57 protein-coding genes, 1 tRNA gene and 1 pseudogene (1 of these 59 only partly in view) are annotated in these 55,666 nt (G+C 64.0%); 29 read left to right on the top strand and 30 right to left on the bottom strand.

The window, feature by feature from the left end; translation table 11 throughout:
• Positions 1-1,745: the 5' portion of an NADP-dependent malic enzyme gene (locus tag GBO37_RS19365; RefSeq protein ID WP_252930510.1), read on the bottom strand. It extends 535 nt beyond the left edge of the window; only the first 1,745 of its 2,280 coding nucleotides appear in the window; the start codon lies at positions 1,743-1,745; its stop codon lies beyond the left edge, outside the window.
• A 142-nt stretch (positions 1,746-1,887) separates the two neighbouring features.
• Between GBO37_RS19365 and GBO37_RS19360 the strand changes: the two genes are divergently transcribed.
• From GBO37_RS19360 to GBO37_RS19335, 6 genes are all read left to right on the top strand, one after another.
• Positions 1,888-2,286 (top strand): cytidine deaminase, encoded by a 399-nt coding sequence (locus tag GBO37_RS19360; RefSeq protein WP_139597575.1) that lies wholly within the window; start codon positions 1,888-1,890, stop codon positions 2,284-2,286.
• Positions 2,283-3,566, top strand: coding sequence for a thymidine phosphorylase (locus tag GBO37_RS19355; protein ID WP_252930509.1), 1,284 nt, complete (start codon positions 2,283-2,285; stop codon positions 3,564-3,566). The genes GBO37_RS19360 and GBO37_RS19355 overlap by 4 nt, the downstream gene beginning before the upstream one ends.
• Positions 3,563-4,741, top strand: coding sequence for a phosphopentomutase (locus GBO37_RS19350; RefSeq protein ID WP_252930508.1), 1,179 nt, complete (start codon positions 3,563-3,565; stop codon positions 4,739-4,741). Before GBO37_RS19355 ends, GBO37_RS19350 begins: the two co-directional genes overlap by 4 nt.
• On the top strand, positions 4,732-5,697 hold the full coding sequence (locus tag GBO37_RS19345) for an adenosine deaminase (protein WP_252930529.1): 966 nt from the start codon (positions 4,732-4,734) through the stop codon (positions 5,695-5,697). The genes GBO37_RS19350 and GBO37_RS19345 overlap by 10 nt, the downstream gene beginning before the upstream one ends.
• Positions 5,697-6,326, top strand: a complete 630-nt coding sequence (upp, locus tag GBO37_RS19340; protein ID WP_176695016.1) for a uracil phosphoribosyltransferase — start codon at positions 5,697-5,699, stop codon at positions 6,324-6,326. Before GBO37_RS19345 ends, upp begins: the two co-directional genes overlap by 1 nt.
• A 69-nt stretch (positions 6,327-6,395) precedes the next feature.
• On the top strand, positions 6,396-7,376 hold the full coding sequence (locus GBO37_RS19335; RefSeq protein WP_252930507.1) for an SPOR domain-containing protein: 981 nt from the start codon (positions 6,396-6,398) through the stop codon (positions 7,374-7,376).
• Here the strand turns inward: GBO37_RS19335 and hemE are convergent.
• Positions 7,373-8,401: a uroporphyrinogen decarboxylase gene (gene hemE / locus GBO37_RS19330; RefSeq protein ID WP_252930506.1), complete on the bottom strand. Its 1,029-nt coding sequence runs from the start codon at positions 8,399-8,401 to the stop codon at positions 7,373-7,375. The genes GBO37_RS19335 and hemE overlap by 4 nt on opposite strands.
• A gap of 74 nt (positions 8,402-8,475) precedes the next feature.
• On the opposite strand from hemE, the gene hemC reads away from it, so the two are divergent.
• The gene (gene hemC, locus GBO37_RS19325; protein ID WP_252930505.1) at positions 8,476-9,414 is read left to right on the top strand and encodes a hydroxymethylbilane synthase; all 939 of its coding nucleotides are present in this window, start codon (positions 8,476-8,478) and stop codon (positions 9,412-9,414) included.
• 32 nt (positions 9,415-9,446) lie between these two features.
• Here hemC and lexA read toward each other — a convergent pair whose 3' ends face one another.
• The 7 genes from lexA to GBO37_RS19290 all read right to left on the bottom strand — a co-directional run bounded on the left by lexA (position 9,447) and on the right by GBO37_RS19290 (position 14,979).
• Positions 9,447-10,163 (bottom strand): transcriptional repressor LexA, encoded by a 717-nt coding sequence (gene lexA / locus GBO37_RS19320; protein ID WP_252930504.1) that lies wholly within the window; start codon positions 10,161-10,163, stop codon positions 9,447-9,449.
• A gap of 89 nt (positions 10,164-10,252) precedes the next feature.
• A complete protein-coding gene (glp, locus tag GBO37_RS19315) occupies positions 10,253-11,434 on the bottom strand; it encodes a gephyrin-like molybdotransferase Glp (RefSeq protein WP_252930503.1) in 1,182 nt (393 codons plus the stop codon).
• Positions 11,431-11,904 (bottom strand): cyclic pyranopterin monophosphate synthase MoaC, encoded by a 474-nt coding sequence (gene moaC, locus GBO37_RS19310; protein WP_252930502.1) that lies wholly within the window; start codon positions 11,902-11,904, stop codon positions 11,431-11,433. The genes glp and moaC overlap by 4 nt, the downstream gene beginning before the upstream one ends.
• Positions 11,901-12,692 (bottom strand): indole-3-glycerol phosphate synthase TrpC, encoded by a 792-nt coding sequence (gene trpC, locus GBO37_RS19305; protein WP_252930501.1) that lies wholly within the window; start codon positions 12,690-12,692, stop codon positions 11,901-11,903. Before trpC ends, moaC begins: the two co-directional genes overlap by 4 nt.
• A gap of 48 nt (positions 12,693-12,740) precedes the next feature.
• On the bottom strand, positions 12,741-13,376 hold the full coding sequence (locus GBO37_RS19300) for a uracil-DNA glycosylase (protein ID WP_252930500.1): 636 nt from the start codon (positions 13,374-13,376) through the stop codon (positions 12,741-12,743).
• Positions 13,373-14,392: an anthranilate phosphoribosyltransferase gene (gene trpD / locus GBO37_RS19295; protein WP_127898391.1), complete on the bottom strand. Its 1,020-nt coding sequence runs from the start codon at positions 14,390-14,392 to the stop codon at positions 13,373-13,375. The genes GBO37_RS19300 and trpD overlap by 4 nt, the downstream gene beginning before the upstream one ends.
• Positions 14,389-14,979: an aminodeoxychorismate/anthranilate synthase component II gene (locus GBO37_RS19290; protein WP_252930499.1), complete on the bottom strand. Its 591-nt coding sequence runs from the start codon at positions 14,977-14,979 to the stop codon at positions 14,389-14,391. The genes trpD and GBO37_RS19290 overlap by 4 nt, the downstream gene beginning before the upstream one ends.
• 122 nt (positions 14,980-15,101) lie before the next feature.
• Here GBO37_RS19290 and GBO37_RS19285 point away from each other — a divergent pair, with 122 nt between their 5' ends.
• The 4 genes from GBO37_RS19285 (at position 15,102) to trpE (ending at position 20,268) form a co-directional block, all read left to right on the top strand.
• Entirely contained in the window at positions 15,102-15,641 is a 540-nt protein-coding gene (locus tag GBO37_RS19285; protein ID WP_252930498.1) for a hypothetical protein, read from the top strand.
• Between the two features lies 1 nt (position 15,642).
• A complete protein-coding gene (locus GBO37_RS19280) occupies positions 15,643-16,818 on the top strand; it encodes an aminotransferase (protein WP_252930497.1) in 1,176 nt (391 codons plus the stop codon).
• A gap of 67 nt (positions 16,819-16,885) precedes the next feature.
• The gene (locus GBO37_RS19275; RefSeq protein ID WP_252930496.1) at positions 16,886-18,763 is read left to right on the top strand and encodes a SurA N-terminal domain-containing protein; all 1,878 of its coding nucleotides are present in this window, start codon (positions 16,886-16,888) and stop codon (positions 18,761-18,763) included.
• Positions 18,763-20,268 carry an anthranilate synthase component I gene (trpE, locus tag GBO37_RS19270; RefSeq protein ID WP_252930495.1) on the top strand — a complete coding sequence of 502 codons (1,506 nt, stop codon included), beginning with the start codon at positions 18,763-18,765 and terminating at the stop codon, positions 20,266-20,268. The genes GBO37_RS19275 and trpE overlap by 1 nt, the downstream gene beginning before the upstream one ends.
• Before the next feature lie 54 nt (positions 20,269-20,322).
• Here trpE and GBO37_RS19265 read toward each other — a convergent pair whose 3' ends face one another.
• The 4 genes from GBO37_RS19265 to fabI form a co-directional block, all read right to left on the bottom strand.
• Positions 20,323-21,090, bottom strand: a complete 768-nt coding sequence (locus GBO37_RS19265) for a PRC-barrel domain-containing protein (protein ID WP_252930494.1) — start codon at positions 21,088-21,090, stop codon at positions 20,323-20,325.
• A 137-nt stretch (positions 21,091-21,227) separates the two neighbouring features.
• Positions 21,228-21,728, bottom strand: coding sequence for a xanthine phosphoribosyltransferase (gpt, locus tag GBO37_RS19260; protein WP_252930493.1), 501 nt, complete (start codon positions 21,726-21,728; stop codon positions 21,228-21,230).
• Between the two features lie 11 nt (positions 21,729-21,739).
• Positions 21,740-22,348: a LysE family translocator gene (locus tag GBO37_RS19255; RefSeq protein WP_252930492.1), complete on the bottom strand. Its 609-nt coding sequence runs from the start codon at positions 22,346-22,348 to the stop codon at positions 21,740-21,742.
• A 16-nt stretch (positions 22,349-22,364) separates the two neighbouring features.
• Entirely contained in the window at positions 22,365-23,192 is an 828-nt protein-coding gene (gene fabI / locus GBO37_RS19250; RefSeq protein ID WP_045980836.1) for an enoyl-ACP reductase FabI, read from the bottom strand.
• A 79-nt stretch (positions 23,193-23,271) separates the two neighbouring features.
• Here fabI and pdxH point away from each other — a divergent pair, with 79 nt between their 5' ends.
• From pdxH to GBO37_RS21500, 6 genes and pseudogenes are all read left to right on the top strand, one after another.
• The gene (gene pdxH, locus GBO37_RS19245; protein ID WP_252930491.1) at positions 23,272-23,886 is read left to right on the top strand and encodes a pyridoxamine 5'-phosphate oxidase; all 615 of its coding nucleotides are present in this window, start codon (positions 23,272-23,274) and stop codon (positions 23,884-23,886) included.
• A gap of 148 nt (positions 23,887-24,034) precedes the next feature.
• A complete protein-coding gene (locus tag GBO37_RS19240) occupies positions 24,035-24,616 on the top strand; it encodes a cold-shock protein (protein WP_252930490.1) in 582 nt (193 codons plus the stop codon).
• A gap of 94 nt (positions 24,617-24,710) precedes the next feature.
• Positions 24,711-25,118, top strand: a complete 408-nt coding sequence (locus GBO37_RS19235) for a DUF192 domain-containing protein (protein ID WP_371927643.1) — start codon at positions 24,711-24,713, stop codon at positions 25,116-25,118.
• Positions 25,119-25,158: 40 nt separating this feature from the next.
• Positions 25,159-25,235, top strand: a tRNA-Pro gene (locus GBO37_RS19230).
• Between the two features lie 267 nt (positions 25,236-25,502).
• Positions 25,503-25,769 (top strand): transposase, encoded by a 267-nt coding sequence (locus GBO37_RS21505; RefSeq protein WP_256481215.1) that lies wholly within the window; start codon positions 25,503-25,505, stop codon positions 25,767-25,769.
• 72 nt (positions 25,770-25,841) lie between these two features.
• Positions 25,842-26,255: pseudogene (locus GBO37_RS21500) on the top strand (IS5 family transposase); the annotation flags it as partial.
• Positions 26,256-26,606: 351 nt separating this feature from the next.
• Here GBO37_RS21500 and GBO37_RS19220 read toward each other — a convergent pair.
• On the bottom strand, positions 26,607-27,287 hold the full coding sequence (locus GBO37_RS19220) for a sugar transferase (protein WP_252930488.1): 681 nt from the start codon (positions 27,285-27,287) through the stop codon (positions 26,607-26,609).
• A gap of 405 nt (positions 27,288-27,692) precedes the next feature.
• The gene (locus GBO37_RS19215) at positions 27,693-28,532 is read right to left on the bottom strand and encodes a glycosyltransferase family 2 protein (protein ID WP_252930487.1); all 840 of its coding nucleotides are present in this window, start codon (positions 28,530-28,532) and stop codon (positions 27,693-27,695) included.
• A 130-nt stretch (positions 28,533-28,662) separates the two neighbouring features.
• On the opposite strand from GBO37_RS19215, the gene GBO37_RS19210 reads away from it, so the two are divergent.
• The 5 genes from GBO37_RS19210 to GBO37_RS19190 all read left to right on the top strand — a co-directional run bounded on the left by GBO37_RS19210 (position 28,663) and on the right by GBO37_RS19190 (position 34,350).
• Positions 28,663-29,340 (top strand): 4'-phosphopantetheinyl transferase, encoded by a 678-nt coding sequence (locus GBO37_RS19210; RefSeq protein ID WP_252930486.1) that lies wholly within the window; start codon positions 28,663-28,665, stop codon positions 29,338-29,340.
• Between the two features lie 755 nt (positions 29,341-30,095).
• Positions 30,096-31,169 (top strand): histidine kinase dimerization/phosphoacceptor domain -containing protein, encoded by a 1,074-nt coding sequence (locus GBO37_RS19205; RefSeq protein ID WP_252930485.1) that lies wholly within the window; start codon positions 30,096-30,098, stop codon positions 31,167-31,169.
• A 49-nt stretch (positions 31,170-31,218) separates the two neighbouring features.
• On the top strand, positions 31,219-32,805 hold the full coding sequence (locus GBO37_RS19200; protein WP_252930484.1) for an FAD-NAD(P)-binding protein: 1,587 nt from the start codon (positions 31,219-31,221) through the stop codon (positions 32,803-32,805).
• Positions 32,806-32,881: 76 nt separating this feature from the next.
• Entirely contained in the window at positions 32,882-33,307 is a 426-nt protein-coding gene (locus GBO37_RS19195; RefSeq protein ID WP_045983221.1) for a CopG family transcriptional regulator, read from the top strand.
• Positions 33,304-34,350, top strand: a complete 1,047-nt coding sequence (locus GBO37_RS19190; protein WP_252930483.1) for a PHB depolymerase family esterase — start codon at positions 33,304-33,306, stop codon at positions 34,348-34,350. The genes GBO37_RS19195 and GBO37_RS19190 overlap by 4 nt, the downstream gene beginning before the upstream one ends.
• Before the next feature lie 39 nt (positions 34,351-34,389).
• On the opposite strand, the gene GBO37_RS19185 is transcribed toward GBO37_RS19190, so the two are convergent.
• Positions 34,390-35,055 (bottom strand): ferritin-like domain-containing protein, encoded by a 666-nt coding sequence (locus GBO37_RS19185; protein ID WP_252930482.1) that lies wholly within the window; start codon positions 35,053-35,055, stop codon positions 34,390-34,392.
• Between the two features lie 88 nt (positions 35,056-35,143).
• Positions 35,144-35,734, bottom strand: a complete 591-nt coding sequence (locus tag GBO37_RS19180; RefSeq protein WP_252930481.1) for a phosphatase PAP2 family protein — start codon at positions 35,732-35,734, stop codon at positions 35,144-35,146.
• A 207-nt stretch (positions 35,735-35,941) separates the two neighbouring features.
• Here GBO37_RS19180 and GBO37_RS19175 point away from each other — a divergent pair, with 207 nt between their 5' ends.
• The gene (locus GBO37_RS19175) at positions 35,942-38,350 is read left to right on the top strand and encodes an AI-2E family transporter (protein ID WP_252930480.1); all 2,409 of its coding nucleotides are present in this window, start codon (positions 35,942-35,944) and stop codon (positions 38,348-38,350) included.
• 226 nt (positions 38,351-38,576) lie between these two features.
• Here GBO37_RS19175 and GBO37_RS19170 read toward each other — a convergent pair whose 3' ends face one another.
• The 5 genes from GBO37_RS19170 to GBO37_RS19155 form a co-directional block, all read right to left on the bottom strand.
• On the bottom strand, positions 38,577-38,945 hold the full coding sequence (locus GBO37_RS19170) for a c-type cytochrome (RefSeq protein WP_252930479.1): 369 nt from the start codon (positions 38,943-38,945) through the stop codon (positions 38,577-38,579).
• Positions 38,946-39,115: 170 nt separating this feature from the next.
• Positions 39,116-40,396: a sorbosone dehydrogenase family protein gene (locus GBO37_RS19165; protein ID WP_252930478.1), complete on the bottom strand. Its 1,281-nt coding sequence runs from the start codon at positions 40,394-40,396 to the stop codon at positions 39,116-39,118.
• 166 nt (positions 40,397-40,562) lie between these two features.
• Positions 40,563-40,766, bottom strand: a complete 204-nt coding sequence (locus GBO37_RS21720; protein ID WP_371927638.1) for an integrase core domain-containing protein — start codon at positions 40,764-40,766, stop codon at positions 40,563-40,565.
• A 143-nt stretch (positions 40,767-40,909) separates the two neighbouring features.
• Positions 40,910-41,818: a calcium/sodium antiporter gene (locus GBO37_RS19160; protein ID WP_252930477.1), complete on the bottom strand. Its 909-nt coding sequence runs from the start codon at positions 41,816-41,818 to the stop codon at positions 40,910-40,912.
• 217 nt (positions 41,819-42,035) lie between these two features.
• The gene (locus tag GBO37_RS19155) at positions 42,036-42,305 is read right to left on the bottom strand and encodes a hypothetical protein (protein ID WP_252930476.1); all 270 of its coding nucleotides are present in this window, start codon (positions 42,303-42,305) and stop codon (positions 42,036-42,038) included.
• Between the two features lie 35 nt (positions 42,306-42,340).
• On the opposite strand from GBO37_RS19155, the gene GBO37_RS19150 reads away from it, so the two are divergent.
• Positions 42,341-42,604 carry a hypothetical protein gene (locus tag GBO37_RS19150; RefSeq protein WP_252930475.1) on the top strand — a complete coding sequence of 88 codons (264 nt, stop codon included), beginning with the start codon at positions 42,341-42,343 and terminating at the stop codon, positions 42,602-42,604.
• A 194-nt stretch (positions 42,605-42,798) separates the two neighbouring features.
• Positions 42,799-43,173 (top strand): hypothetical protein, encoded by a 375-nt coding sequence (locus tag GBO37_RS19145; RefSeq protein WP_252930474.1) that lies wholly within the window; start codon positions 42,799-42,801, stop codon positions 43,171-43,173.
• A 510-nt stretch (positions 43,174-43,683) separates the two neighbouring features.
• Here the strand turns inward: GBO37_RS19145 and GBO37_RS19140 are convergent.
• Together GBO37_RS19140 and GBO37_RS19135 are read right to left on the bottom strand one after the other, a co-directional pair.
• On the bottom strand, positions 43,684-44,007 hold the full coding sequence (locus GBO37_RS19140) for a hypothetical protein (RefSeq protein WP_252930473.1): 324 nt from the start codon (positions 44,005-44,007) through the stop codon (positions 43,684-43,686).
• A 28-nt stretch (positions 44,008-44,035) separates the two neighbouring features.
• Positions 44,036-44,296 (bottom strand): hypothetical protein, encoded by a 261-nt coding sequence (locus tag GBO37_RS19135; protein WP_252930472.1) that lies wholly within the window; start codon positions 44,294-44,296, stop codon positions 44,036-44,038.
• Between the two features lie 552 nt (positions 44,297-44,848).
• On the opposite strand from GBO37_RS19135, the gene GBO37_RS19130 reads away from it, so the two are divergent.
• Positions 44,849-46,486, top strand: a complete 1,638-nt coding sequence (locus tag GBO37_RS19130) for a methyl-accepting chemotaxis protein (RefSeq protein ID WP_252930471.1) — start codon at positions 44,849-44,851, stop codon at positions 46,484-46,486.
• A gap of 238 nt (positions 46,487-46,724) precedes the next feature.
• Complete coding sequence (locus GBO37_RS19125; protein WP_252930470.1) at positions 46,725-47,228, top strand: GAF domain-containing protein; 504 nt, start codon at positions 46,725-46,727, stop codon at positions 47,226-47,228.
• A gap of 76 nt (positions 47,229-47,304) precedes the next feature.
• On the opposite strand, the gene GBO37_RS19120 is transcribed toward GBO37_RS19125, so the two are convergent.
• The 4 genes from GBO37_RS19120 to GBO37_RS19105 all read right to left on the bottom strand — a co-directional run bounded on the left by GBO37_RS19120 (position 47,305) and on the right by GBO37_RS19105 (position 51,216).
• The gene (locus GBO37_RS19120) at positions 47,305-47,886 is read right to left on the bottom strand and encodes a histidine phosphatase family protein (RefSeq protein WP_252930469.1); all 582 of its coding nucleotides are present in this window, start codon (positions 47,884-47,886) and stop codon (positions 47,305-47,307) included.
• A gap of 206 nt (positions 47,887-48,092) precedes the next feature.
• Entirely contained in the window at positions 48,093-48,740 is a 648-nt protein-coding gene (locus tag GBO37_RS19115) for a TetR/AcrR family transcriptional regulator (protein ID WP_252930468.1), read from the bottom strand.
• A gap of 318 nt (positions 48,741-49,058) precedes the next feature.
• Positions 49,059-50,360 (bottom strand): YsnF/AvaK domain-containing protein, encoded by a 1,302-nt coding sequence (locus tag GBO37_RS19110; RefSeq protein ID WP_252930467.1) that lies wholly within the window; start codon positions 50,358-50,360, stop codon positions 49,059-49,061.
• Between the two features lie 31 nt (positions 50,361-50,391).
• A complete protein-coding gene (locus GBO37_RS19105) occupies positions 50,392-51,216 on the bottom strand; it encodes a PhnA-like protein (RefSeq protein WP_252930466.1) in 825 nt (274 codons plus the stop codon).
• A gap of 456 nt (positions 51,217-51,672) precedes the next feature.
• On the opposite strand from GBO37_RS19105, the gene GBO37_RS19100 reads away from it, so the two are divergent.
• The gene (locus tag GBO37_RS19100) at positions 51,673-52,656 is read left to right on the top strand and encodes a mechanosensitive ion channel family protein (RefSeq protein ID WP_252930465.1); all 984 of its coding nucleotides are present in this window, start codon (positions 51,673-51,675) and stop codon (positions 52,654-52,656) included.
• 120 nt (positions 52,657-52,776) lie between these two features.
• Positions 52,777-54,087: a sodium:proton antiporter gene (locus GBO37_RS19095; RefSeq protein WP_127899655.1), complete on the top strand. Its 1,311-nt coding sequence runs from the start codon at positions 52,777-52,779 to the stop codon at positions 54,085-54,087.
• A 77-nt stretch (positions 54,088-54,164) separates the two neighbouring features.
• On the opposite strand, the gene GBO37_RS19090 is transcribed toward GBO37_RS19095, so the two are convergent.
• Positions 54,165-54,857, bottom strand: a complete 693-nt coding sequence (locus GBO37_RS19090) for a ferritin-like domain-containing protein (RefSeq protein WP_252930464.1) — start codon at positions 54,855-54,857, stop codon at positions 54,165-54,167.
• 97 nt (positions 54,858-54,954) lie between these two features.
• A complete protein-coding gene (locus tag GBO37_RS19085) occupies positions 54,955-55,650 on the bottom strand; it encodes a phosphatase PAP2 family protein (RefSeq protein ID WP_252930463.1) in 696 nt (231 codons plus the stop codon).
• Positions 55,651-55,666 lie beyond the last annotated feature (16 nt).

The raw sequence follows: 55,666 nt of genomic DNA, 5'->3' as shown, positions 1-55,666 counted from the left end.
ACCGGGTGCAGCCCGTCGCGGGCCAGGATCTGGCGCACGTATTGCAGGTGCCAGCTGTACTGTCCGAACGTGCCGCAGATCAGGCTGTCGGCCTCGGCCCGGTGCACCATGACGGCGCCGATGGCGGTGGTGTTCGTGCGCATGATCGCACGGGCGATGTCGGGGCTGACCCCGCGCCGCGCCATGATGCCGTGATAGGTCTCCCAATAGTCGCGATAGCGGGGGTCGTTTTCGGGGTTCACGATCTCGAAGTCGACATCCGGACGGATCGGCAGGCCCGCGCGTTCGGCGCGGGTGGCGATCACGTCGGGGCGTCCGATCAGGATCGGGACGTCGGTCGTCTCCTCCAGCATGGCATTGGCGGCGCGCAGGACACGTTCGTCCTCGCCCTCGGCAAAGACGATGCGGCGCGTGGCGGTGGCCGCGGCCTCGAAGACCGGGCGCATTATCAGCGCCGATCGGAAGACCGACCCGTCCAGCTTCTGCTTGTAGGCGGCCATGTCGTCCAGGGGCCGGGTCGCCACACCCGTCTCCATCGCGGCGCGGGCCACGGCGGATGACACGACGCCCATCAGGCGCGGATCGAAGGGCTTGGGGATGAGATAGTCGGCGCCGAAGGTCAGCGTCTCGCCGCGATAGGCGGCGGCGGCCTCGGCCGCGGTGGTCGCGCGGGCCAGGGCGGCGATGCCCTCGATGCAGGCGATCTTCATCTCGTCGTTGATGGTGGTCGCGCCGACGTCCAGCGCGCCGCGGAAGATGAAGGGGAAGCACAGGACGTTGTTGACCTGGTTCGGAAAATCGCTGCGTCCGGTGGCGATGATCGCGTCGGGGGCCACGGCGCGGGCCGCGTCGGGGTCGATCTCGGGGTTGGGGTTCGCCAGCGCGAAGATGATCGGGCGCGGGGCCATGCGACCGACCATCTCGGGCGTCAGAACGCCCGGACCGGACAGGCCCAGGAACAGGTCGGCACCGTCGATCACCTCGGTCAGGCTGCGCTTGTCCGAGGCTTGGGCATAGGCGGCCTTCTGCGGGTTCATGTCGATGTCGCGGCCCTCATGGACCAGGCCGTGGATGTCGCACAGCCAGACGTTCTCGCGCTTGACGCCCAGCTTCAGCAGCATGTTCAGGCAGGCGATGCCCGCCGCCCCGCCGCCGGTCGAGACGATCTTGATGTCCTCGAACCGCTTGCCGGCGATGCGCAGCGCGTTGGTCGCGGCCGCGCCCACCACGATGGCGGTGCCGTGCTGGTCGTCGTGAAAGACCGGGATGTTCATCCGCTCGCGGCAGATCTGTTCGACGATGAAGCAGTCGGGGGCCTTGATGTCCTCCAGGTTCACCGCGCCGAAGGTCGGCTCCAGCGCGCAGACGATCTCGGCCAGCTTGACCGGATCGGGCTCGTTCACCTCGATGTCGAAGCAGTCGATGTTGGCGAATTTCTTGAACAGGACCGCCTTGCCCTCCATCACCGGCTTGGAGGCCAGCGCGCCGATGTTGCCCAGGCCCAGGACGGCCGTGCCGTTCGAGATGACGGCCACCAGGTTGCCCTTGGTGGTATAGCGTGCGGCGGTTGCGGGATCGGCCTTGATCTCCAGGCAGGCTTCGGCGACGCCGGGGGAATAGGCGCGGGCCAGGTCGCGGCCATTGGCCATCGGCTTGGTCGCGCGGATCTCCAGTTTGCCCGGTCGCGGGAACTCGTGATAATCCAGCGCGGCCTGTCTTGCGCTGTCCTGCCTGCGGTCTTCCATCTTTCGCCCCTCCGGTTTCGGAATTGGTTTACCGTTAAACCATTCTGACGTCGGGGAACAGCGGGGTTCTGCGCGCCCGCGCGCGTCTTGCACAACCCCGCCCGCGGGCGCAGATTGGCGGCCAGATCGAACGGGGTGAACCATGACGACGTCATTGCTGGATGCGGCGCGCGACGTGCGCGAACGGGCCTATGTGCCCTATTCGAAATTCAAGGTCGGCGCGGCCATCCGCGGCGCGTCGGGCACCGTCTATCGCGGCTGCAACGTCGAGAACGTGGCCTATCCCGAAGGCACCTGCGCCGAGGCCGGGGCCATCGCCGCGATGGTCGCCGCCGGAGAGACGGAGTTGATCGAGGTCGCCGTCATCGCCGACAGCCCGACCCCCGTGCCGCCCTGCGGCGGCTGCCGCCAGAAGCTGGCGGAATTCGCATCCGCAGAGGTGCCGGTCCTGCTGGCCACGACCGACGGCGCGCAGATGCACACGACCGTGGGCGACCTGCTGCCCGGCCGGTTCGACGCGGGCCACATGGCGCGCACATGACGGATCCGCGTCCTGTCATATCGGCGATCCGCGACGGGCGGGGCCTGGACGGGCCAGGCGCGGCGCTGATCGCGCAGGGGCTGGCCGACGGGTCGGTCAGCGACGCGCAGGCGGGTGCCTTTGCGATGGCGGTGCTGACCAAGGGCATCGGACCGGCGGGCCGCGTGGCGCTGACGCGCGCCATGCGCGATTCGGGGCATGTCCTGCAATGGGACCTGTCGGGTCCGGTGGTGGACAAGCATTCGACCGGCGGCATCGGCGATACGGTGTCGCTTGTGCTGGCGCCGCTTCTGGCCGCGCGCGGGGTGTTCGTGCCGATGATCTCGGGTCGCGGCCTGGGCCATACGGGTGGCACGCTGGACAAGCTGGAGGCGATCCCTGGCTATTTGTGCGACCAGCCTGAGGATGACTTCCGCCGCATCGTGCGCACCGTCGGCTGCGCGATCGTCGCGGCCACGGGCGACGTGGCCCCTGCGGACCGTCGCCTGTACGCGATCCGCGACGAATCGGGGACGGTGGAATCGATCGATTTGATCACCGCGTCGATCCTGTCGAAGAAGCTGGCGGCGGGGCTGGATGCGCTAGTCCTGGACGTCAAGGCGGGGTCGGGCGCCATCCTGAAGAAGGCCGACAGCGCCGGCCGGCTGGCCCAGGCCCTGGTCGAGACCGCGAACGGGGCGGGCTGCCGCACGTCTGCCTTCATCACCGACATGGATCAGCCGCTGGCCCGCAGCGCCGGCAATGCGCTGGAGGTTGCAGAGGCGATCCGCTGCCTGCGCGGAGAGGCGGGCGCGCTGCGCGACCTGACGCTGGCGCTGGCGGCCGAATGCCTGACGCTGGCGGGACGGTCCGCGGACGGTCTGGCCGACACGCTGGACAGCGGCGCCGCAGCCGAGGTGTTCGGCCGCATGGTCGCGGCCCAGGGCGGACCACGCGACCTGCTGGACCGCCCCGAGGCGCATCTGGCCCGCGCGCCGTTGATCCTGCCCATCCCCGCGCCCGCCGCGGGGCGCGTGGGGCGCATCGACGTGACCGCGCTTGGCCACGCGGTCCTAGCGCTCGGCGGTGGACGCGTGCGCGCGGCCGAGGCGATCGACCACCGCGTGGGCCTGGACCGCCTGGCCAAGCTGGGAGAGGAGGTCGGCCCCGACCGCCCCCTGGGCATGGTCCACGCCGCCGACGACACGGCGGCACAGGTGGCCATCGCCGCCGTGCAGGCCGCCTATGTCCTGGGCGACGGCCAGCCCGGCCCACTGATCCGCGACCGGATCGGCGCATGAGCCGGGCGTTCCTGATCGTCATGGACAGCGTGGGCATCGGCGGCGCGCCCGATGCCCACGCCTTCTTCAACGACGGTCGCCCCGATACCGGTGCGAACACCGTCGGGCATATCGCGCAGGCGCGACCGCTGCGGATGCCGGTGCTGGACGGGCTGGGGCTTGGGGCGGCGGTGCGGCTGGCCTCGGGTATCGATGCACCGGGTCTGGGCGCCGAACCCCGCGGCCTGTGGGGCGCGGCATCCGAGGTGTCGCGCGGCAAGGACACCCCCTCTGGCCACTGGGAGATCGCGGGCGTCCCCGTGCCGTGGGACTGGACCTATTTCCCCGACGCCGACCCCGCCTTTCCCGCCGACGTGACCGCGCGGATCTGCCAGCTGGCAGGGACCGACGGCATCCTGGGCAACTGCCACGCATCGGGGACGCAGGTCATCGACGACTTCGGCGCCCGGCATCTGCAGACCGGCTGGCCGATCTGCTATACCTCGGCCGACAGCGTGCTGCAGATCGCGGCGCATGAGGAGGCGTTCGGCCTCGACCGCCTGATCGCGCTGTGTCGCGATCTGTCACCGATGCTGCACGCGATGCGCGTGGGCCGGGTCATTGCGCGGCCCTTTGTCGGCCAACCTGGCGCGTTCCGTCGCACCGGCAACCGCCGCGATTTCGCGATCGCGCCGCCGGGCGACACCATCCTGGACATCGCGCAGGGTGCGGGGCGGGTCACCCATGCCATCGGCAAGATCGGCGACATCTTCAGCCATCGCGGCATCACCCGCCTGCACAAGGGCACCGATGACGCGGCCCTGGCCGAACACGTGGTCCGGCTTGGCACCCAGGCCGAACCCGGCAGCCTGACATTCGCCAACTTCGTCGAATTCGACACCAATTTCGGCCACAGGCGGGACATTCCCGGCTATGCCACGCAACTGGAATGGTTCGACGGCGTCGCGGGCCGGTTCCTGGCGACGCTGTCGCCCGGCGATCTGGCAATCTTCACCGCCGATCACGGCAATGACCCGTCCTGGTCCGGCACCGATCACACCCGCGAGCGCGCCCCCGTGCTGGGCTGGGGCGCGGGCGTGCGCGGCGTGGGGCAGGTGGGCTTTGCCGATATCGGCGCCTCGATCCTTGCGCATCTGGGGCTGCCCGCCCCCCGACACGGGACATCATTCCTATGAAGAAGATCGAACTGCACCTGCATCTGGAGGGTGCCGCGCCACCCGATTTCATCCGCGGCCTGGCTCAGGAAAAACACGCCGACCTGTCCGGCGTCTTCGACGACCGCGGGCATTACGCCTATGACGACTTTCCGGGCTTCCTGCGCTGCTATGAGGCTGCGACCAGCGTCATCAACGGCCCGCGCGACTATGCCCGCCTGCTGGCCGAGGTGCTGGACCGCTGCGCCGAGGAGGGCGTGGTCTATGCGGAACTGTTCGTCTCGCCGGAATTCTGCGGCGGTGCGGACCTGTCGGCCTGGCGCGATCATCTGGCCGCGATGACCGAGGTTGCGGACCGCGCCCGGGCGGACGGCATCGACAGCCGCGGCGTCGTCACCGCGATCCGTCACTTCGGCGCGGATCGTGCGCGCAAAACCGCGCGCTGTGCTGCCGAGACCGCGGGCGGCTGGATCACCGGCTTTGGCATGGGCGGGGCCGAACAGGTCGGCCGGGCCACCGATTACGCTTGGAGCTTTGACTGCGCGGCAGAGGCCGGGTTGGGCCTGACCTGCCATGCAGGCGAATGGGGCGGCCCCGACAGCGTCCGGCAGGCGCTGGACCTGGGCTGCACCCGCATCGGGCATGGCGTGCAGGCGATCGACGACCCTGCGCTGGTGCGCGACCTGGTCGAGCGCGGCGTGACGCTGGAGGTGTGTCCGGGATCGAACATCGCACTTGGGGTCTATCCGTCATGGGGCGCCCATCCCATCGCGCGGCTGGCCGATGCCGGGGTGCGGGTCACCGTGTCCACCGACGATCCGCCGTTCTTCCACACGACGATGCGCCATGAATACGATCGGCTTGCGTCGACCTTTGGCTGGGGCGATACCGAGTTCCGACAGATCAACCAGTGGGCTGCCGACGCCGCGTTCTGCGATGCGTCCACCCGTGACCGCCTGAAAAAGGAATTCGCCTGATGCAACACCTGACCGTCGTCGACCACCCGCTGGTTCAGCACAAGCTGTCGATCATGCGCCAGAAAGAGGTGTCCACCGCCGGTTTCCGCCGCCTTCTGCGCGAGATCAGCCTGCTTCTGGCCTATGAGGTCACGCGAGAGCTGGAGCTGACCACCATGCACATCGAGACGCCCATGTGCGAGATGGAGGCCCCAACGCTGGAGGGCAAGAAGCTGGCCCTGATCTCGATCCTGCGGGCCGGAAACGGGCTGATGGACGGCATCCTGGAGCTAATCCCCGGCGCGCGCGTGGGCTTCGTCGGCCTCTATCGCGACCCCGAGACGCTGAAGCCGGTCGAATACTACTGCAAGGTGCCGCGCGAGCTGGACGCGCGGATGACCATCGTGGTGGACCCGATGCTGGCCACGGGCAATTCGTCGGTCGCGGCCATCGACATGCTGAAGGAGCGCGGCGCCAAGAACATGCGCTTCCTGTGCCTGTTGGCTGCGCCCGAAGGCGTCGAACGCATGCGCGAGGCGCATCCGGACGTGCCGATCTTCACGGCGGCGCTAGACGAACGACTGGACGATCACGGCTATATCGTCCCGGGCCTGGGAGATGCCGGCGACCGGATGTTCGGCACGAAATAAGGCCGCCCGTTAACCGCCGTTTCACGGTTCTGCGCTAGGTCTGGGGCAGGACAACGGAATGGATGGCAGATGATCGGGCACTTGCGGGTCTTGGCGATGCTTTTGCTGGGCGGGGCGGCGCAGGCCGCTCCGACGCCACCGCCCCCCGCCGATTTCGCGGGGACGCAGTATATCGACGGCAACGGCTGCGTCTTCACCCGCAGCGGCCCCGACTGGACCGCGCGTCAGGATGGGCAGGGGCAGACGCTGTGCGGCTTTCCCCCCAGCCTGGACGTCCGGCGCACGGACCCGCTGACGGAACGGGCGCTGCCACTGACCCAGGCACCGCCGCCCGATGTCGAAACCATGCTGCTGGAACAGCTGTCGCGCGACCTGCGCCCCGGCGAATGGACCGCGGACCCGGCCCCGGCCGAAACCCGCGCGGAACCGGCCGCGTCGCGGGTGCCCGATCCGATCCACACCGCGCTGCAGGATGCCCTGACCATGGCGCCGACGCTGCGCGAGGCCACCGGCCTTTCGGGCAGCCCGGAGCTGTGCGCGCGTCTTGGCTACAAGCCGGACCCGTCGGCATCCGCGCAGGGCTCTACCTTGGGGTTGTGCCCAGGCATGCGCGCGGCCACCGCGACGGCGTCGTTGACCACGGGAGTGACCCCGGCACCGCCACGGCCAGAGCCGGCAGCCGTCAGGACGGCCCCCGCGGCGCGGCCGACCGTTGCCGCGACCCCGCGCGCCACCGCCCGTCGTGCGGCCTCACCGACCCCTGCGGCGCCCGTCGCCGCTGCGCCCAAGCCTATGGCTGTGCCGGGACCAGAGATGATCCCGGCATCGGCGCGGTATGTTCAGGTCGGTTCCTATGGCGACGAGGGGAACGCGATGATCGTGCTGCGGGCGCTGGCCGCGCGCGGCTATCCGACGGGGCAGGGGCGGACAACGGATGGGACGAAACCGCTGCGGCTGATCATGGCGGGACCCTTTACCGACCGGCAGGCCCTGATCGCCGCGCTGAACGACCTGCGGGCGAACGGCTATCCCAAGGCGGTGGCGCGCTAGGCGCTGCGCACCGCCTCGATCATCCGGGCGACGTTGTCGGGATCTGCGTCAGGGGTGATCCCGTGACCCAGGTTGAAGACATGCGGACCGCTGCGCAGGGCGCGGGTGATCCGCTGCGCCTCGGCGACAAGTTCGGGCCCGCCCGTGACCATGTGCCGCGGGTCCATGTTGCCTTGGACGCAGCCCTCGGTCTGGACGTGGCGGGCGGCCCAATCGGTCGACACCGAATTGTCCAGCGCGACGCAGTCGGCYCCGACCGCCGCCCGAAAGCCGACATAACGCTCGCCCGCCTCACGGGGGAATGCGATGACAGGCACGCCGGGATGACGCGCCTTCAGCGCGGCGATGATCCGCTTGGCCGGAGCGATCGCGAAGTCGTCGAAATCCTGGCCCTTCAGGCTGCCGGCCCAGCTGTCGAACAGCTTGACGACTTCGGCCCCGGCCTCGATCTGGCGTGACAGGTAATGGATCGTGGCATCCGTGATCAGGTCGATCAACGCGGCGAATGTCGCGCGGTCCTGATCCTTCAGCAGATGCGCAGGACCTTGATCCTTGGTGCCGCGGCCCGCGACCATATAAGTTGCGACCGTCCATGGCGCGCCGGCAAAGCCGATCAGGGCGGTTTCCCGCGGCAGTTCGCGTGACAGGATCCGCAGCGTCTCATAGACGGGTGCCAGCTGCGCATCGACCTGATCCGCCGGTTTCAGCCGCGCCAAATCTGACGCGCTGGTGACGGTGGATAGCCGCGGTCCTTCTCCGGTGACGAACCACAGGTCGGCGCCAAGGGCCTGGGGGATCAGCAGGATGTCGGCAAAAAGGATCGCGGCATCAAAGCCAAAGCGGCGGATCGGCTGCAGCGTGACCTCGGCGGCAAGGTCGGGATTGTAGCAGAGCGACAGGAAATCGCCCGCCTGCGCGCGCGTCGCACGGTATTCCGGCAGATAGCGCCCGGCTTGACGCATCATCCAGATCGGCGGGGTGGGCAGGGTCTCGCCGGCCAGGGCGCGCAGCAGAAGTTTGGTCATGGGGCCTCCTGCGCCCCTTGAAGGTCAGGCGACAGGCGTTGTCAAGCGCAGCCCCGGCGGCTATGCCGTGGCGCATGACACAGATGCCCACTCCCACCCGACCGCTTCGGATCGGCACGCGCGGATCGGTCCTGGCCTTGGCGCAGGCCCATGAGACGCGCGATCGCCTGATGGCTGCGCATGGCCTGCCGCAGGACGCGTTCCAGATCATTCCGATCAAGACAACCGGCGACCGCGTCCTGGACCGCCCCCTGTCGCAGATCGGCGGCAAGGGCCTGTTCACCCGCGAGATCGAGGAGGCCCTGACCGAGGGCGCGATCGACATCGCCGTGCATTCGATGAAGGACATGCCCACGCTGCAACCGGACGGCTTGATCATCGACTGCCTTCTGCCGCGGGAGGATGTCCGGGACGCCTTTGTCAGCCCGCACGTGGCCTCGATCACCGCGCTGCCCCAGGGGGCGGTTGTTGGTTCCTCCAGCCTGCGCCGGCGCGCCCAATTGGCACACCGTCGTCCCGATCTGCAGTTGGTGGAATTTCGGGGGAATGTGCAGACGCGCCTGCAGAAGCTTGCGGACGGGGTTGCCGTGGCGACCTTCCTGGCAATGGCGGGCCTGTCGCGGCTGGACATGCGTCATGTCGCTCAAAGCGCCATCGATCCGGACGAGATGCTGCCCGCTGTCGCACAGGGCGCCATCGGCATCGAGCGCCGTGCCGACGATCAGGGCTGTGCGATGCTGCTGTCGTCGATCAACGATCCGCTGACGGCGCTGCGGATTGAGGCAGAGCGTGCCTTCCTGCGCCGCTTGGACGGGTCCTGCCAGACGCCCATCGCGGGGCTTGCCACGCTGGATGGTGACCGCATGACGCTGCGTGGTGAAATCCTGCGCCCGGATGGCAGCGAGGTCGTGGCCGGTGTCCGTGATGGTCTGACATCGGATGGCGCGGCCATGGGCACGGATCTGGCGGAGGAACTGCTGTCCCGCGCCGGACCCGGCTTTCTGATCGCCTGAGGATATGCCGGGGCACAGCCCCGGCAAGCGAGTCAATAGCTGCGGATCAGTCCGACCAGCCGGCCCTGGATGCGCACGCGGTCCTCGGGAAGAAGCCGCGTCTCGTAGGCCGGGTTGGCGGCCTCCAGCGCGATCATCGATCCTTTGCGGCGATAGCGCTTCAGGGTGGCTTCTTGATTGTCCACCAAGGCCACGATGATGTCGCCCGTCTCTGCGGTGTCCTGTTCGCGGATTACCACGACGTCGCCATCGTTGATGCCGGCCTCGATCATCGAATCGCCGGTCACCTCAAGCGCGTAGTGATGTTCACGGCCCGACAGCATCGTTCCCGGCACTGCCACATGGTGCGACACTTCGGAAATCGCCTCGATCGGCACGCCGGCGGCGATACGGCCCATCAGGGGCAACTGAACCGCAGGGCTGTCGACGACCGTCATCGCGCCGCGCGATCGAGCGGGGCGCGTGTTCGAGATGACGCGCGGCGTAAAGGCCGGACGCGTCTCCTCCGGGGCGGCGTCGGTCAGGTGGGACAGGGCGTCGGGCAGGCGAAGCACCTCGAGCGCGCGGGCGCGGTGCGGCAGGCGCCGGATGAAGCCTCGTTCTTCCAGCGCGGTCACAAGCCTGTGGATGCCGGACTTGGACCGCAGGTCCAAAGCGTCCTTCATCTCGTCGAAGGAAGGCGGCACGCCGTCCCGCGCCATCCGCCTCTGGATGAACTCAAGCAGTTGGATCTGCTTTTTCGTCAACATGGCCCGCCCTTTTCTTCGTGTTCCGCGTCTGTTCTAGCTTATCCACAGAATCGCGTCAATCAGTTGACCGTGAAAGGGTGAAAAAACAGTTAACTAGCGGCAAGGGGAATGTAATCGACCAGATCGCCCGCCGATCTGGCCGGATCATGCGGCGGACGAACCAGCAGCGCATTCGCCTGCGCCATCAGCGCCAGCCGTGCCGAATCCTGATCCGCAAAAGGCGCGATCAGGGGCAGGTCCTCGCCCGCAGCCAATGTCGCCCGCAGGTAATGCTGGCGGGGTCCTTCAGCCGGCAGGTCACGGGCCAGCCGCGCCTTGCGCAATGGCGTATCCGCCGGAAGCCCCTGCATCGCGCGGATCAGCGGCTGCATGAACAGAACTGCGCAAACCATTGCCGAAACGGGATTTCCCGGCAGGCCCAGCATGGCGCCTTCCGCCATCCGGCCCGCCATCAGCGGCTTTCCGGGACGCAGCGCGACCTTGTAGAAGGCCTGTTCGATACCATGTTCCTGCGCCATCTTGCCGATCAGGTCATGGTCGCCGACTGATGCGCCGCCGATGGTGACCAGCAGATCCGCGTCCGCCGCCGCGCGAAAACTGGCACGCAGGCTGTCCTCGGTGTCGCGCGCGATCGGCAGGATATGCGGCTCACCGCCAGCATCACGGACCATGGCCGCAATGGCCAGGTCGTTCGAGCTGATGATCTGACCCTCCGCAGGGTCCGTGCCGGGGGGAACCAATTCATCGCCGCCCGCCAGGATGGCGACGCGGGGGCGCGCGGCGACCGTGATCTTATCCACGTTCATCGCGGCCAGCAGACCGATATGAGCGGCGCCCAAGATGATCCCCGGCGCGACGGTATCGCCTTGCGCAAAGTCGTTGCCGCGCGCCCGGATGTTGCTGCCCCCGGATCGGGTCACAACGCGGATCACGTCGCCGTCGCGGTCCACGTTCTCCTGCAGTTCGACATGGTCAAAGCCTTGCGGCACCGGTGCACCGGTGAAGATGCGGATGGCGGTGCCTGGGCGGGCAGTGCCGACCCACGGATGGCCTGCCGCGCTGGTGCCGATCACGGTCAGGGCGTCGTCCAGATCGGCCGCCCGCGTCGCATAGCCGTCCATCGCGGACGCGTCGAAGGGTGGCTGGGTCAGCCGGGACACGGCGGGCTGCAGCAGGGCGCGGCCATGGGCGTCGGCCAGGGACACAATCTCGGGGCGCGGCGGGTTGGAAAGGGCCAGAACGCGTTCAAGGGCCTCGGCGACCGAGATCATCGCGGCGCCTCGTAGGGGCCGGACTTGCCGCCATCCTTGCGCAGCAGGCGGATGTCCTGAATTTCCATCGACTTCTGCGCCGCCTTCAGCATGTCGTATACGGTCAGGCAAGCGGTCGTGACGGCGGTCAGCGCCTCCATCTCGACCCCGGTGCGGCCGGTGGTGCGGACGGTCGCGGTAACGCGGATACCGGGCAGGTCTGGATCGGCCACAAGGTCGACCGCGACCTTGGCCAGCGCCAGCGGATGGCACAGCGGGATCAGATCGGCGGTGCGCTTTGCGCCCATGATGCCCGCCAGGCGCGCCACGCCCAGCACGTCGCCCTTGGCCACACCCCCCTGCGCGAGGGTCAACGTCTCGGGTGTCATGATAACGCAGCCCGTGGCCACAGCTTCGCGCGCGGTTTCGGACTTGGCCGAGATGTCGACCATATGCGCCTGACCGGCGGCGTCGAAATGCGTCAGGGTCATGCTGCGACGTCCAGGATGGCGCGGGTGGCGGCGGTCACGTCGGCCTGACGCATCAGGCTTTCGCCGATCAGGAAGCGCCGCGCGCCGGTCTGCATCATCGCGCCCAGGTCCGCCGGGGTGAACAGCCCGCTTTCGCAGACCAGCTGGCGGTCGTCCGGGATGCGCGGTGCAAGGTCGCGCGTTACGTCAAGTGTGACCTCGAAGGTCTTGAGATTGCGGTTGTTCACGCCGATCAACGGTGATTTCAGGCGCAGGGCGCGGTCCAGTTCGGGCGCGTCATGCACCTCGATCAGGACGTCCATGCCCCAGCCCATCGCCGCATCCTCCAGGTCGCGGGCCTGGGCGTCGTCGACCGAGGCCATGATGATCAGGATGCAATCCGCGCCCCAGGCCCTGGCCTCTGTCACCTGATAGGTGTCGTAGAGGAAATCCTTGCGCAGCGCCGGCAGGTCGCAGGCGGCGCGTGCGGCCGTCAGGAACGCGGGCGCGCCCTGAAAGCTGGGGCCGTCGGTCAGCACCGACAGGCAGGCCGCGCCGCCCGCCTGATAGGCACGGGCCAGCGACGGCGGATCGAAATCGGGCCGGATCAGGCCCTTGGACGGGCTGGCCTTCTTGATCTCGGCGATCAGGGCGGGGCCGCCGGCTGCGGCCCGGTCCAGCGCGCGGGCAAAGCCGCGGGGGGCGTCGGCCGCACGGGCCTGCGCGTCGAGGTCGGCCAGCGGACGCGCGGCCTTGGCGGCGGCGATCTCTTCCAGCTTGTAGGCCTTGATCTTGTCCAGAATATCCATGCCCCCGTTCTATCCCCACCGCGCGGGCGGGGAAAGGGGGCGCGGCGGTCAGCCGGTCCAGTCGATGGCCGCACGCCCCTGGTCCGTCAGCCAGTCGTTGATGCGGCTGAAGGGCCGCGATCCAAAGAACCCGCGCCGGGCCGACAGGGGCGAGGGATGGGCCGTGGCGATCACCAGATCCTGCGCGCGCGGCAGGCCCGCCACCGCTTTCCGCGCGTGATTGCCCCACAGCACGAAGGCCAGCGGACCGTGCGCCTGCGCCTCGGCAACGGCCTGTCGGGCCAGCCTTTCCCAGCCCAAGCCCGCATGGGCTCCTGCCTGTCCGGGCACGACCGACAGTGCGGTGTTCAGCAGCAGCACGCCCTGACGCGCCCAATGCGACAGATCACCCGTGGCGGGCGCATCGCCCAGATCGTCGCGCAGCTCGGCAAAGATATTGCGCAGCGACCGGGGCAGCGGCGTGTCGGGCGTAACCGAGAATGCCAACCCGTTCGCATGGCCCGGTGTCGGATAGGGATCCTGACCCAGGATCACGACGCGCACATCCCGCGGCGATGTCGCCTGCAGGGCCGCGAAGATCCGATCAGGCCCGGGCAGGAACGCCGTGTCCGCCAGCCGGTCGCGGATCGCCGGCCAGTCGTCCCGAAAGAACGGCAGATGCGCCCAGTCCGACGGGGGCGTCATGATTCGGGTGCGCCGGTGACCTGCGCCAGCGCCACCAGCCGCGCCTTTGCCGCGCCGCTGTCCAGCGATTCGGCGGCCATCCGGGCTCCGTCGCGCAGGTCGGAAACCCGCCCCGCGATCAGCAGCGCAGCGGCCGCGTTCAGCAGGACCGCGTCGCGATAGGCGCCCCGTTCGCCGTCCAGCAGGGCCCGGAAGGCTGCGGCATTGTGCGACGGCTCTCCGCCCACGATCGCGGCGAAGGGATGGCGGGAAAGGCCCGCATCCTCGGGGGCGATGGTGAATTCGGTGATCTGGCCGTCCTGCAGCGCGGCCACGTGGCTGTCCTCGGCGATCGACAGCTCGTCCGTGCCGTCGCCGCCATGCACCAGCCAGGCCGATGTCGACCCCAGGTCGCGCAGCACCTCGGCCATGGGGCGCAGCCAGTCGGCACTGAACGCGCCGGTCAGCTGGCGGCGAACCCCGGCCGGATTGGTCAACGGTCCCAAAAGGTTGAAGACGGTGCGCGTGCCCAGTTCGGTCCGGGGCGGGCCGACATGGCGCATCGCCGGATGGTGCATCGGCGCCATCATGAAGCAGATGCCCGCCTGGTCCAGCGCGCGCTGCGCCACGGCGGGGCCGCCCAGCACGTTGATGCCCATCTGGGTCAGCGCATCGGCCGCCCCGGATTTCGACGACAGGTTGCGGTTGCCGTGCTTGGCCACGGGCACGCCGGCCCCCGCCACGACAAAGGCCGTCGCGGTCGAGATGTTCAGCGTCCCCTTGCCGTCGCCGCCGGTGCCCACGATGTCCATCGCGCCATCGGGGGCGGTGACGCGGTTCATGCGGGCGCGCATGGCGCGGGCGGCGGCTGCGATCTCGTCCACGGTTTCGCCGCGCACGCGCAAGGCCATCAGCAGGCCGCCGATCTGGGCGGGGGTCGCCGCACCGTCGAACAGCGCAGAGAAGGCGGCCTCGGCCTCGGATCCCGTCAGGGGGCGTTCGGCGGCAAGGCCGATCAGGGGTCGGATGTCCGTCATGCGGCGTCCTTGCGGACGGTGCAGCGGTCCAGGAAGTTGCGGATCATCTCGTGTCCGAACTGCGAGGCGATGGATTCGGGGTGGAACTGGACGCCCTCGATCGGCAGGTCGGAATGGATCAGGCCCATGATCGTGCCGTCGTCCGACGTCGCGGTGACGCGCAGGCAGTTCGGCAGGGTCTCGGGTTCGACGGTCAGCGAATGATAGCGGGTGGCGTTCAGCGGCGATTGCAGCCCCGAAAAGACGCCTGTGCCGTCATGGCTGATCGCGTCGACCTTGCCATGTAGGATGCGGTTGGCGCGCACAACGCGACCGCCGAACGCCTCTCCGATCGCCTGGTGGCCCAGGCACACCCCGAACAGCGGCACGGCGTGGTCCGCAGCCGCGCGGATCAGGTCCAGGCAGATCCCGGCCTGCGCCGGATCGCACGGACCCGGAGAGATCACGATCCCGTCCGGCGCCATCGCCAGAGCCTCGTCCACGGTGATCTGGTCGTTGCGGCGCACGACGACCTCGGCCCCGGCCTCGCCAATGTAATGGACAAGGTTCCAGGTGAAGCTGTCGTAATTGTCGATCAGAAGGATCATCGATGCACCTTGCGGCCAGAAGAAGGGGGGCGGTTTCCCCCGGAAAAAGCGTCCGCTATAGATGGGCCAAAGCGCCACCGGGGGTCAAGACCGGGCGGACGCACAGCACGGACGGGGCAGGGATGGCACGGGGATTTCTGGCGGGGGCGGCGACGGGCGGGCTGGTTGGGGCCCTGGCGCTGGCCGGGCTGTCGCTGGCGGTGCCGCTGGCGCCGCCGGGGCGCGACGCGCTGTCGATCGGCATGCCGATCGGGTCCGAATTCGGACGCGGGGGCGACGTCTCGCCGACCTTGCCCGCGCCCAGTGCGGCCAGCCTGCGCGATGCGGCCACGCCCGCCGCGGTGCCCGCACCCCAGGATGAACCGGCCCCCGTGACGAATGACACGATGCGCCCCAGCCTGCAGCCCACGGACCGGATGCCCGCGCAACCCGCGCCCGACATGGCCGCCGATGCGCCCGGCCTGACCCTGCGCGACGATACGCCGGTGACGGTGACCGGCCCCGCGCCCCAGCCCGCGATCCGCGCGGCGCAGGACGGATTGCCGCGGATCGCGCCGTCGGACGATGTGCCGCTGGACCGGGCGCCCGCGATGCCCGCGCCGGCGCTGGACCTGTCGCTGCCACCGGACCTGACCGACCTTCGCAGAATGGAACGAGACTGACATGCGCCCGCTGAACCCCGCCCTTGCCGCGACCTTTGCCCCCCCGGTGATGGAGGCGCGCCGCTGGCTGAGCGGCGTCAGCTTCCCCGCCGACCGACCCCTGATCAATGTCAGCCAAGCCGCCCCCGTCGATCCGCCGCCCGAAGGGCTGCGCCGGGCCATCGCCGAGGCGGCCCTGCACCGACCCGAGGCGCATCTGTACGGCCCCGTCCTGGGCAACAGCGATCTGCGCGATGCCGTGGCGGCGCAGTTTTCCGCCGCCTATGGTGGTGCTCTGACGGGGACCAACGTCGCGATCACCCAAGGGTGCAACCAGGCGTTCTGCGCGGTCATGGCGACGCTGGCCGGGCAGGGCGATCAGGTGATCGTGCCGACGCCTTGGTACTTCAATCACAAGATGTGGCTGGACATGGCGGGCGTCGCCACGGTCCCGCTGCCCTGCGGGGCCGACATGCTGCCCGACCCCGATCACGCGGCGGCGTTGATCACGCCCGGCACGCGGGCGATCGTGCTGGTCACGCCGAACAATCCGTCGGGCGCGGAATACCCGGCCGATCTTGTGGGGCGGTTCTTCGATCTGGCGCAGGCGCACGGGATCGCGCTGGTGGTGGACGAGACCTATCGCGATTTCGACAGCCGCGACGGGGCACCGCACGATCTGCTGACCCGGCCTGACTGGGACGGGACGCTGATCCAGCTATACAGCTTTTCCAAGGCCTATCGCCTGACCGGGCATCGCGTCGGCGCCATCGTCGCCGGCATCGAGCGGCTGCAGCAGGTCGAGAAGTTCCTGGACACCGTGGCCATCTCTCCGTCGCAACTGGGTCAGATCGGCGCGGTCTGGGGGATGGAGCATCTGCAGGACTGGCTGGCCGGAGAGCGGGCCGAGATCCTGGCGCGCCGCGCCGCCGCCGCGGCCGCCCTTGGCGCCTTGCCCGGCTGGCGGTTGAAAAGCGCGGGGGCGTATTTCGCATGGGTCGAACACCCGTTCGCCGAAGGCTCGGCCGACCTGGCGCGGCGGATGGTTCGGGACGCAGGCGTCCTGGCGCTGCCCGGAACGATGTTCACGCCCGAGGGCGACGCCACGGGCCCGCGCCACCTGCGCATTGCGTTCGCCAATGTCGACGCGGCCGGAATCGCGGCGCTGGCGGACCGGCTGGCCGGCCTTTCGGCCTGATCCACTTGTGGCTGACCCGCCCGCGCCCTAAAGACGGGCGGGACACGACCACGAGGAAGGCCGCGCCATGTCACAGCTGCGTACCAAGGGCAAATCGACCATCGTCTGGATCCTGATGGGTCTGATGGTGCTGGGGCTGGGAGGCTTTGGCATCACCAGCTTTTCGGGCGGCACGACCGAGATCGGATCGGTCGGCGACACCAAGATCACGGCCGACGACTATGCCCGCGCCCTGCAATCGGAAATGAGCGCCTTTTCCCAGCAGACCGGCCAGCAGATCACCATGCAGCAGGCGCAGCAGATGGGGCTGGCGCAGTCGGTGCAGGCCAACCTGATCGCGGCGGCCGCGCTGGCGGAACAGGCGCGCGCCATCGGCGTGTCGGTGGGCGATGCGCAGGTTGCGCAGACGATCATGCAGGCGGGTGCGTTCCAGGGCCCGAACGGGTCGTTCGACCGTGCCGCCTATGCCGAGGTGCTGCGCCGCGAGAACCTGACCGAGGCCGATTTCGAGGCGACCGTGCGCGACGACGAGGCGCGCCTGCTTTTGCAGCGCGCCGTCGTGGGCGGCGTGACCGCGCCGGCGCCGATGGTCGACCAGACCGCGCGCTGGCTGCTGGAGACGCGCGATTTCAGCTGGCGCGAACTGACCGAGGACGAGTTGCCCGCCCCCGTGGCCGAGCCCGACGACGCGACGCTGCGTGCCTGGCATGCGGCCAATGGCGACCGCTTCACCGCGCCCGAGACGCGCGCGATCACCTATGCCTGGGTGACGCCCGACATGCTGTCCTCCGAGGTGCAGCTGGACGAGGCCGCGCTGCGCGATACCTATCAGCTGAACATCGACCAGTTCCAGCGCCCCGCGCGCCGGATGGTCAGCCGCCTGGTCTTTCCCGACGAGGCACAGGCGCAGGCCGCCCGCGAGCAGATCGACGCCAACACCGCGCCGTTCGAATCCTTCGTCCTGCAGCGCGGGCTGACGCTGGACGACGTTGATCTGGGCGAGGTGACCGAGGCGCAGCTGGGTTCAGCGGCCGAGGCCGTGTTCGCGCTGGACCAGCCGGGGGTCGTGGGCCCGCTGCAGACCGATCTGGGCCCTGCGCTGTTTTCGGTGAACGCGATCCTGGACCCCGTCGACATTCCCTTCGAGGAAGCGCGCGAAGGCCTGCGCGGAGAGGCGGCGCTGTCCGCGGCCGCGCGCCAGATCCAGGACCGCATCGCGGATCTGGAGGACGCGCTGGCAAGCGGCGCGACGCTGGAGGAGCTGGCCGAGGATACCGAGCTGGAACTGGGCCAGATCGACTGGACCGCCGACGCGGTGCCGGCCGAGGGCAGCATCGCCGGATACGAGGCGTTCCGCGAACGTGCCGCCCAGATGGAAAGCACCGATTTCCCCGAACTGGCCGAACTGGCGGATGGCGGCGTCTTCGCGATGCGCCTGGACGAGATCGTGCCCCCGACCCTGCGCCCCTTCGAAGAGGTCCGCGACGAGGTTCTGGCCGATTGGCGCCGCGCCGAGGTCCAGCGCCAGCTGCTGGAACTGGCCGCCGATCTGAGCCTGGCCGAGGTCGCCCAGACCGAGGCGACCCCGGGCGAGGCGCAGGCCGACGACGCCTCCGCCTGGACGACCGAAACCGGCCTGGCGCGCAGCGACTGGATGGACGGACTGCCCCCGCAGCTGCTGTCGCAGGCCTTTGCCGTGACCGAACCCGGTCAGGCCGAGGTCGTCGATGCGGGCGACCGGGTGTTCGTCGTGCGGCTTGACCAGATCAACGATGCCGACCTGTCCCAGCCCGATGCCGCGCAGGTGCTGGACGGGGTGCGGTCGCGTCTGGATCAGTCGCTGCAGGTCGACCTGTTCGACTATTACGCCCGCTATGCGCAGCGCCAGTCCGCGGTCGAATTGAACCAGTCCGCGATCAACGCCATCAACGCCCAGGTCCAGTGATGCAGCTGACGCCGGAATTTCCGCAGTTCGAGGCCGAATGGGTCGCAGGCCGCAACCAACTGGTGACCATCCGGCTGGCCGCGGACCTGGACACCCCGGTCAGCCTGATGCTGAAGCTGGCCGAGGCCGCACCGCAGAGCTTCATGCTGGAATCGGTCACGGGCGGAGAACTGCGTGGCCGCTATTCGATCGTCGGCATGAAGCCAGACCTGGTTTGGGAATGCCGCGACGGTCAGGCGCGGATCAACCGGCAGGCGCGGTTCTCTCAGGACTTCGAGGATGATACCCGCCCGGCGCTGGACAGCCTTCGGGCCCTGATTGCGGAAAGCCGGATCGACGCGATGCCCGAGGGCGTGCCGCCGGTCGCGGCGGGCCTGTTCGGCTATCTGGGCTATGACATGATCCGGCTGGTCGAGGATCTGCCGGATGTGAATCCCGATCCGCTGGACCTGCCGGACGCGATGATGATGCGCCCGTCGGTTGTGGCCGTGCTGGACGGCGTGAAGGGAGAGGTGACCCTGTGCGCCCCGGCTTGGCATGACGGTACCGACAATGCGCGCGCGGCCTATGCGCGGGCGGCGGAACGGGTCATGGATGCGCTGCGCTCGCTTGATCGGCAGCCGTCAGAGCCGCGGGTGATGGGCGACGACACGCAGATCGGCGCGCCGGTGTCCAATTTCGCCAAACCCGATTATCTGGCCGCGATTGAGACCGCCAAGGATTACATTCGCGCGGGCGACATCTTTCAGGTCGTTCCCAGCCAGCGGTGGCGGATGGACTTTCCGTTGCCGCCCTTCGCACTTTACCGCAGCCTGCGGCGGACCAACCCGTCGCCCTTCATGTTCTTCCTGAACATGGGCGGTTTCCAGATCGTCGGTGCAAGCCCCGAGATCCTGGTCCGCCTGCGCGACGGAGAGGTGACGATCCGCCCCATCGCCGGAACGCGGCCCCGCGGCGCGGACGAGGCGGAGGATCGTGCGCTGGAGGCCGATCTTCTGTCCGACCAGAAGGAATTGGCCGAACACCTGATGCTGCTGGATCTGGGCCGCAACGACGTGGGTCGCGTCGCTAGGCCCGGCACCGTCCGCCCGACCGAGCAGTTTGTGATCGAACGCTATAGCCATGTCATGCACATCGTGTCCAACGTGGTCGGAGAGCTGCGGGAGGGCGAGGACGCGCTGTCCGCGCTGTTGGCGGGCCTGCCTGCCGGGACGGTGTCGGGCGCGCCCAAGGTCCGCGCGATGCAGATCATCGACGAGCTGGAGCCTGAAAAGCGGGGCGTCTATGGCGGGGCAGTCGGCTATTTCGCGGCCAATGGCGAGATGGACATGTGCATCGCGTTGCGCACCGGCGTGGTCAAGGACAAGGCGCTGTATATTCAGGCTGGCGGGGGCGTCGTCTACGACAGCGACCCCGAAGCGGAGTTCGAGGAAACGGTCAACAAAAGCCGTGCCCTGCAACGCGCCGCAGAAGGCGCGTCGCGGTTCGTCCGCGGAAACAGCTGAGTGCAACGAAAAACGGCGGCCAAAGGGCCGCCGTTCTTTAGTCAGGATCGCAACTCAGTTGGCGGGTGCGGGCTCGGTCGTCGTACCGTCTGCCGGTTCCGTTGCCATCGTGTCCGCCGGCTCGGTCGCCATCGTGTCGGCGGGTTCAGCCATACCGTCGGCGGGTTCGGCCGCCATGTCACCTGCAGGTTCGGTCGCCATTGTGTCGGCAGGCGGGGTCGCGGTGCCGGTCGCCATCGGGTCCGCAGCAGGAGCCGCTGCCGGGTCAGCGGCCGGGTCGCTCATCATGTCGCCGGCCGGTGCTTCCTGATCGCGGAACACGTATTCGGGTGCGGCTTCGGCCTCTTCGCGAGTCAGATCACTGGTGATCTCTTGCGCGTCCGAATTGATGGTCAGGTCAGCCCACGGCAGGGCGATCTGCTTCTGGCCGATGCCGAGGAAACCACCCACGCCGATGATCGCGGCCTTCATCTCGCCGGTGTCTCCATCGACGATCAGGTCGCTGATCGAGCCGATATCGGTGCCATCAGGCGACGTCACGCTTGCGCCGGTGATCCAGTCGATGCGCCATTCGTTTTCAGCCTGCTGAACCTCGACCTTTTCTGCAGCGGATGCGGCAGCGGCGGCTTCATCGGCGTCTTCAGTGGCCATATCGTCCGTGGCCATGTCACCCGTCGCCATGTCGCCAGTTCCGGAGTCGGTCATGGGGGCGGTCTCGGCGGGCTCCATCGCGGGATCAGCGGCAGGCGCCGTATCCTGCGCGAATGCCGCGCCAAGGGTCAGAGGCAGAGCAAGGGTGGTGGTCAAAAGCAGCTTACGCATGTCTTTGGTCTCCTGTGTGTGCCTTGCGGGTTGCTTGGGCAGCCCGCCATTGGGTGCTTAATGCACCGGCATCACGTCAGGTTCCCGCCCTGTCGGTGACAGAAATGTCAGGGGTTCGCCAAGCCCCTGATATCGTTTCAGTCTTCGCCGCGGAAAGGTTGCACGTACTGCAATGCCATGTCCCATGGGAAGAAGATCCAGGTGTCCTGGCTGACCTCGGTCACATAGCTGGCGACCATCGGCTTGCCCTTGGGCTTGGCATAGACGGTGGCCAGGTGCGCCTTGGGATACATCTCGCGGATCAGTTCCAGCGTGCGTCCCGAATCAACCAGGTCGTCCACGACCAGGATGCCCTCGCCGTCGCCCATCAGTTCGTGGTCGGGGCGCTTGAGGACCTCCAGCTGGCCCTGGCCCGCTTCCGTGCCGACGCCCTTGTAGGAACGGATCGAGATCGTGTCGATGGTCCGGATGTCCAGTTCCCGGGCGACGATCATCGCGGGGACAAGCCCGCCGCGAGTCACGGCGACCACGGCCCGCCATTCGGTGCCGTCCATGCGCCATGCCAGGGCGCGCGCGTCGCGGTGCAGCTGGTCCCAGCTGACATGGAAGCCTTTTTCGTGCGGCAGGCGGTCGTTCATCGTTGTCTCCTTCACGGGCGCAGGACCAGGGACAGGCCAAGGGCGGCGATCGCCAGCCCGGCCCCCCGGTCGATCCAGAATTTCAGGGCCGCATAGCGCCGTCGCAACAGCGACAGGGCCATCAGGCTGGCCAGTGCGGTATAGAAGAACAGCTCGACCGACAAGGCCACGGCATAGATGGCGCCCTTGTCGGCGACACTCAGCGCTGCGGGGAAGATCGACAGCAGCACTGCGGAATAGAACAGCGCCGGTTTCGGGTTCGACAGATTCAGTGCCATGCCGGACCACAGGCTCATCCCGCCCGCCGCGGCGTCGGGCATCGGGTCGCGGGCATGGATCCACATCAGGATGCCGATGCGGATCAGATAGGCCCCGCCCAACAGTTTCAGCAGGATCAGGGTCCAGGGGGCGACGCGGAACAGGGCTGTCAGTCCCAGCAGTGCGACCAGGCACCAGACCGACGCGCCGATCGCCAGACCCCACCCATAGGTCAGCGCGCGTCTGCGCCCCAGGGCAAAGGCGCCCTGGCTGACGGCGATCACGCCGGGTCCGGGTGACAGGATCGCGGCCGACAGCGTGGCCACGAAGATGCCCATCTGTTCGGCCGTGATCTGGATCATCGGGGCGGCGTGTCCGTCAGTCCTTCTTGACGGTCGCGATGTCGGGGGCGTCGACGGCCTTCATGCCCACGACGTGATAGCCGGCATCGACGTGATGCGTCTCGCCTGTCACGCCGGCACCAAGGCGCGACAGAAGGTACAGGGCGGAATTGCCGACATCTTCCTGCGTGACATTGCGACGCAGCGGAGAGTTCAGTTCGTTCCACTTCATGATGTAGCGGAAGTCGCCGATGCCGCTGGCGGCCAGCGTCTTGATCGGTCCGGCGCTGATCGCGTTGACGCGGATGTTGTCCTTGCCGAAATCCTCGGCCAGATAGCGGACCGAGGCTTCCAGCGCGGCCTTGGCGACGCCCATCACGTTGTAATGCGGCATGACGCGTTCGGCGCCGTAATAGGTCAGCGTCAGCATCGACCCGCCATCCTTCATCATCGCGGCCGCGCGGCGCGCGACGGCGGTGAAGGAATAGACCGAAATGTCCATTGTCATCAGGAAGTTGTCACGTGTCGTCTCGGCATAGCGGCCGCGCAGCTGGTCCTTGTCCGAAAAGCCGATGGCATGGACGACGAAATCCAGCCCGTCCCATTTCGCGCCCAGATCCGCGAACAGGGTATCGATCGATGCCTCGTTCGACACGTCGCAGGGCAGCACCGTGTCCGACCCCAGCTGCGCCGCCAGCGGATCGACGCGCTTCTTCAGCGCATCGCCCTGATAGCTGAACGCCAGTTCCGCACCCTCGGCCGCCAAGGCCTTGGCGATGCCCCAGGCGATCGACTTGTCGTTGGCCAATCCCATGATGAGACCGCGCTTGCCGGCCATCAGGCCGGGCCTCTGCTCGCTTGACATGTCCTGTCCCTCACGCTTTCAACCGTTTCAAAGGTGATTAGGGCAAGTGTCCTGTCGCAGCAAGCATAAGGAATGCGCGATGAGTGATCGGACCGGAATCTTTGCGGGCGACGACCCGTTCGACATCGCCCGTGCTTGGCTGGAAGAGGCGCGGGCGTCCGAGCCCAATGACCCGAATGCCATCGCGCTGGCCAGCGTCGATGCAGCCGGGCTGCCGGATGTGCGGATGGTCCTGCTCAAGGATATCGACGGGCAGGGGCTGGACGGATCCTTCGTCTTCTATACCAACTATGACAGCGCCAAGGGCCGCCAGATCGAGGCCTCGGGCAAGGCGGCCTTCGTGATGCACTGGAAATCGCTGCACCGGCAGATCCGCGTGCGCGGCACCGTCACCCGAGAGGACGGACCCCAGGCCGACGCCTATTACGACAGCCGCGCGCTGCAGAGCAGGTTGGGGGCTTGGGCCTCGCGCCAGTCGCAACCGCTGGATGCCCGCGCGACGCTGGTGGCCGAGGCCGCCAAGGCCGGGCTGCGCCACGGTCCGCGCCCTGCGCGGCCGCCGTTCTGGGGGGGCTATCGCATCACTCCGTCGCATCTGGAATTCTGGGCGGACGGCGCGTTTCGCCTGCACGACCGGTTCCGGTGGACCCGCGACGCGGATGCCGGATGGTCGGTCGAACGGCTCTATCCATGACCTGCCGCGATATGTCGTCGCAGGAACGGAACCAACTTTTGTTAACCTCGTTGGCATAGTCTCGCCTCCAAGCCACTGTTGTGTTGTAGTCAGTGGAGGGGGTCATTACTGTCCTAGGACAATCGGCTAGCGTGAATACGGAAATGCGATGACAGAAGACGGCAGCCTCAAGCTGGTGACAGGGTTGGTCAAGTGGTTTGACCCCTCGAAAGGCTATGGCTTCATTCTGGACGAAAACGGCGGCAGCGATATTCTGTTGCACGGCAACGTGTTGCGCAATTTCGGCCGCAGTTCCGTCGCCGATCAGTCACGCGTGCAGGTGCTGGTGCAGCATACCAGCCGCGGCGTGCAGGCCGCCGAGGTCGTTTCGGTCGAGCCACCCGCCACCGACGGACAGGCCCCGATCGCCGACCTGGACATCGACATCATCGAGAACCTCGACAGCCTGCCGCTACGGCCAGCGCGTGTGAAATGGTTCGACAAATCCAAAGGCTTCGGGTTCGCCAACATCTTCGGTTACTCCGAGGATGTCTTCATCCATATCGAGGTCCTGCGCCATTCCGGTTTTGCAGACCTCGCCATCGGGGAGGCGCTTTGCCTGCGCATCGTCGAGGGCCCGCGTGGCCTCATGGCGGCACAGATCGCGGCATGGGATGCGGCGCAGACGACCCATGACGAAAAGGCGCAGGCCGAATCGCTTCACAACTCGCTTCCCCATGTTGCGGAGTAGCCTTGCCGCCGCCCTGTTGCTGGCGCTGGCTGTGCCGCTTGCGGCCCAACCCATCGTCCCGCCAGCCGATGCGCAATGCAGGTCGGATGCGGCGCTGATTCGCACAGCTGGCGACAAGGCTCTGTCCTTTCAGATAGAGGTTGCCGACACACCCGAATCACGGGCCCAGGGCCTGATGTTCCGCAGAAACCTGCCTGCGGGACAGGGAATGCTGTTCGTCTATCCCGAACCCCAGCCGGTCAGCTTCTGGATGCGCAACACGCTGATCCCGCTTGACCTGATCTTCTTCGACGAAACCGGCGTGATCCGTCATATCCACCGCAACGCCCGCCCCTTGGACGAAACGCCGATCCCCGGTGCCGCCGTCGGCGATCCGCAGCCGGACCGCCTGATGGTCCTGGAAATCGCAGGAGGCGAGGCGGCAAGGTTGGGCCTTGCTGCCGGCCAGCAGCTGGCTCATCCCGCGCTGGATCGCACTACCGCAGCTTGGCCGTGCCGCTAGGGCTTTCCACCGCCGCGCCCTTGCGCTAAAGCGCGGGTGTCGGGGCGTAGCGCAGCCTGGTAGCGCGACGGTTTTGGGAACCGTAGGCCGTAGGTTCGAATCCTATCGCCCCGACCACCGGTTAACTTCCTTCACTCGTGATAGTTTGCGCTTTGGCATGCGGCTATGTGCTAGCTTACGCCGCTTGGACCTTAGAGGCCGAACATATCTGACATGGCTGGCAACAAGCCTACGTCCCCTCCATGGTGTCCGCCGCATTCTCAAGTGATCAGCCAATATCCGTTGTGATTTCGTTAAGATCGGCGCATGTTTCCAGGGTCATGACCCATTAGTGGGTTTCGACCCCCTTGCCGGCGTGTTTCACGCTCCCGAACTGATGGGGGCATGCTGAGCAATCTTTTTTGGCTGAGTGACGAGCAGATGGCGCGGCTGCGGCCGTTCTTTCCAAAGAGCCATGGCCGCCCACGGGTCGATGATCGGCGGGTCTTGAGCGGGATAATCTTCATCAATCGTAATGGCTTGCGTTGGTCCGATGCGCCGCCAGAGTGTGGTCCACCGAAGACCCTCTACAACCGATGGAAGCGCTGGAGCGACATCGGTGTTTTCGCCCGGATGATGGAGGTTCCGAAGCCGCCGACCGGAAGACAGTGATGATTGACGCCACCTATCTCAAGGCGCACCGCACAGCTTCAAGCCTGCGGTTGAAAAAGGGGGGCGTGGCAGGCTGATTGGGCGGACGAAGGGTGGCATGAACACCAGTTGCATGCCGTCACGGACGCGAACGGCCGCCCGATCAAGTTCTTCATGACAGCCGGTCAGGTCAGCGACTACACCGGCGCGGCGGCCCTGCTGAGCAATCTGCCCGAGGCCGGATGGCTATTTGCCGATCGGGGCCATGACGCCGACTGGTATCGTGAAGCATTGCAGGACAAGGGCATCACGCCATGCATTCCTGGCCGGAAATCCCGAGGCAAGCCCGTCACATACGATAAACGCCGCTACCAGCGGCGCAATCGTATCGAGATCATGTCCGGCAGGCTCAAGGACGGGCGCCGCGTCGCGACCCGCTACGACAGGTGCCCGAAGGGCTTTCTGTCCGCCATCGCTCTCGCTGCAACTGTCATCTCCTGGCTTTGAAAATTAACGAGACTGGAGCCTAGTGAAGGCGATGGACCAGTGCGTCGTGCCGATGGTCGTCAAGCATGCAGAACGCGGATAGGTTGTGACGGACATGGCAGGTTGTGCCATCCACCCGGGTCCTGTTAGCAGATCACGGCACGGATGGAACAGACAGTGGCCGACGTGTCGTTTGACGCCATTTGTCTTACCCCGGTGGCCGCAGCCGCCGGGCGGATGGTGCAGGACCACTTTACTAGAGATACCAAGGCTGCACAGATCACTGACACGTACCCCGATGTGCAGAGACCTTGACGAAAGCACCCACCATCCGAGGATAGCAGGTCTTGTTTGGTCACTGTGAGACCGAGATCAGCAGCCAGTGCAGCGAGCAACGACCTGGAAAGTACGGATGATAGTGGACACGTCCAGCGCCAAGCTTATCTCGCGAGAGTAGCGTTCGTCGAACACCGCACGGGTCGCGAAGGTCGAGCCGTTGCGGACCGAGACCTGCCACAGGCCGGTCAGGCCGGGGCGGTGTGCCGCGTAGTAGACGCCCGGGTACAGGACGCGCTGTTCGGGCATCATCGGCCGGGGACCGACCAGGCTCATGTGGCCCAGGATCACGTTGATCAGCTGCGGCAGCTCGTCCAGCGAGCTCTTGCGCAGGAATGCACCGATCTTTGTGACGCGCGGGTCGTTGCGCAGCTTCTGATCGGCATCCCACTCTGCGCGGGCGGCGGGGTTGGCGGCCAGATAGGCCTCCAGCAATTGATCTGCTTGGGGCTTCATGGTGCGGAACTTGTACAGGCGGAACGATTTCCACCCGCGGCCAAGACGGTTCTGTGTGTAGATAGGCGACCCGCCGTCCAGCATGACCGCCAGCGCGACCAGGACCATGACCGGGATCAGGAACGGCAGCGCAAGTAGGATCAGGGACAGGTCAAGCAGACGCTTGCCACCGTTATCATACACTTTGGGGAGTTCGATCCCGGCGACCGGGTTGGTGGCCTGCGAGGAGCCGAGCTCGTGGCCGTCATTCGACTGTAGCATCTACGTTATCTCCACACTCGTGACAAAAATCGATAAACTTTTAACTAAAAGACGCGAACCGTCGCAAAGGCTCATGAGCCGGTTTTATCCAACGCACCAATATAGATACAAGTTGTACAAAAAGATGGTCCGTCGCTGCGGTTTCACCTTTTGATTTAAGGACCGACGCAACTTTGCACGCTTAAGTTGTTAATCTCGGCTGTTTTCACCCGCATGACAGCATTTGACAGTCAGGTTTTAGCGGGTTCCCTCAAAACGACCGGAATATTGTCCGGAAAGTCAAATTCTGGATCAATTCAATTTGATCTATTAACCAAGATATAAGATCGGCCTTGGTGCACACTCCCTGCGGGTGTGCTCAGGCGGCCATCGCATTCCTGCAACCGGAAATTGCGCAGGGCCGCGTTAGCGGCCGCGATCCCAATCCTGCGATGGGCGGCCAAGGCGGACCGCGACGGTGACCGTCGCGTAAACTGCAAACCCGACCGGATCGGTCAGGCCGAGCCGCAGCATACGACCCAGGAACGGACGGTCGCCCGTTGCGTTCTGCTGCAAGTCGGGATAGCGCTCCGCCAGCTGCGCGGTGCCCGCATCCTGGCGTCGGCGAACGCGGATCAGGCGGCGAAACCCTTCCGTGATGGGCCACGCGTAAGGAACCTCGACCCGCGTCCGTTCGGCCGAGGAAAAGTTCAGCCGTGCGAACCCGTCGTCAGCGATCACGGGCGGAAACTGGTCCCACCGAGCGCGCCCTTCTGCGTTCATTGCGAACAGGCCGGCCCCCGTCACGCCGGTGGCGACAAAAGGAAGCTTTTGCCAGAACCGCGCATAGGCCCGCGACAGCAGGTTCCGGGCCGGCGGCACGATCAGCCTGGCCCCCGCATAGCGCGCACCCGGCCCCGACAAGGCGGTATGCAGCGCGTCGATCATGCCCGGTCCGATCACCACATCGGCATCCAGATAGATGCGCATTCCACCTGTCGCCGCAGCGTCGCCCATGTTCAGTGCGGCGATCTTGTTCCCGATGGCGGTTTCCAGCACCGAGACCTGCCAGCCCGCCGTCGTCAGAGCGGGCGCGGCATCGCGGGCCAGTTGTGCAGTGGCATCTGTACAGCCATTCGCGATCACGACGATCTGGTGCGACACGCCGGGCACAAGACGTTGCGCACACAACCCGCGCAGACAGGCGCCGATCCCGGCTTCCTCCTGATGGGCGGGCAGGATGACGCTGATACCATCAATATCCATCGCAGTGATCCCTATCCATGCCCCGTGCCTTCGCCTTATCGCCCGCGGGTTGCGCTCTGGCAATGCCGTAACGATGCAGCCTTATCCCATTGCCGCAAACCCCGCCGCGGGCTTAGATCGGACCATGAAGATGGAGGAACAGACCAGTGTCGCGCAGGCGATCCGGGCGATGCTGCCGCAGGGCGTCGGACTGGCCGTGTGCGATATCGACGTCCCGCAGCCGCCTCTCTGGCCGGAGGAGGAGGCAGCGGTAGGACGCGCGGTCCCCTCGCGCATCCGCGAATTCACTGCGGGCCGCGCGGCCGCACGGCTGGCCATGACCGATGTGGGCCTGATGCCTGCCGCCGTCACCACGACCGCAGCGCGGGCACCGGCCTGGCCGCCGGGCCTGTCGGGCAGCATCACCCACACAGCGCGGATCGCCGCGGCCGTCGCGTCGCGGCAAGCGGATTGGCCGGCGATCGGCCTGGATTTGGAGCGTGCGGAGCCGATGTCGGACGACATGGCGGAACTGATTCGCCACCCGTTGGACAGTGTCGATCCAGTGCTTTCCGAACCACTGGCAGCGACACTGCTGTTCAGTGCCAAGGAAGCTGCGTTCAAGGCCCAGTTTCCACTGACCGGGTTGTGGATCGACTATAGCCAAGCGCCGCTGACCATCACGGCCGACGGTTTCACCCTCAGCGTGCAAGGCGTCCCCCTGAGCGGCCGGTGGCGACGTGCAGGCGGACTGTTCGCAACAACGGTCCTGATAGGGAAGGAGCATGCCGACGCATTGAGGCTAGGCGGAGGCGTTTGGAGTGTCTGACGCGCAGTCTGAAACTCCAATATTGTTCTATGACATTGAGGGGAGAAAGTGATCCAGCAGCGCGATCTGCTAATAAACAATATTTGCAATATTATCGCATTTTTGTTGACAATTGATGAAAACACATCTTCCGATTATTAGAATTGAAGTTTCTAAATTGCCAAACCTCTTTGCATGCTGTTCACTTCATCGAGGAAGCCACGCCACCCAATTTCAAACCGCTATTGTATCGCGCTAAGGAATAATTTGTTTTACGGCGCTTGGGCGCCTGGATACCGTTACGTCCACTGACATCGCGGCCAACCAAAAAATCGGCTTTTAGTCTCGTCGATGCTGTCGATTTGTGATGATCGGGTCTGGCCCGAGCAGTCGGGCCGTAAGGTCTGGCGCGTCTGCGAAGGCTGGCCTTTCGGGTTGACGAAGCCGTGGCGGCTGGCGCTACTCAATCCCTGCAGCGTCAAGATGATACGACGGATTACCCTTTGAATACGTTATCTTAACAGATGTCAGAGAAATCGCTCTGCTGATGAAAAATGCCGCCAACCACCACCCTCCGGCAAACCTGATCGACACGTTCACCCCATGCCGCTGAACCGCGGCCTCGCCGCGCTGACCGTCCTTACAGCGGCTGCCGTACCGACAATCCAAAAGGTCCGTCAAACATCAGTCATTTCTGCCATTTTCCACCGCATTATTCTTGCTAAGGTGCGGATGCTCCGGCATTGGCCGGCCGCGGGGACAAGACGGGACATGACGTGACGAACGCTGCAGCGCCTGACCGCCGGACGCTGTCCGACAAGCTGATGCAGGGGCTGGGCGCGGCGCTTCTGGCCCGCAGGTCTTTGCGCCATCAGGTGGTGTTCGCCCTGTCGGCGATCGTGCTGTCGACCGCGCTGCGCTTTGCGTTGAACGATGCGCTGCCGCCCGGATTTCCGTTCCTGACCTTCTTTCCCGCCGTCATGCTGACGCTGGTTTTCTCGTCGCTGCGGTCCGGATTGGCCGTGGGCGTGGCCTGTGGGGTGATCGCGTGGTATTTCTTCATCGAACCGGTGCGCAGCCTGGCCATCACGCCGGGAGCCATCGTCGCCCTGCTGCTCTATGCGCTGATCATTGCCACGGACGTGGTGTTCATCACCGCCGCAGGTCGGGCCCTGGAACAGCGCATGGCCGCCGAACAACGGGCCAACGCGTTGGCGACATCACGCAGCCTGATGTTCTCTGAACTGCAGCACCGGATCTCGAACAACCTGTCCACGGTCGCGGCGCTGCTGCGCCTGCAGTCCCAGCTGGTCGCGGACGAGACCGCGCGCCAAGCGCTGGTCGCGTCGCAGACCCGCATCCGGTCGATATCGCTGCTGCAGCGGCGGCTGCATTCACCGGACCTGCAAACGCTGGACGCGGCCGAATACCTGCGCGAGGTTCTGCATGACGTGGTGGAGGTCACGGGCGCAGGCGACGTCAATCTGGACTTCAGCGCCGACAGCCTGCCGCTGCCGCATGACACGGCCGTCCCTTTGGGTCTGATCGCCAGCGAACTGGTGATGAACGCCATCGAACACGGCGCCCCCGAAGGCCGCGACACGGAGATCACCGTCAGGCTGAACGTCGACGCGGCCACCCCTGACGGACGCATCCCCGCGACGCTGCGCATCGTGGACCAAGGCCCTGGCCTGCCCGAAGGCTTCGATCTGGAGACGTCGGACAGCTTGGGACTGATCGTCGCACGCCAGTTCGCGACGGCGCTGAACGGCCAACTGACGCTGGCGAAAGGCAAGGACGGCGGCACGGTGGCGCGGCTGGACTTCCTGATCGACCCGACCAGCATTTGATGCCGGAACGGACGCCCACGGGCGGCGTTTCGAACCCATGGACACACATATGACCGCCAGGACCATCGCGATCGTCGGCACCGGCCCGACCGGCATCTATACGCTGCTGCACCTTCTGGACACGGGCCTGCCGCTGGCGGTCACGCTGTACGAAAAGGGACCGCGTGCCGGGATCGGCATGCCCTATTCACCCGAGATGTCGAACCGCGCGATGCTGGCCAACATCGCCAGCATCGAGATACCGCCGATTGCGACCACCTATCTGGACTGGCTGCAGGATCAGCCGGATGCGCGGCTGAGATCCTACGGCCTGGACCCCCAGGACCTGGACGAGCGTCAGTTCACGCCGCGCCTGCTGCTGGGCGAATATTTCCGCGACCAGCTGATGGCGCTGGTCGATCGGGCGCGGTCACGGGGCCACCGGATCGACATCTGCGAGGCGACCGAGGTTCTGGACATCCAGTCCGACGATGCAGGCCTAAGCGTGATGACGGCGGATGGGTGCGACGGTCCCTTCGACCGCGTGATCGTCGCCACAGGCCACGCCTTTCCCGATGAGGACGAGGCCACCCGCAGCTATTTCCCCAGTCCCTGGTCCGGACTGATCGAGGCCGACATTCCCGCCGTGCGGGTCGGCATCATGGGCACCTCTCTCAGTTCGATCGACGCGGCGATGGCGGTGGTGAACCAGCACGGTCGTTTCCGCCGCAAAGGTGATGACCTGCGCTTTGATCTGGACCCGGCATCGGCGGATCTGCGGATCGTGATGATGTCGCGGTCGGGCGTCCTGCCCGAGGCCGACTTCTATTGCCCCATCCCCTATGAACCCCTGACCATCGCCACCGCCCCGGCGCTGGCCGCCTGCCTGTCGACCCCGGCGCCCTTGGACGCGGCCTTCGAGCTGGTCCGGGCCGAGATCATGCAGGCCGACCCGGCCTTTGCGCTGAGGATCGGGTTGGGCGGGTTGGACGCGGACAGCTTTGCCGATGCCTATTTCGCCGCGCGCGAGGCCGCCGATCCGTTCAAATGGGCCCGCGCCAATCTGGACGAGGTCGAACACAACAAGGCGAACAAGATCACCGTCGCCTGGCGCTATGCCCTGCTGCGCATGCATGAACAGGTCGAGGAGATCGTGCCGGACCTGTCCGACGACGACCGCGACCGGTTCGACAGGGGTCTGAAGAAGGTGTTTGTCGACAACTATGCCGCAGTCCCGTCGGAATCGATCCGACGCGTGCTGGCGCTGCGCGATGCCGGCATCTTGTCGATCATGCCCCTGGGCGAGGATTACGACATGACCCGCGATGGCGCAGAGACCGTCATCGTCCATGACGACCGCACCGAACGCTTTGCCGTGTTCATCGATGCACGGGGGCAAAAGCCCCTCAGCACCGAAGACCTGCCCTTCCCGACCTTGCGGCGCGCGCTGCTGGATGCGGGTCACGAAATTCCCGATGTCGCGCAGGATTACAGCCTGCTGGGCGCGGATCCATTCAGTGGCAGGCTGTGTTTGGCGGCGATCCCCTACCTGATGCACGACCGCCCGTTCGTTCAGGGGATCACGGCCTGTGCCGACATCGCAGAGTCCATTGCGCGGGGCATGGCGACCGGACGCCGTCGCAGGCTGGTGTCGTAGGACCGACTGACAAAGATCAGGTCGCAATGCTTCCATTAAACATCCATATGGATGGTACAAGGAAGGGATAGCAATCATGGCGACCGCCTCTCCGGCCCGGACGGCCGATACCGAAAAGATCACCATCAATCTGGGCTTCGTCGATTTGGGACGGATCGACCTGCTGGTGCGCGAAGGCTTCTATGCCAGTCGCAGCGACCTGATCCGCACCGCGATACGGGCGCAGCTGGACCGACACGACGCCTCGGTGGCCCCGGCCATCGTGCGCGACGATTTCGTGATGGGTCTGCGCGATCTGTCCCGGGCCGAACTGGAGGCCCTGCACGCCGCGAACCAGATGCTGGACCTGCGGGTGATCGGGCTTGCCCGCTTTGCCCGCGACATTCCCCCGGACCTGATCACCGCCACGATCCGCTCGATCGAGGTTCTGGGCACCATCCAGGCGGATGCCGGGGTCAAGGCGGCGCTGGACGCCTGCCGAACGAACAAGGGAACACGATGATGACCGAACAGATGCCGATGAACATGGCCCGCATCACCGAACTGATGCGGTCGGGCGATCTGGCGCAAGCCACGCAGATGATCCAGTCGGGATTGGGCGGGGGCGCGATGCCGCGCATGCCGGGTGGCGGCCTGTCGATGCCGCAGATGCCCCGGATGTCGGCCGGCTTTCCCGCAGGTGCGGCCATGCGCGACAGCACGCCGATGGACATCCCCCAGGGGGCCAGCTGGACCACACATCAGCATCAGGCGGCAGCGCAGTCGCGCGACTATCGCCTGTACCTGCCCGCGTCGCTGGAGGGGCGCCCGGCTGCAGGACTGTTGCTGCTGCTGCACGGCTGCACACAGGACCCGGATGATTTCGCCCGCGGTACCGGCATCATGCCGGCGGCAGAGCGCCATCGGATGATCGTCGTGGCCCCCGCACAGACGTCACAGGCCAACATGAACCGCTGCTGGAACTGGTTCGAGGCCCGTCATGCCGCCCGCGACGGCGGAGAGGCCGCCTTTCTGGTCGACCTGAGCCGCAGCGTCGCCCACGACCACGCCGTGGCCCCCGACCGGCGCTTTGCCGCGGGACTGTCGGCCGGCGGGGCGATGGCGGTGATCCTGGGCGCGGTCTTTGCGGACGATTTCGGTGCCGTGGCCTGTCATTCGGGCCTTCCCAACGGGGCGGCTACGGACATGGCGGGTGCGTTCCAGGCGATGTCGCAGGGCGGCTCCGATCAGGGTCAGGGTGTGGGCTGCCGGCTGTTCGTCGTGCATGGCGCGACCGACAAGACCGTGTCGCCGCGCAATGCCGATGCCGTGGTGGCGCAGGCGCTGCGGCGGCAACCCGGCCTGACCCGACGCGCGGCGGATGCACGGCTGAATGACCGTGCCGTGCACATCGGCCGTTACCGCGACGCTGCGGGCACGTTGCGGATTGAGACATGGCGGGTTCAAGGACTGGGTCACGCCTGGTCCGGTGGTCAGCCATCCGGCAGCCACACCGCTCCGGGGCCCTTGGCCACTAATGCGATGATGGCGTTCTTCCTGGCGTGACGAAAACGGCCCCCGGATCGCGGGGGCCGTCCTATGCGGTCAGGCGTCGTGGTCGTCGTATTCGGCGGCCGCGTCGTTCACCGAATCCTCGGCCAGTTCGGTCAGCTTGGTGTCGGCCGCGCTTTCCTGGGCCAGGATCCCCTCCAGATGGGTCTTCGCCTCATCCATACCCAAGGCCTCGGCAAAGGCGCGCATCGAGCCGTAACGCGTGATCTCGTAATGCTCGACCGCCTGACAGCTGAAGATGATCGCGGCGTCGGCGGCAACGCTGTCACCGAAATCCTCCAGCAGGCTTTCACCCTCTTCCAGGATGCCGTCGATGGCGTCGCATTTCACGGCCTTGGCACGCTTGCCCAACAGCTCGAAAATCGCCTCCAAGGTCTCGATCTGGCCTGCGGTCTCCTCGCGATGCGCGGTAAGGGCGGCGATCAGGTCGGGATGGTCTGCCGCCTTGATCATCTTGGGCAGCGTCTTGTAGATCTTCTTCTCGGCGTAATACATGTCCGCCAAGGCGTGTTCGAACAGATCCGCAAGGCCCTTGTCCGTCGCCGCGGGCTTGGGGGCCTTGGCCTTGGATTTCGCAGCGACAGCCTGCGACCGCTTGGTGCGGGCCTCGGCGGTGGGTTTCGCGGTCTTTTGCCCTGCCGCGCGGGCGGATTTCTTGGTCGCGGTCTTGGTCTTGGTGTCGTCGGAGGCGGTTGCCATGATGTCTCTCCCTGGCCCGGCAGGATCGCGGGGCCGTATCCTGTCGATGAAACGGGCGGTCGTGACGCGACGTTCCGTTGACATAAGTTCAGTCGCGCTTGGCCCTGTCCCACAGCCGGCGCACGACCAGCGCCGAGACCAGACCCAAGACCGCACCGGCCGCGACATCGCCCGGATAGTGCTTGCCCCGTGGCACCTGGATTCCCGCGATCATCGCCGCGACCCCCAGGGCGGGCACGGCCATGTGCGGCAGATCGCGCGCGACGACGACGGCCACCGCCACCGCACCCGCCGTGTGCCCCGAAGGAAAGGACGTCTCGTGCCCGCCCCGGCTTTCGCCGGGCTCGCAGCGATAGTCCTGCCGCTTGATCATCTCGACCGGGCGGGTGCGGCGAAAGCGGTTCTTGATCACCCGCTTGACCGAATTGGCCAGGACATGAGCCGCCATCATCCGCAGGCCGGTGCGCGCGACATGATCCTGCCCCCACAACGCGCCGCCCAGGATCACGCTGCCGCAAACCAGGGACAGGGGCACCTGGTCGGCCACCTCGCTCAGCGTGCCGACGGCCTTGACGACGGGATGGTGGCGGTGGCGCGCGGCTTGGGCGGCGGCCTCCTTGTCGGCCTGTTCCAGCGGGCCCGCATCATCGGCGCCGGGGGTGCGGATCGTGGTGTTCATCGGGAAAAACTCTCGTCTGTTCGGGACCGGCCCACCCTTGGGCCGGTCGGCAGCGCAACGGCGCGTGACGCGCCCGGTTCCGGTATCATATGATGCGCGCGGCGGGACGGATGGCCGTCGGCGGGCATCCGCCCGTAGCGACGGAACCGGGGCCTTCGGGCCGTGTTGACCAGCGCCCCCGTGCAGGGGGCATGTCGGGGGACCATCATGACACTGAACATTTCGGGGCCGCGTCAGGCCCCGCACGACCTGCTGGGGCCGGACGCCAATGCCGCGGTCGCCGCGCCCGAGGGTCGGGTCGACATCGTGCGCATGGCCGCGTGGCTGGTCGTGGGCACGGTCATCATCGGCCTGCTGTATTACGGACAAGAGGTGCTGATCCCGTTGGCGATCGCCTTCCTGATCAGCTTTGCCCTGGGGCCGCTGGTCAAGGTTCTGGTCCGTCGCGGCATTCCGCAGGTGGCAGCGGTGTCGGTGGTCATGCTGACGGTCATCGCGATGCTGCTGGGGTTGGGCCTGCTGATCACGTCGCAGGTCAGCGTGCTCAGCGCCGAACTGCCCGCCTATCAGTCCACGATCCGCGCCAAGATCCAGGGGCTGGGCCAGCAGATGGAGGGGCCGGGCCTGTTCGACGGCGTGTTCCAGACCATCGCCACCGTCCAGGAACAGCTGGCCACCGCCCTGCAGGACGCCCCCGGCGCCGTGGCCGACCCGCTGGCCGTGACGGTCGTGGGCGACGGCCCGTCCCCCTTTGCCACCGCCAGCGCCTGGCTGGCCCCAGCCCTGGCGCCGCTGGCGACCCTGGGCATCGTGGTCGTCTTCGTGTTCCTTGTCCTTCTGGACCGGGGCGATCTGCGCGACCGTCTGATCCGCCTGCTTGGGGGTAACCTGCACCGCTCGACCGACGCGCTGGAGGAGGCGGGCAAGCGGATCTCGAAATACCTGCTGATGCAGCTGGTGGTGAACGTCACCTATGGCATTCCGATGGCGCTTGGCCTGTGGGCCATCGGGGTGCCGGGCTGGATCCTGTGGGGCACCCTGGCTGCGATCATGCGGTTCATTCCCTATGTCGGGCCGATGCTGTCGGCGATCTTTCCGCTGGCCCTGGCCTTCGCCGTCGATCCCGGATGGCAGATGGTGCTGATGGCACTGGCGCTGATCGTGTTCCTGGAACTGGTCAGCAACAACATCGTCGAGCCGATGCTGTACGGCACCTCGACCGGCCTGTCGGCGCTGTCGCTGATCGCGGCGGCGACCTTCTGGACAGCGCTGTGGGGGCCRCTTGGYCTGATYCTGTCGACGCCCCTGACGGTCTGCCTGCTGGTCGTGGGCCGCAACCTGCCGCAGCTGGCCTTCTTCGACACGCTGCTGGGATCGACCCCGGCGCTGGACCTGCCCACCCGCATCTATCAGCGCCTGATCGCCAACGATCCCGACGAGGCCTATGAAATCGCGTCCGACGCCATCCGCACGACCGGGATCGCCGCGTTCTACAACACGACGGGGATGGAGGTTCTGCGCCAGGCCAGCGACGATTACCACGCCAATGCACGGGTCGAGCATCGTCTGCGCGTGGTCGACGGCATGGACCAGCTGCTGGAAGACCTGCGCGAGGATCACCCGGCCACCCCCGCCGGCACCCCGCGCGTCGCCTGCATCGGCGGCAAGTGGCAGGTCGATGCCATTTCGGCCGAGATGCTGGTTCACGCCCTGGCGCTGGCCGACATTTCTGCGGTCCAGCGCGCGACCGGCACGGTCCCTGCGCGCTATGTCGACGGTTTGGACCTGGAGGGGATCGACACCGTCTGCATCGGCTATTTCAGTCGCGATCCGGACGCGGCGGTGCGCGGTTTCGTCCGGCGTCTGCGCCGTCGCTGGCCCGACCTTCGGATCGTCTTGGCCCTGTGGAACGCCCCCGAGGATCAGGCGGGCCCCGACCGGGCCGAGGCGCTTGGCGTCGATCAGATCGTGCTGTCCGTGGACGAGGCCGTCCAGTGGCTGACCCCGGCCCACGCAGACCGCGCCGCGATGCAGGCCCCCCCGCCCCCCGCGGACGAGGCCGCGCGTCTGGACGCCCTTGCCCAGACCGCGGTCCTGGACGGCCGCGCGCGCGAGGATCTGGACGATCTGGCCAAGCGCGCGGCGGATGTGTTCGATGTCAGTTTGGCGTTCATCTCCGCGATCGATGCCGATGCGGAATACATCGTCGGGCAGAGCGCGGACCTGCCCGGCCGCCGCACGGAGACCGAGCCGCGCATGAACTGGATGCCGCGGGCCGAGGCGATGTGCAATCACGTCATCGCCGCCGACGACACGCTGGTCGTGCCCGACACCGACCGCGATGTGCGGTTTTCGGACAACCCGGCGGTGCGCCAGTGGCAGGGACGGTTCTATGTCGGAACGCCGCTGCGCACGGCTGACGGCCATGTGCTGGGCGCCCTGTGCCTGATGGACCGCGAACCGCGCCAGATCGAGGATGCGGAACTGGACCTGCTGGACAAGATCGCCGCCGATGTCGTGGCGGTGATGACCGACCAGGATGCTGTGTTACTAGAGCCTCGGCAAGACGAGCCGACAGCGCCACGCAGCATCTTGGGTCAACGTATTCCAGATTAGAGACCGAGATGCTCAACTGACATATTGAAATAAAACCAATAACATTGGGCTCGTGGGCATCGCCATAAGGAAACGACAGCGTTGAAATTGACTAGTTTAAATGACACGCGCATCGGTGGCGGGTCATCTCAAAATCAGTAAGGTTTTTGATTTTCAACCACCGCAGGGCGCCACGTATTACGCTCAGACGCAAAAAATAGACTGATGCAGTGTCAGGTCGTTCCGACTATGGATATGTTTCGGCAAGAAACGCTGCCACATCCACAATCTGCTGGTCTGTCATGTCCTTTGCGACCGGCATCATCAGTGCGGCATTCGGCCCCTCGGCCTCTCCGGCGCGATACGCAAGCAAGCGTTCGACAAGGTAGTCGGCTGTCTGGGCCTCCAGCGCGGGAAAGACGGCCGTTCCACCCGCACTGCGCCCATGGCACTGCGCGCAGGCCGTGCGATACAGCGATTGGCCATCGTCGATATTCGCGCTAAGCGCGGCCAGTTCGGCCGGGATTGGGGCAGACGTGGCCGCATCCTGCGCCACCGCCGGCACGGAGAGCATCAGGGTGACCCCGAGGGCGAGGTAGGAAAGATTGGTCTTCATGTCAGATCCTTGATTGAAACCTGTCGAACGCCCGGCATTGGCAATCGGGGAGCAGCGCGTGCTGGAAAAAGGGCGATATTCGATGTGAATGCAGCAGCCAACGGGCGAGCTTGGTCTGTGAAACAAGCAGTATCGCAGGAGCATTCACCCCTGCGATACGACCAGCGTGTTTACTGCGGTGTCAGGCGATAGATGTCGCCTTCGTCGATGGCGGCGTACAGGTCGCCGTCAGGCCCAACGACTACGGCGCGGAAACGTCCCGGCTCCATCGGCAACGACATCGGGGTCACGTCGCCGACCGACATGCCATCATCAGCAAGGTCGATCACGTCGATGCGCTGGCCCGGGTCCGTGCCGCCAAAGCCGATGCCCATCACGCCGACGACAAGCCGGCCGTCCCAGTCACCCCACTTCTCGCCCTCGAGAAATGCTGCGGACGACGTTCCTTGCGACAGGCCATTGTTGTTCCATGCAGGCTTCATCGCATCGGGATATTCGTCCAGGTTGGTCATCGGCATGTATTCGGCGCGCTCTGCCGGATCCATGGCCTCCATCTGGTTGGGTTCATAGCCGCAATACCCGTCGGGGCAGTCGCTGCGCCCGGCGATGTTGGGTCGCGGGTCCCAACCCCCGTTGCCGCCCGCGACCAGCGCGGTGATCTCATCGGAATGCCAAGGGCCATGTTCGGACACGACAGGCTGTCCGGTTGCGGGGTGGAACGCGATGCCCTGAACGTTGCGATGGCCATAGGTGAAGATGCGCGGGTCAAAGCCCTCGGGTGCGCCATTGTCGGCGACGGCCTGGCCGTCACGGTCCACGCGCAGCACCTTGCCGCCCATCATGGTCGGGCTCTGAGGCACCTCGGGGTTGTGCGTATCGCCGGTGGTTACGAATAGATGCCCGTCCGGCGAAAAGCGGATGCGCCCGCCGTTATGTGCGCCGGGCCCGCCAAAGGGTTGATCGGACGCTTCGGGCTTGTAGGGGATGTCATCGATGATATCGATGCGGTCCGACACCTCGGTCAGATCGTCGTTGACGGTCAGCCGCATGACACGGTTGGTCCCCGGCGCCGTCATGTTGGACGCTGAATAGACGTAGACGTGCCGATTCTGTTCGAACTCCGGATCGACCGCGACGCCGTTCATCCCGGCCTGTCCCTCGCAGAACAGATCATCCCCCTGGAGCGGATAGCCTTCGGTCTCGCCGACCCCTAGCAGGGGCTGTACCTCACCCGACGCCAGGCGCACGGACAACCCGCGGCATTTCTCGGTGAAGAACATCGTTCCGTCGGGCAGGAATGCCATGTCCCACGGCTCTTCAAGACCGGTCAGAACAGTGGTGTGGGTCAACGACGGCCCGCTTTCTTGCGCAAGTGTCACCATCGGAACCACAGCGGCCACCGCCGCCGCAATCGCCAGCCTCCAATGGGCGCTTTTATCTTTGTTCAACATGTCCGATTTCCTCCCTCAACGCGCGTGGCCCGCGACGCAAATCACCTCCCTGATCGGCATCGTGGGTGGTTCTGAAAAGAACCTGCGGGGATGGTGCCTTTGACTTCCCCCAGATGTCAACGTGAGCTCATTCTGAATCATTGGCGTGGTTTCCGGCTTGTTTGCGCTACTGCCAGCGCCTGCTGATCGCTTTCGATGCTGTCGGAGAAGCCCACGCTGGTCGCCCGCCATGGGCGACGTGCGGTCGCCGATGGTTGTAGAGAATGAACCATTGGCCGATGCCAGCCTTGACCTGCGATCCCGCGTCAAAAGCTCGCAGGCAGACACATTCATATCTCCCTGCGCGGTCCTGCGATTGAGCGTCCTTCACAAGCGCTCACTTGCAGCATCATGTTGCCGATAAGCGGAAAACCCGACTACCCCGGTTGTTCAGTACTTACGAACCGCATCTTTGTTCACCACGGGCTGTAAACGCTGTGCACGTCTGGATTTCCGACTTGAGGACATCCTTGATCAAATCAAGGCGACATACCCGGCATAGGTTGCCATGAGGACGATCCCTGCAATCCGCGGCAGGCCCCCAAGCGCAAAGGCCAGCACGGAGAGACCCACGGCGGCAATCGTCACCCAGATCATGTCGATGGAGGCAAAGCGCGGATCAGCAGTGATCGGAGAGATCAGCGCGGTTGTGCCGAGGATGCCAAAAATGTTGAAGATGTTCGAGCCGACGATGTTGCCCACGGCGATCTCGGTCTGCTTGCGGATCGCTGCGATCAGGGACGTTGCCAGTTCCGGGAGCGAGGTTCCTACCGCCACGATCGTCAGGCCGATCACCGCCTCGGAAATGCCGAACGCGCGTGCCAATTCCGTCGCGCTGTCCACCAGAAGCCGGGCGCCGATGACGAGGACGATCAACCCCACCAAGGTCATTGCCCACGCCTTCCACTGCGGGGAATCCCCAAGCTCCACCTTAGGGGTTTCGACCTTGCTTGTCATGAAGGCGGTGACGAGGAAGACGATAAGGCCAGCAATCAGCAGCACGCCGTCCAGCCGGGTAACATTACCGTCCAGGAGCATGATCCAGATGGTCGCCGTCGCCAACAACATGAAGCCGATATCGCGCCAGAGCTTTTTCACAGGGATGATGAGCGGGGCAACGACCGCTGAAATGCCGAGGATCAGCAGGATGTTGGCGATGTTCGAGCCCAGGACGTTCCCGATCGCAATGGCGGGCTGACCGGCAAGCGCTGCTTGAACGGACACCAGCATCTCGGGTGCGGATGTTCCAAAGCCCACGATGGTCAGGCCGATCACCATCGGCGACAGGCGGAAATGACGGGCAATGGCCGTCGCGCCCCTGACCAGGGCTTCACCCCCAAAGAAAAGCGCCACAAGCCCCAGAACGAAAAGCAGATAGGTCATGATCAATCCCATATGGGCCCTGAGGCGCGGTTCAAACCCATATCAGGCGTGCCCATCCAAACGGCAAGCCCACCCCCTTCCGTACATGGAGCAGGTAGGCTGGATGCTGCGGGCGTACATCCAGCAATGATCATTCGTCACGAGGGCATATTTGTTGTCCCCCAATGCACCAAGGACGTTTAGCCAGATTGGTCCCACCAATGTAGCAGATCGGAAATCAATCAGCTTTAGGATCGCGGATCACGGTCGGGTTAGGCTGGGGATCCGTTGTCGCTTGCGGGCGCGAGCGGAACAGGTCCTGGGTCAGCGTGTAATTTTTGCTAGCCAGGCTCAGCAGCTGTTCTGTTCGCTGCTGATTTTCAGCAGCGTTGCGGGCCTGATTTTCTTCCGCCTCCGATGCTTGTGAGGACAGAATGGTCTGGCGATCCTGGGTCGCGATGTTGGCTGCAGACGTATCAGGATTACGCTGTTCGACCGCTCTGGCCATCCTGTCCATATTGGCAGCGGGCTCGGGCGAGGAGGATGCCGATTGCGCAGATCCTCCAGAAGATGTCGCTGATGCCGATGCAGTTTGGTCGTTCGACGACGGCGACGCTGGTGTCGAACGCGGCGCTTCTACAGGTTGGCTTGACGACGTTTCTTGCGACCGGGTCTGTTGCGTCTGCTGTGTCTCAGCTGGCTGGTTCTGACTTGTTTCGGTCCTGGCAGGCGTCGCCTGAGTTTCCTGAGGCGGGGTGGTATTTTTCGATGAACTGCTTCCTGAAAAAGGAGATGCAAAACTGGTGATCAACATGATGGCTCCTGGATGTTTTGTAATTTGTTAACCTTTTGTTCACCATTTTCGCCATGTAATAGTCTAGAAAATTTTAGCGTATTTGCGGAGTTAATATGCTAAACATATAATATATAAAAATTGATGGTAACGCCTATTTGATTTTCATTCGTGCTATCACGATGGAACGTCACATTAGGAATCCATCATGACTATTTCCATCTTCAAGCTTCCGGTTTTTGCTGTAATCCTGGTTTCACTGGCGGCCTGCGCCAACAAATCGGATGAGATTGCAGCGAGTTTTGTTTCTCCTACTCCGTACCAGGGTATGACATGTCAGCAATTGGCCGCTGAAGCGCAGGTCGTTGCCAATCGCGCCGCTGCCGCTTCCACGGCTCAGGATAAGAAAGCCAGCAATGATGCAGTCGCCACCGGCGTCGGCGTGGTTCTGTTCTGGCCGGCTCTCTTTTTCATCAAAGGTGATGGGTCGCAGGCTGCCGAAGTTGGGCGCCTGAAAGGGGAAATGCAGGCAATCGAGACGGCAAACACTGCCAATAACTGCAACATCAGGTTTGCATCCTAGATCCCGCATATAGCGTTGGCAGATTGGATAAGAGCGACTCCATTGCTCCTGATCTAAAATATTAAAGCTTCGCTGAACAATCTGGAAAATAAGGCCGTGCAATCGCGCGGCCTCATTTATGTCATTATAAAATACTATGAGATCGCTCGTATATCAACGCGCCGTGAAGCAAGCAGAGATCAAGGTCTTCTACGCATGAAAGTACGCCGTCTATATGACGCTCTGTCGTGGAAGGGTTTCTGTCTATAGAAGCGTTCTAAAACCCAGCAGAGACGCTGCGGGGCTCGCGTAATTATAAGCCGTGTGATGTGGCGCACAATATAACGTCAAAATCACTTTAATCGCCAGATGGGCATCGACGCGCGGTTATGCACGTGGATCTTTCCACGGCTTCAGGGAGCAAAAACGAAAATCTTAATCGTATGGCTACGACTGGCTTGCCATGAATTACTCACGTTGACGTCGTAATTTCAGAAGGTGAGCTATTGGCGGCTATTTGCCACATGGCGTTCAACGGATTTGACAGCACGCCAGCAAAAATGAGAGGTTGTATTTGTTCACATAACCGTGAGGACTGCCATGAAAATTACGAAAAAAGTAGTAAGACAGCTTAAAGGTCCAAAACCTGGATCGGTCCTTTTTCGGCGTCAGCAGATCGAAAATGAACGTCGCAAAACGGAGCAGATCGAGCGGATGATCGAGGCCAAAGTCGACCTTGCCCTGCGCCGGCTGCTTCACTGAAACGCACTTGTTGAAAAGCGTCCCTGCCGGTGAACTGCGCGGGAGAATTCGCCGGTCATAGCTGGGACATGGTTTGGTTGCGACTTTTTCCAAGTCGAAGCCTTATCCCGTACCACCAGCTTTAAGTTAGGCTGTTTCTCATTTCCCATTCGGTCATCCGAGCGCCCAACGTGATGACATAGCGTGCCACAGCGCTGTGCATATCTTGGGGTGGAACGGATGCATCCATGACCGCATAGAGGGATTTTGCTGCGACATAATCACCCGTGCAGGTGATTTCAGGTGCTCCGCCCAAACCGTAGAAATTTTCCAAAGCTATTTCAATCTGATCCTCGGGAACGCCTGCAAATATGAACTGCAACCGAAGGCTGTGATCTTCCATCTGCGCATTCTCCAAAACACAGTGATAGATAACGCTTTATACAATCTATGCGGTTTCAATACAACTTTCGGATTACACGTGTTCAGGCTGTGCAATCAGCAAGCTTCGCATACCGAAAGCCTATTTGAGCGGCATCGTCTATGGCCGTATTGCTGCCAAACCATTTATTCATACAGACATATAGCCACGCATACCGAATAGCTTGTTTCTGAAAGCTTATGGAGGCGATGCCAAGCAGCTTTAGGGTGTGCGTCTGAGGCGGCCCACGAGCGGTTGTCACCAGAAATGCTAAAAACCAAAGCGTTCTGCAGGGTCATATCAATGGGACGGTAATGTTTGTCGTGCAAAACGTCCGGAGTGACATAAGGGGTTGCCTTTTTTCAGACTGCTCGATGACAGAATCACCCGGCAGAGCGGATTAGATCCGGGGAGCCGCTGGCGCCCTTTCGGTCATGCAACGTCACTTACCAACGACAGAGTTCCTGGTACCGATGCAGGAGCCGTCTTTTTCCCACGCAGGGCGCGCTTCCGCGTCAATTGAAAGCCTCTCCCATGCTGACCACAGAAAGTGCCGTGCTTGATCGTCTACGCTCGCGCGCTGCGCGTTTCATGGTGCTTTTCCTTTGGCTGCATGTTCCCCTATCTGCCTTCGTGTCGGCCAGTCTGGCGACAGGTGCGTGGATCGGTCCCGTCGCCATCGCTGCCCTTGCGGCGATCGCTACCCTGGATTGGATGCGAGCAAAGACAGGCTACGGCCCTCAGATCACCATCGCGACCAGTCTTGCTCTGGTCGTGGCTGTGTTGGTCTTTCAGCTGCGCGGACATGTCTGGCAGATCGATGCCCATATGTATTTCTTCGCGGCGTTTGCCACGGTCGCAGTGTTCTGCGACTGGCGCCCCCTCATCGGTTATGCCGGCACGGTCGCGGGCCATCATCTTCTCCTCAACGTCCTGATCCCGCAGGCCGTGTTTCCTGGAGAAGGCGATCTTGCACGGGTGCTCATGCACGCTGTCGTTCTGGCCGTTCAGACTGCGGCATTGATCTGGCTTGCGCAGCATCTTCGGAAGGCATTCAGCGAGTCAGCCGACGCGATCGAGGCGGTGCATCTGGCACAGGCGGAGGGAGAGCGACTTGCCGGGGAACAACGACAGACCGCGGCGCGTGAAGCAGAAACGAGCATGCGTCTTGCCGCCTTGCAGGAGCGGGTCGTGCGTGAAATCTCGGCGGGCCTTGAACGCCTGGCAATGGGAGATCTGACCACACCGATCGATAGCTCCCCCCACGATCCATTTCCGGCTGAATACGACATGCTGCGCCAAAGCTTCAACCGCGTGACACTGCAGCTTGGGCAGGTGTTCGAGCAGATCACGTCCGTCGCGGGCAGTGTCCGGGCCGGCTCCGACGAGATCGATCAAGCCGCGCAGCATCTTGCCGTGCGCGCCGAGACGCAGGCGGCAACGCTCGAAGAGAGCGCGGCAGCGCTTCAGCAGATGACCAGCAGTGTCCGCTCCTCGGCAGCACGCGCCTTCGACGCCCAGGAAGCGGGGCGCGAGAACAGCACATGTGCCCGAGCTGGCGCACTTGTCGCTCAGGAGGCCATCAGTGCCATGCAGGAGATCGAGCGCAGCGCCATGCAGGTGAAACAAATCATCGACGTGATCGAAGCGATCGCGTTCCAGACCAATCTCTTGGCGATCAATGCGGGGGTCGAGGCGGCCCGCGCGGGCGATGCGGGACGCGGATTTGCCGTCGTTGCCTCTGAAGTGCGCGGCCTCGCGCAGCGCGCTTCGACATCAGCCAAGGATATCAGAGGGCTGATTGCTGAAAGTACCGCACATGTGCAGGCGGGATCGGCACTGGTCGGACGGACCGGCCAGAGCCTCGAGGATATTCTCAGGATTGCCCTCAATGTGCAGGGAATGATGGATGATTTGTCCGCTGCGGCGCGCGAGCAAGCGATCGGTCTGGAAGAGATCAACTCCGGCGTGAACCTTCTTGATCAGGTAACCCAACACAATGCCGCCGTGGCCGAGCAGACAACCGCAACGGCCGGTACCCTTCGACAGCACTCCAATGAACTGGTCGCGATCCTGGGCCAATTCCAGTTACCCAATGCCAGTATGGGCCCAGCAAATTTCGGAAGAAGGCCGTTAGGCCCTTATGCGACCAGACGCGCTGTTATGCCTTAAAGACCTATGTCGGCGGCATGACACTGCCCAACACATGATGCTCATCAAAGGCCTGTGATGGAGCATTTAACCTAGGTGTGATGGTGAGACGCAATATTGCTGACTCGCACTTCGCATCCATGACGATACGCCCCTGTGGCGCAGTGTCCCGGATACTTAGAATGCATCATGCTTTGCGTACGATGAAGTTGCGCGCTTCACGTATGATGGTCTCGTAACACTCATCTCGAGGATCGCCATGCCACAAAAATCCGCCGCACTGTCCGCACTTTCCGCAAGCCCTGCCGACAGTACGGCGATTCAGAATACACTTGATACCGTGCGCGAGACACTGGGGATGGAAGTCGCCTATCTCTCCGAATTCGTGCAGGAACGGGCGATTTTTCGGGCGGTCAGTGCCCCTGGCCTCGAGGCGATGATCCGCCCGAGCCAGAGCATGGATCTAAGGGAAGTCTACTGCAAACACATCCTGGATGGCGGTCTGCCCAGCTTGATCACCGATACCAGTCAGCACGCCATCGCGACTGATCTGCCGATCACGCAGATGATCCCGATCGGCAGCCATCTGTCCGTGCCCGTCAGGCGGGCCGATGGCAGCGTCTTCGGAATGTTCTGCTTTCTCAGTCGCCATGCAAGGCCTGATCTTGGGCAGGAAGATCTGACCATGGTGTTGGCACAGTCTGTGGGTGTCGGGACACGACTGTTCGGAGCACCGGATCGTGCCACTGACAAGGAATGTTAACCAAAAACTCCAGTTTCAGACGGTCCGATGCGTCACTCGCAGAGCGTATCGACCGCTATCTCTTCTCGCGTTGGACTCAAAGCGCTTCCATAGGCTGCCAGCCTGTCAGCGGTCGATGCAGGATGCTGTCGAACTTAAACCAGACCCCTCCTCCCATGTCCTGCACATGGTCCCGGTCGATGGTGCGGCCTGACAAGCCGCAGTAGAGCAATGCCCCCACGCCGCCATGTCCCACGATCAGGACATCCCCTAGGAGGTCTCTATCGAGACAAGCGTCAACCTCCGACATGATCCTCCGCTGTGCTGCCGACGCCGCCTCCCAACCCCGCACGCTTCTTTCAAGCTGAGAAAAGAAGGCCGAAGAAGTCTGTTCGAGCTCACGCTTGCTGAGAAAACCGGTCGAGGATTGATCATGCTCGCGCATGTTTTCACGAACATCGACGGTAAGACCGAGAGCTTGCGCCAGAGGGGTAGCGGTTTCAATGGCCGTCGTTTCCGGACTGGAAACGATGTGGCGCGTGAATTGCAGGCGACTGTGCCGGGACGCCAGTCGCGCGACACGCGATGCGCCGGTCGAGTTCAAGGACCAGGATCGGCTGCCCTTGATGGGTTCGATCAGGATCTGGGGGTGTGTGAGGTAGCGGACAGCCGGCGCCATGACAAACCCCTTGGGTTCATACGACTGATTGACTGTCGTCCCGCAAGGCCTCCCGGTCAAGAGCAATGATGAGCTGGCATCCTACCCGTTGTGAGGTGCCGCACGCTGGCGTCAGCGGCGGGATAGGGCTATGACCGCAACCGCCATGCCTTCAGGATCGGCAGAGACGCGACATCGAAATATGTCAGCCTCATCCTGCACCGTCCTCAGGTTGGAGCAGCCTCCTTGAGCGGCACTGCGTATGCAGACAGAAAGAGACGCGTTGCTCCAAGCACGATCTCTTCTCGCTGTGCTTTGGTCGGTACCGACCCGGCAAACAGGGCATCTTGCTGGACTTGTCCCGCAACCATCGCAATTAGCTGACGCGCCGAGAAACCAACGTCATGGGCCTTGATCTGCCCAAACTTGATCCATCCGTCGATCATGACGGCAAGCGGGTTCGTGACGTAAGCAAAAACCGCCCGCTCATATTCGGCTGCATCTTGCGGAAAGCGGAGTGCTTCTGCCGTCATGAGCCGCAGCAAGCTGAGACTGGGTTTGCTTGAGGCCCATTGCGCCAATGCTGTCAGCACCTTGGGAAGGGCCTTGTCGACGTTGCCATTTCGATACTGATCAAATGACACCTGATTGGGAATGTCACTGATCGCTGCTCGCACGACCTCTCGAAACATCACCGACTTATCGGGAAAATAACTGTACAGCGTCGCTTTCGAGACCTGTGCCTCGCGCGAGATATCGTCGACACTGGCCCCGGAATATCCGTCACGAAGAAACACGACCGCAGCACCGTCACGAACCTGTTCAAGTTTCCGACCCGGCTTCATTGTCCGTTTTAGTTTTTTTTCGGTCGTCATCGTCATCCTTAAGGCTTTGGGGCGGTGCACATGATGACGCCTGATCACGTCTGAAATGCCTGAATGGCAAAGATTACCGGCATGACTTTTTAAAACGGCAGAGTTTCGCTTGCGCCCATTTTAAAAAATCATGTGCCATGATCATCTCACTGCTGGCGAGGACGGGTTTCAATACGGGGATCGGTCATACGCGCCTCAGGTGCAAATCATATTGCCGAAGGGTTTTTCAATAGGCTCTTCCTGAAGTTGAGAGGGGTAGCTCGTGCTACCCCTCTCATTTTCTGATCAATCAGTCAGTGCGACATAATCGCCAGCTGATCAAAGATCCTTGGCGGGACGAGCAGCGCTGTCTCCAGCCACGCGCTCGTCATCGATCTCGACTTCGGTATGGCGCAGCGTGTCCCGGACGGTCTCGGTGCGTTCGCTCGCTTCCGTCTCCAGGCTGATCTCCTCGACGACACGGGCTTCCTTGGACACGACAGCCTCTTCATGACGCTCGGTGGCCTCAACGGTTCGCTCGGCGAAGATGCCATCGCCGGGATTTACCGCGCGGTCGACGGGACGCCGCGTGACGTGGACAGTTTCATCGCGCAGCGTCACCTGCTCTTCGACAGGGGTCTCGACGACATAGGACCGGATGCGCACACGGCCATGATCGGTTTCCCGCTTCCCGACGCGCAGGTTCTCCTTCATGACCTCGATGGTGCCCTCATCGGCGCCCATAGCTGGGGTATCATAAGGTGCGGTAGGTGCCACACCTGCGGTGCTGCGTGCGGCAAGGGCCGCTGCACCGCCATCCCAGCCTTCGTTGCGCCATTCGGTCTCGCGTTGGTCCATGTCGATCGTCCCCTCGTCATCGAGGATGTCGATGATCCGATCCCGGTTGGCCGCAGTGGTCTGCACCGACACCAGGTATCCGCCGCGATTCAAGCCTTCGGCATAGGTATGCTTGTCCTCGTCGGGCATGAAAAAATCGCCGAGGGCTTCGAAAAAGCCCCGGTCCTCGTCACGAGCGGTCGTGGTTGACACTGCAGTCGTGTCACGGCCTGCAACGATATCGATCTTTGAAGATGACAGGCCTTCGGCCTCAATGCGACGAACGGCATTCTCGGCCTCTTCCCGGCTATCGAAGAAAGCGGTGATCTGCTGGTTATTGCGCTCGGTGGACATATTGTCAGTGAAAGACATTTCTCTGCTCCTGGTAAGGGTCCCGAACACTGCGTTGGGACCGGTTCGTTCGATGGTGGCAGTCTGTTTTCGCAGTTCGACGTCGATGCTCTTGGTATCGATCGACGTGATGGATCGAATATGAAGCTCCTCCTTCACCAAAAGGCGGATTTCGGTCACTGCGACTTCTTCAATGACGGGAACAACATACGTGTCGCCCTCGTAGCGGGGTTGGGGCGTTGGTTCGTCCTTCTCCAGCATGCGGTTCACCGCCATTCGTTCGATCACTGTCTCGGTCCTTGCGAGCTCGACAACTTCCTGATGGACATCAGAGGATGTCGTCGCGCGGACCGTGACCTTTCCCGTGACCACGTCGTTGATGATGATCTTCGCGCGCTCCTCTGCGAGAGCGATGGTTTGCACAGAAGTCGTCTCAACCGATTGACTCTTCATGGGAAAGATCCTGTTCTTATCGACGAATGGGTCAGATAGTGCGGCGACGAGCCGTGACGACAGGCTCAATGACGCCCATCCGCCCACCGAACCATCCGGCCAAGGCACCCAGGATCAACACGACGGCTGCCAGAAGAGCACCACGCGTGGCAGCCTTCGTGGCCGTGTCAGCAGCCTCCGTCGCAGCAGCCTGCGCCGTGTCCACGGCTTCGGTGAACTGCGCTTGATACTCCTCGATCTGCTGCTGGGCTTCAGGAACGGGAATACCTTGTGCCTGGGAAAGTGCCTGAGCCGCCTGACGGCGGGCCTGGTCGGCTTCAGCTTCGGTTCCGGTCAGCGCCGTACGCACTGCAGCGATGGCCGCATCACGAGCAGCTTCCGGATCGGCATCGGCGGGCACGGAACCGCGGATCCGCTCTTCAATCGCCGTGAACGGATCGTTGGGAATGGCCGAGCCGACGACGGAACTCGCAGTGTTGGCAGCACCCCCTACGACGTTTCCGACCGTCCCGACCGCACCGCCGACAAGGCTCGTAACGCTGGAGCCGATCAGGTAGATCACGAAGATCGTGGAAACGGCCCAAGCCGTCAGGCCATGCCACCCGGCTGTTGACGGTTTGGGTTTGCCCGACAGACGACCAGCAGCCACACCACCCAACAGAGCTGCCAGGATGGTGGAAATGGCAAACCAGATCCCTGCACCGATCCCAAACGCGCCGGCTGTCGGATTGTCACCAGTGCCGGGGTCAAGCGTTGCCGCGCCCACTCCGACGCCGACCATGTTCAAGACGACCTGTGCGGAAACGGCGATGACTGCACCTGCAAAGATCGCCCCCCAGGAGACCTGATTGATCATCACCGAACGGGCATCCTCCGCGGGCGTCACCGCGCTCATTGAGATATCAGACGTCCCACTATCAGAAGAATATCCTGATCTCGTATCTGAGGTTTGAGCCATACTGCATTCTCGCTTTTTCATGGATGTCAGAGGATGGTCGGGCCGCCAGATACGAATTACAAACCAAGTAAAAACCATTTACATTGCGCGAGGATAAAATGACGGCCCGTTCGGGGTACGATATGCGCATTCGTCCCTTCGTGGCTTGTTAACCAAGACGACTTTAATACGTTCCTTTAACAAAAGGTACATTGGGAAGTTTGCTAAAGAAAAAGCTCGAACGATTAAGAGGGTACGTTTTTCGGCCCTCAGAGCCTGAACTATTCTGGCGCAACGCTGTTCTTCCGGCGACCGGTCGCATTCACCGGAGAGGCGAGGATTATCGCTTCAGCATCTCAAAGGACCCGGAACGGCATGGACGAACTGCTTGATGCAGACGGCGGGCTTGGACCGATCGTGACGAAACTCGAGGCCTGGACCGAGGGACTCATTCGGCTGACACCCAATCTGATCAGCGCCGTCCTTCTCCTGCTGGTCCTCTACGTCGTCGCTCGCGCATTCAGTTATAGCGTCAGTCGGACGTTGAGGTATCGCGGCAGGCCCGCACTGGCCAATGTCGGCTCCGCCCTGGTGCGGTGGTCAATCATGATCCTGGCCCTGCTTTTGGCCGCGACGATCGTTCTTCCCTCGCTCCGCCCCGGAGACCTTCTTTCAGGACTGGGGATCGGCTCCGTCGCCATCGGCTTTGCGTTCAAGGATATCCTGCAGAACCTGCTGTCCGGTATTCTGATCCTTTTGCGACAGCCTTTTCGTGTCGGCGATCAAATCGTGGTCAACGGCTTCGAGGGAACCGTCGAAGACATCGAGACGCGGGCGACATACATCAAGACCTACGATGGACGGCGCGTCGTCATTCCAAACTCTCAGATCTACACGGGGACGTTTACGGTCAACACGGCGTTCGACTTCCGGCGGTCGGAATATGATGTCGGGATCGGCGCCAGCGATGACTGGGACAAGGCGATGCAGCTGATGGTCGAGGCTGCGGCGTCGACTGAAGGCGTCCTTGCCGATCCCTCCCCCGAAGCATTTCCTATCGGTATCGACGCTTATCAGAACACCATCCGTCTGCGCTGGTGGACGAAGCCTGATCGCGCCAGCGTCATCCATACCCAAGGCCGGGTCATCCTGGCAACCTTCAAGGCGCTCAACGGGGCCGGGATCGATATGCCCTATCCAACGCAGGTGCATCTTTGGCACGACCAGACAGAAGACACCGACGGTGATCGCAAAAGACAGCGCGAGGGGTGGCCTGCCGGCAGAGGCGATGTCCCGCGCTCCCGGTTCGATGCCGCGAAGGAGGCATCGAGGGAAAACCAATCGTCCAGGTCAGACTGATACGGTCTCCATGATGAAACTTTCCTGATGAGGCGGGATTCACCCCGTCTATCTGAATGATCCACGCATGTTGTTTTGTCCAAAAGCCAAGATTGGCTCAAGAGTTACAAGAGCAGACCGATGCTAGAGAAACTGTCTGAAGCGCCTGATCCCTATATCCTTGTCCTGATGGCATTCGGAGTGCTTATCGCCCTCGTGGCATGGCTGCCGCTGGTGCTTCGCCGCCTGCCCCTGTCGCTTCCGATCGTGTGTATTCTCATCGGGGTCGGGCTGGGGCTGGTTCCTGGGCTACGGTTCGACCCCTCGCCTCTGAAGTATCCCGAGATCGCCGAACGGTTCTCCGAGTTCGTGGTGATCATCGCGCTCATGGGGGCAGGTCTGAAGATCGACCGGGTCCTCGGACTTCGGTCATGGATGATCACCTGGAGGCTCATCTTCCTGACCCTCCCCCTGGGGATCGCGCTCATCGCACTTCTGGGTGGGACATGGCTTGCCTTGCCGTGGACCATGGCCCTTCTGCTCGGTGCCGTGCTTGCCCCGACGGATCCGGTGCTGGCCTCGGACGTTCAGGTCGGTCCGCCAAAGTCGGGTGAGGAAGATGAGGTCCGTTTCGCGCTGACCTCGGAGGCCGGCATTAATGACGGTGCCGCTTTTCCCTTCGTCCACCTGGCCATCGTCCTGTCAGCAGCGGCCGTGACACAGGAGCCCTGGCTCTGGGACTGGCTGAGCTACAATGTCCTGTGGGAAATCGGTATCGGTGTCCTGGGCGGCTATCTGATTGGCAAGCTCTTCGGGTGGATCACATTCCACATTCCTGCCGAGAGCAAACTGGCCCAGACTGGTGACGGGCTGATCGCGCTTGCCGCGACATTCATCTCCTACGGCTTCACAGAGACCCTCCACTCCTACGGGTTTCTATCGGTGTTCGTCACAGCGTTGACCTTCCGTCAGGCTCATCGGGATCACGATTTTCATACGGACATGCACGATCTGACAGAGCAGGTCGAACGGATCGCGATGATGATCCTGCTCCTCATGTTCGGAGGTGCACTGGCCAATGGACTGTTGGCAGCCCTTCGCCCGGTGGACATCGCAGGCGCGCTGCTCATCCTTTTGATCATTCGCCCCGTGACCGGAATGATCGGCCTCGGTGGCACGAAGGCGACGCTCGGCGAACGCTTGACCATCTCGTTCTTCGGGATCCGCGGGATCGGTTCGTTCTATTATCTGGCTTACGGCCTCAACCACATCGACGATTTGACCCATGCCGCGCGTCTATGGGCTATTGTGGGGCTCGTGGTGCTGCTGTCCATCATCATGCACGGCCTCACAGTGACCCCAATCATGAGGCGACTGGACCTCACGCACGGTCGTGACCCTGATGCGGATGATGCCGTGCCCCCACCGGGCTTTCAGGGGCCTGCTGCCTGACACATGCGTCAGCAACGCGACGCAGATAAAAAAGGGCCCCTTAAGGGGCCCTTGCTAGTTGTTACGATGGAAGAACCTTATGCGTGCTCAGACTCGTCCTCGTCGTATTCCGCAGCGGCGTCGTTGATCGTGTCCTCGGCGAGTTCTGAGAGCTTGCTGTCTGCAGCGCTCTCCTGGTCCAGAATGGTCTCGAGATGGGCTTTCGCCTCGTCCAAGCCGAGAGCATCCGCAAAGGCGCTCATGGAGCCGTAGCGGGTGATCTCGTAATGCTCGACGGCCTGGCAGCTGAAGATGATGGCTGCATCGCCAGCGGCAGTTCCTCCAAAATCTTCAAGCAGGCTCTCGCTCTCCTCGAGGATGCCATCGATGGCGTCGCATTTCTCGGCTTTGGCGCGCTTGCCCAAAAGCGCAAAGATCGCCTCCAGACCCTCGATCTGCCCGGCCGTCTCCTCGCGGTGCTGGGTCAGAGCCTCAACCAGGTCCGGGTGGTTGGCCGCCTTGATCATCTTGGGCAGAGATTTGTAGATCTTCTTCTCGGCATAATACATATCCGCCAGCGCATGTTCGAAGAGATCAGCCAAACCCTTCGACTCGCTGGCCTGCTTGGATGCCTTGGCGGAGGCCGCTTTGGCAGCGATGGTCTGGGAGCGCTTCGCACGTGTTTCAGCACTGGCTTTTTCGGCTTTCCCACGTGCAGCTTTGCTCGATTTCGACGCTTTTTCCTTTGCCTTGGTCGACGTCTCGTCAGCAGCCTTTTTCTCTTTTGCCATGATCAGGTTCTCTCTCGCGTGTTGGTTGGATAATTGTGGAATTGCCTGCTGAAACGCCGGTGTTTAGGCGGCTGTTCCCACGGCAGCGCGGCATTTGTTATCGGGCAGCCAGTCGCAAATGTTCCGCTGTTGGTTTTCGGGTTTCCCGGCCCTGAGGCCAAAAGGCGTGAACGGCGTACGCGGCGGCCAGACCGAGGACAGCGCCGGCTGCAACATCAATGGGATAATGCTTACCGCGGGGCACCTGAATCCCGGCAATCATCGCAGCAACTGCCAGGGCCGGAACGGCTGTCTGCGGCAGATCGCGCGCCATGACGGTGGCCACAGCCACGGCTCCGGCAGTGTGACCGGACGGAAACGAAGTGTCGTGTCCGCCTTCGCTTTCACCCGCCTCGCATTCATAGGTCTGCTCTTCGATCATGACTTTCGGGCGGGTCCGCTTGAAATTGTTCTTGATGATTCGTTTGACAGAGTTTGCAAGAACATGAGCGGTCATCATCTTGAGGCCGACCTGCGTCATCTGTGGTCGATGGGTAATCGCCCCTGCCCCGATCATTGCGGCACAGACGATCGACAGCGGGATCTGATCAGCAATTTCGCTGGCAGTCCCGAGTGTTTTGACCACTGGATGATGGCGGTGGCGCGCAGCAGAGCGTGCAACTTCCGTGTCCGCTTCTTCGACGACGCTGGCGGCGTCGGGAGAGACTTTTTTTTCGTGACCGTTCGTGCCCATTTGGATCGCTTTCTTGCTGATCTTGTGCTGCCCATGCGGCAGGCACAATGAAGCAAGCAAAGCTCTTCCTGGTTCC

Source organism: Paracoccus sp. 08 (assembly GCF_024105395.1).
In the GTDB taxonomy this organism is placed as follows: domain Bacteria; phylum Pseudomonadota; class Alphaproteobacteria; order Rhodobacterales; family Rhodobacteraceae; genus Paracoccus; species Paracoccus marcusii.
The sequence above is the reverse complement of the archived record's forward strand: the minus strand, read 5'-3'. Positions and strand labels throughout refer to the sequence as shown.

What these genes read in the sequence shown, in the direction of transcription:
- GBO37_RS19200 (WP_252930484.1), top strand. Translation starts at nt 31,219, where the DNA reads ATGACCGCCAGGACCATCGCGATCGTCGGCACCGGCCCGACCGGCATC.
- GBO37_RS19150 (WP_252930475.1), top strand. Translation starts at nt 42,341, where the DNA reads ATGCCGATTGCGCAGATCCTCCAGAAGATGTCGCTGATGCCGATGCAG.
- GBO37_RS19115 (WP_252930468.1), bottom strand. Translation starts at nt 48,740, where the DNA reads ATGACGACCGAAAAAAAACTAAAACGGACAATGAAGCCGGGTCGGAAA.
- GBO37_RS19145 (WP_252930474.1), top strand. Translation starts at nt 42,799, where the DNA reads ATGACTATTTCCATCTTCAAGCTTCCGGTTTTTGCTGTAATCCTGGTT.
- pdxH (WP_252930491.1), top strand. Translation starts at nt 23,272, where the DNA reads ATGAGTGATCGGACCGGAATCTTTGCGGGCGACGACCCGTTCGACATC.
- GBO37_RS19180 (WP_252930481.1), bottom strand. Translation starts at nt 35,734, where the DNA reads ATGAACACCACGATCCGCACCCCCGGCGCCGATGATGCGGGCCCGCTG.
- moaC (WP_252930502.1), bottom strand. Translation starts at nt 11,904, where the DNA reads ATGACCCTGACGCATTTCGACGCCGCCGGTCAGGCGCATATGGTCGAC.
- GBO37_RS19275 (WP_252930496.1), top strand. Translation starts at nt 16,886, where the DNA reads ATGTCACAGCTGCGTACCAAGGGCAAATCGACCATCGTCTGGATCCTG.
- GBO37_RS19130 (WP_252930471.1), top strand. Translation starts at nt 44,849, where the DNA reads ATGCTGACCACAGAAAGTGCCGTGCTTGATCGTCTACGCTCGCGCGCT.
- GBO37_RS19100 (WP_252930465.1), top strand. Translation starts at nt 51,673, where the DNA reads ATGGACGAACTGCTTGATGCAGACGGCGGGCTTGGACCGATCGTGACG.
- lexA (WP_252930504.1), bottom strand. Translation starts at nt 10,163, where the DNA reads ATGTTGACGAAAAAGCAGATCCAACTGCTTGAGTTCATCCAGAGGCGG.
- GBO37_RS19155 (WP_252930476.1), bottom strand. Translation starts at nt 42,305, where the DNA reads ATGGCCAGAGCGGTCGAACAGCGTAATCCTGATACGTCTGCAGCCAAC.
- GBO37_RS19220 (WP_252930488.1), bottom strand. Translation starts at nt 27,287, where the DNA reads ATGCTACAGTCGAATGACGGCCACGAGCTCGGCTCCTCGCAGGCCACC.
- trpC (WP_252930501.1), bottom strand. Translation starts at nt 12,692, where the DNA reads ATGGATATTCTGGACAAGATCAAGGCCTACAAGCTGGAAGAGATCGCC.
- GBO37_RS19300 (WP_252930500.1), bottom strand. Translation starts at nt 13,376, where the DNA reads ATGACGCCCCCGTCGGACTGGGCGCATCTGCCGTTCTTTCGGGACGAC.
- trpE (WP_252930495.1), top strand. Translation starts at nt 18,763, where the DNA reads ATGCAGCTGACGCCGGAATTTCCGCAGTTCGAGGCCGAATGGGTCGCA.
- GBO37_RS19215 (WP_252930487.1), bottom strand. Translation starts at nt 28,532, where the DNA reads ATGGATATTGATGGTATCAGCGTCATCCTGCCCGCCCATCAGGAGGAA.
- GBO37_RS19120 (WP_252930469.1), bottom strand. Translation starts at nt 47,886, where the DNA reads ATGGCGCCGGCTGTCCGCTACCTCACACACCCCCAGATCCTGATCGAA.
- GBO37_RS19290 (WP_252930499.1), bottom strand. Translation starts at nt 14,979, where the DNA reads ATGATCCTTCTGATCGACAATTACGACAGCTTCACCTGGAACCTTGTC.
- trpD (WP_127898391.1), bottom strand. Translation starts at nt 14,392, where the DNA reads ATGACGGACATCCGACCCCTGATCGGCCTTGCCGCCGAACGCCCCCTG.
- GBO37_RS19125 (WP_252930470.1), top strand. Translation starts at nt 46,725, where the DNA reads ATGCCACAAAAATCCGCCGCACTGTCCGCACTTTCCGCAAGCCCTGCC.
- hemC (WP_252930505.1), top strand. Translation starts at nt 8,476, where the DNA reads ATGACACAGATGCCCACTCCCACCCGACCGCTTCGGATCGGCACGCGC.
- GBO37_RS19160 (WP_252930477.1), bottom strand. Translation starts at nt 41,818, where the DNA reads ATGACCTATCTGCTTTTCGTTCTGGGGCTTGTGGCGCTTTTCTTTGGG.
- glp (WP_252930503.1), bottom strand. Translation starts at nt 11,434, where the DNA reads ATGATCTCGGTCGCCGAGGCCCTTGAACGCGTTCTGGCCCTTTCCAAC.
- GBO37_RS19255 (WP_252930492.1), bottom strand. Translation starts at nt 22,348, where the DNA reads ATGATCCAGATCACGGCCGAACAGATGGGCATCTTCGTGGCCACGCTG.
- GBO37_RS19350 (WP_252930508.1), top strand. Translation starts at nt 3,563, where the DNA reads ATGAGCCGGGCGTTCCTGATCGTCATGGACAGCGTGGGCATCGGCGGC.
- GBO37_RS19105 (WP_252930466.1), bottom strand. Translation starts at nt 51,216, where the DNA reads ATGATCAATCAGGTCTCCTGGGGGGCGATCTTTGCAGGTGCAGTCATC.
- GBO37_RS19090 (WP_252930464.1), bottom strand. Translation starts at nt 54,857, where the DNA reads ATGGCAAAAGAGAAAAAGGCTGCTGACGAGACGTCGACCAAGGCAAAG.
- GBO37_RS19170 (WP_252930479.1), bottom strand. Translation starts at nt 38,945, where the DNA reads ATGAAGACCAATCTTTCCTACCTCGCCCTCGGGGTCACCCTGATGCTC.
- GBO37_RS19185 (WP_252930482.1), bottom strand. Translation starts at nt 35,055, where the DNA reads ATGGCAACCGCCTCCGACGACACCAAGACCAAGACCGCGACCAAGAAA.
- GBO37_RS19355 (WP_252930509.1), top strand. Translation starts at nt 2,283, where the DNA reads ATGACGGATCCGCGTCCTGTCATATCGGCGATCCGCGACGGGCGGGGC.
- gpt (WP_252930493.1), bottom strand. Translation starts at nt 21,728, where the DNA reads ATGAACGACCGCCTGCCGCACGAAAAAGGCTTCCATGTCAGCTGGGAC.
- upp (WP_176695016.1), top strand. Translation starts at nt 5,697, where the DNA reads ATGCAACACCTGACCGTCGTCGACCACCCGCTGGTTCAGCACAAGCTG.
- fabI (WP_045980836.1), bottom strand. Translation starts at nt 23,192, where the DNA reads ATGTCAAGCGAGCAGAGGCCCGGCCTGATGGCCGGCAAGCGCGGTCTC.
- GBO37_RS19360 (WP_139597575.1), top strand. Translation starts at nt 1,888, where the DNA reads ATGACGACGTCATTGCTGGATGCGGCGCGCGACGTGCGCGAACGGGCC.
- GBO37_RS19135 (WP_252930472.1), bottom strand. Translation starts at nt 44,296, where the DNA reads ATGGAAGATCACAGCCTTCGGTTGCAGTTCATATTTGCAGGCGTTCCC.
- GBO37_RS19265 (WP_252930494.1), bottom strand. Translation starts at nt 21,090, where the DNA reads ATGCGTAAGCTGCTTTTGACCACCACCCTTGCTCTGCCTCTGACCCTT.
- GBO37_RS19110 (WP_252930467.1), bottom strand. Translation starts at nt 50,360, where the DNA reads ATGAAGAGTCAATCGGTTGAGACGACTTCTGTGCAAACCATCGCTCTC.
- GBO37_RS19210 (WP_252930486.1), top strand. Translation starts at nt 28,663, where the DNA reads ATGGAGGAACAGACCAGTGTCGCGCAGGCGATCCGGGCGATGCTGCCG.
- GBO37_RS21505 (WP_256481215.1), top strand. Translation starts at nt 25,503, where the DNA reads ATGCTGAGCAATCTTTTTTGGCTGAGTGACGAGCAGATGGCGCGGCTG.
- GBO37_RS19195 (WP_045983221.1), top strand. Translation starts at nt 32,882, where the DNA reads ATGGCGACCGCCTCTCCGGCCCGGACGGCCGATACCGAAAAGATCACC.
- GBO37_RS19335 (WP_252930507.1), top strand. Translation starts at nt 6,396, where the DNA reads ATGATCGGGCACTTGCGGGTCTTGGCGATGCTTTTGCTGGGCGGGGCG.
- GBO37_RS19095 (WP_127899655.1), top strand. Translation starts at nt 52,777, where the DNA reads ATGCTAGAGAAACTGTCTGAAGCGCCTGATCCCTATATCCTTGTCCTG.
- GBO37_RS19165 (WP_252930478.1), bottom strand. Translation starts at nt 40,396, where the DNA reads ATGTTGAACAAAGATAAAAGCGCCCATTGGAGGCTGGCGATTGCGGCG.
- GBO37_RS19190 (WP_252930483.1), top strand. Translation starts at nt 33,304, where the DNA reads ATGATGACCGAACAGATGCCGATGAACATGGCCCGCATCACCGAACTG.
- GBO37_RS19285 (WP_252930498.1), top strand. Translation starts at nt 15,102, where the DNA reads ATGGCACGGGGATTTCTGGCGGGGGCGGCGACGGGCGGGCTGGTTGGG.
- GBO37_RS19280 (WP_252930497.1), top strand. Translation starts at nt 15,643, where the DNA reads ATGCGCCCGCTGAACCCCGCCCTTGCCGCGACCTTTGCCCCCCCGGTG.
- GBO37_RS19240 (WP_252930490.1), top strand. Translation starts at nt 24,035, where the DNA reads ATGACAGAAGACGGCAGCCTCAAGCTGGTGACAGGGTTGGTCAAGTGG.